This is a genomic window from Colwellia psychrerythraea (genome assembly GCF_000764185.1).
Lineage (GTDB): Bacteria > Pseudomonadota > Gammaproteobacteria > Enterobacterales > Alteromonadaceae > Colwellia > Colwellia psychrerythraea_B.
The window spans coordinates 1-57,671 of the sequence record NZ_JQEC01000040.1; the positions used below are offsets into that span (position 1 = coordinate 1).

Sequence of the window (57,671 nt, forward strand, 5' to 3'; positions counted from 1 at the left end):
GTGGTAGTTAATGTCTAGACAAAACTCCTACATACCCCCTTACCCAGCTGCATTATGACTTGTTTTAACTGAATAAAAATAAAATATCCTACAAGCATTCATAAAACTTATAGTGAAAACTTTCACATTAAAGCATTTTTTACTTTCGTTTTGTTCGTGATTATCCTAAAATAGCCACAATGAAGACAGCCTGAAAACTTTCAGCACGTAATTCATCACTTATATTACTTAAAATAGAAATTTGTCATACTTAGGAGTGAACTTGCTATGACCGCCCCGAAAAACTCAATTGATTTGTCACAATACGGCATCAACGATGTTAACGAAGTTGTTTATAACCCATCGTATGAGTTACTTTTTAGTGAAGAAACTAAAGCTAGCCTTGAAGGCTTTGATAAAGGCGTAGTGACTGAGCTAGGTGCTGTTAATGTAGACACTGGTATATTTACCGGTCGCTCTCCTAAAGACAAATATATTGTTCGCGATGGTGTAACCCGCGATACAGTATGGTGGTCTGATCAAGGTAAAAATGATAACAAAGCTATGACACCTGAAACATGGGATCATTTAAAAGGCTTAGTAACTACACAACTTTCTGGTCAACGTTTATTTGTTGTTGATACTTACTGTGGTGCAGATGAAGCAACACGTTTAAAAGTACGTTTCATTACGCAAGTTGCTTGGCAAGCTCACTTTGTTAAAAACATGTTCATTCGTCCAACTGACGCTGAATTAGAAACTTACGAACCAGACTTCGTAGTAATGAATGGTGCTAAAACAGTTAACGATAAATGGCAAGAGCAAGGCTTAAACTCTGAAAATTTTGTTGCTTTTAACTTAACTGAAAAAATTCAATTAATTGGTGGTACTTGGTACGGCGGCGAAATGAAAAAAGGTATGTTCTCAATGATGAACTACTACCTTCCGCTACAAGGTATTGCCTCTATGCACTGTAGTGCCAACGTAGGTAAAGATGGCGACACCGCTATTTTCTTCGGCTTATCTGGTACTGGTAAAACAACGTTATCAACAGATCCTAAACGTCAACTGATCGGTGATGATGAACACGGTTGGGATGATAATGGTGTATTTAACTTTGAAGGTGGTTGTTACGCAAAAACTATCAACCTAAGCAAAGAAAACGAACCAGATATCTACAATGCTATTCGTCGTGACGCTTTACTAGAAAACGTTACCGTTGATGCAAATGGTAAAATTGATTTTGACGATAACTCAAAAACTGAAAACACCCGTGTTTCTTACCCAATTCATCATATTGATAACATCGTAAAACCAGTTTCTCGTGCTGGCCACGCTAAGAAAGTAATTTTCTTAACCGCTGATGCATTTGGTGTATTACCACCAGTTGCAAAATTAACGCCAGAGCAAACTGAATATTACTTCCTTTCAGGTTTTACGGCTAAATTAGCAGGTACTGAGCGTGGCATTACTGAGCCGACTCCTACTTTCTCTAGTTGTTTTGGTGCTGCTTTCTTAAGCTTACACCCAACTCAATACGCTGAAGTTTTACATAAACGTATGGAAGCTGCCGGCGCCGAAGCTTACTTAGTTAACACTGGTTGGAATGGTACTGGCAAACGTATTTCTATCAAAGCAACACGTGCCATCATTGATGCAATCCTAGATGGCTCAATTGATGATGTAGAAACAGAAATAATCCCATTATTTAACTTAGAAGTGCCTAAAGTTTTAGCTGGTGTTGAAGGTGATATTCTTGACCCACGTAATACTTATGAAGATGTGAATGTTTGGAATGACAAAGCAGAAGATTTAGCAAAACGTTTTGTTAATAACTTTGAGAAGTTCACCGACACAAACAACGGTAAAGCGTTAGTTGCTGCGGGTCCTCAGCTTGAAAAAGACGAGTTAAAAGCTGTTAGTTAATCAATAAAACTAACCAATAAAAAAGCCACAAGTAAGCAATTACTTGTGGCTTTTTTAGTTAACCTGAACTCTGGATAATGAGTACTTGATGTTTAAGTAAAAATAACAACTTACGGTTATTAACAATAAAATTCAACAACTTAAATAGCGATATACGCTATCAATGTTTCAATTCATTCGATTATCAAGACAAACGTTTATCAATAACGGGTTATTTATCGACGTTTTAACGCTGAGAATTGGATACAAGGGAATATTGAGCAAATGCTGCTTATCCAGAGTTCAGGTTGGTTACTAAGTTTAGAGATAATCTTAGCCTTGCTGCCCCACCAAAATTTATAAACTAAAATCAACACTGTCAGTTAACTTTACATCTGAGTAGTGCTGAATTGATAAAAACATTCATTTAATATTAAAAACAATACTTTATATATTTGGCATTAATAGTGCTTATTAATTGTGCTTTATAAGATCTGATCGTCTGATCAGAGTTTCTCACTAATAACATATATGGATATTAAAATGAAAAAAATTGTTTGTTTACTAGTTTTTATATTTGCAAGCTCGGCAAATGCGACGTTATTATCTTTTGATGATTTAGAGAGCGCTGGTAGTGGTAATTCAAATCACTCCTCCTATAGTAACCAAGGGTTTCAGCTAACCACCACTTCAGCAGGTTTTGCATCATGGTACCAAGACAATAGTGCCTACAATGCTTCAGCTGCACTATTTAATAACCATGCTAATGGAGTAACTCGTTTGTCTGCAATAGACGGCTCTTTATTTGGACTTACTTCAATTGATTTAGATACAGTGTATGCTAACGATAATGGTCCATCTCCTGTCGAATTCCTAGGGTATGATATTAATGGCCAATTAGTTGCAACCGAAAATATTACTCTAACTAGTGATGCATGGGTAACACTAGATTTTTCATCTTCTTTCAGTAATATTGCCTATGTTGAATGGACTCAAACAACTAGTTATCATCAATTTGATAATGTATTAATAAATGGAAGTACATCTGTGCCAGAGCCATCGTCAGTAGTATTACTGGTACTTGCTCTCGCAGGTGTTGGGCTTTCAAGAAAGAGACTCTTATAAGTTAATTGATATATTACTTTTTAAAGAGCCTCGATAATCGAGGCTTTTTTATCCTTAACGAATAGTTTGCACTAGAAGCTTAATAAAACAGAACAATATGTGATAAGGCATTGGCCGGTGAGAGTGATTATTCAGCGAATAATCTCCTGCATTATCTAAAAATCAAAACCCATCTAGCGTTATGATCAAAATCATATCGGAATAATCACTTTAATGAAATAAAGATACCATTAAAATTTAAGTGGCAAACATACTTTGGCTTGCAACCCACCTTCTGGCTTATTAGATAAAACCACACTTCCGCCATGGGTATCAACTATCCTTTTGATAATCGCTAAACCTAAACCACTACCTTCTGTGCCTCGGGCAGTATCACCTTGGGTAAAGGGTTGAAATAATCGCTCAATATCTGCCTCAGGAATACCATCACCATGGTCACTGACAATGAAAAAGGCATACTCACCCTCTACACCAGTAAACACCTCTATTTCATCTGTGGTATATCGAAGAGCATTCTGTACTAAGTTAGCAAGCGCACGTCTAACAGCTACATGGCGTAATGGGATCTTAGGGCAATCACCAGCATGGAACTCAATCATCCGATCATTTGGTCTTTCAACGTTGAGTACTTCATCAACTAAGACATTTAAGTCACCTAACTCGGCTTTGTCTTTTGAATCATGGCGAATATAATCAATAAACTGATCAATTATATTATTCATATCATCAATGTCAGTTTCGATACCTTCTTTTAGAAAGGCATCTTGCTCTTGCATCATTTCACTGGCTAATCGGATACGTGTTAACGGCGTACGTAAATCATGAGAAATACCCGCCATTAATAAATTTCGGTCATCTTCAAGTTGCTTAATGCCTTTTGACATGTGATTAAAGGCTTGTGTAACCGCCATAATCTCAGAAGTCCCTCGCTCAACCAGTGGTTCAGGGAAATCTCCTCGGCCAACATCTTCTGCGGCTATTTCGAGTGACTTTAACGGTCGGTTAAGTTGTCGTACAAATACCCAGCCGCCCATAACACTTAATAAGCCAATAACTACCATGAAGAAAATAAGCGGAGAAAAGCTGCCTCTTTCCATGCCACTGAGCGGTATTTTTACCCAAAGGTGTGGTGCTTGTGGAGCCCTAATCCAAAATAAGTATTCATTACCATCAGAAATTCGCACTTCTGCAGGGCCGCCAAGTAATAGCGACATTTGCTCAGAACGATAAGGGTATAGACCTGCACTGGCAAGACCAAAATTAACCGCATCTTCTTCACGATACACGCCAATACCGGTCTCATTGTGAAACGCTTTAGCCATCTTAGGACTTAATTTGGCGTCATCAATATCAATGAAAACCACTCGTACCTGTTTAGCCAGCAACTGATTTATTTGCTGTTGGTGAGGGTCAAATACATAAATTGCAAAGGAAATGTAAGAAACGATTTGATTGATAAAAAGTAAAAAACCTATCAATAAAACCGTTTGGCCGAAGGCGCTACGAGGCAATATTTTCATACGAATATTATCAGAGATTCACTACGCAGGAGTACCATCAGGTACAAAGACATAACCTAAACCCCAAACAGTTTGCAGGTATCGTGGTTTAGCTGGGTCTATTTCTAACATACGTCGTAATCGTGATACTTGTACATCAATGCTGCGTTCTAATGCCGAGTAATCTCTCCCGCGAGCAAGATTCATCAGTTTATCGCGTGAAAGCGGCTCTCTAGGATGAGTTACTAAGGCCTTTAATACTGCAAATTCGCCACTCGTTAACGGCATGCTAACATCATCTTTTTGCATTTCACGAGTCGCTAAATTTAGTTCATAACCACCAAAACTAATAATATTCTCTTCTAAAGCAGGAGCTCCTGGGGCTTCTTGTGTACGACGACGTAATACCGCTTTAATTCGAGCTAATAACTCTCTCGGGTTAAAAGGTTTTGGCATGTAATCATCAGCACCTAACTCTAAGCCAATAATACGGTCTACTTCATCGCCTTTAGCGGTAAGCATTACAATCGGTATATTGTTGGAGTTTTGACGTAAACGACGACAAATAGATAGGCCATCTTCACCTGGTAACATTAAATCAAGCACTAACAAATGAAAGTTCTCACGTTCAAGTAAGCGATCCATTTGTTCAGAATTAGCGGCACTGCGTACAGTAAAACCTTGTTCAACTAAGTAACGCTCTAACAATGAACGTAAACGCATATCATCATCTACTACTAAAATTTTAGGTGTTTCTTGAGTCATATTGTATCTCACCTTGCTCAGTTTGCTTTTCATTATAAATCTGGAGTTAACGCTACTATAAGTGATATTGCTTACAATTAGAAAGTGACAAGCGTAAAACAAGCTAAGTATTTGTTACAATTTATGTAATTACTAAGGCTAAGTAGGCTCTGGCGATTAATGACTCAATTATTTCAAGTAATGAATGCTTTGCTCGGTAACACATTGAGTGAAACTTTTTTTGCGTTCCTCATGTGAAAGTGATGACACGGCTTGTTTTACTAATAACATCTTTTGCTCGCGTTCGGTTTTTGGCAAATGAGCAAGTTGCTGCTGAAAACAACCAAACAGGCCAAAATTAAGTGCTGTATCTGATTGCATAGCATCACCACCTAAGCAATTAGCTAGCTTTTCAGCTAGGATATTTTTATCCATCTCTGTGATTAAATGCTTTAAATTATAATCAACTTTGTCCGTTTTTCTGACTTGATTACAGCTAAAAAACATATCCGCTACTGCGACAACAGGGATTAACGCTTGGTGTTGTTTACTGAAACGTTTTTTTAGCCATTCATTATGTGCTTTATTACTTTCAGCTGGCTTTGATGGGTTAATGCTCGCGGTCGAGTTGGTTGAAGCTAACCACCAAGCGTGACTTGGCGAGGCGTAACAAACAAAGACTACCAGCAATAAATTTAACTGTTTTTTCATATCATTAGACTCGAACTATTTGTTTAAATGGTATTTATGCACACTTGGGATATTGTGCATCACAGCTAAAACTAAGTATAGTTAACTTATGTATAAAGATTGAAGGAAAAATATGCCCTATCTAGCAAAAGCGTTCTCGAATCTATTCGCTATAACTATTTTTTTAATGTTTACCTGTAATACTGCCCAGGCAAATGATCCAGCCAATGAGTTTGCACAGGCCATAGCTAACAATAAAGGTAAAGTCGTTTATGTAGATTTTTGGGCATCGTGGTGTGTACCTTGTCGTAAGTCCTTTCCATGGATGAATGCTATGCAAGAAAAATATCAAGCGCAGGGCTTGGTGGTATTAAGCATTAATCTTGATGCACAAAAAAAATTGGCTGAGCAGTTTTTACAACACACTCCGGCTAACTTTGCCGTTATTTATGATAAGCGCGGCACATTAGCAAAAAAATTCCAATTAAAAGGTATGCCCAGCAGTTACTTATTTGATCGCCAAGGTAAACTTATTAGTGCCCACAGCGGCTTTAATGGTAAGAAACAGAAAAAATATCAACAAGAAATTGAGCAAGCGCTAACCACTAAAAGGTAGAATTCAGTCATTAAGATATAAAGAGACTACAATTTGCAAACACTAAGCAGCTCTTTAATATTGTTCTATCTTATATTTAGCGTTGAGTTACCACCATTGCACGACCTGCTCGTTGTTTGTCTAAGGTACGAGCCCTAACTTCCAATTGCCCTTTAACCATTACTGGCTCTCGATAAGCCAGCCATTGCCCACCTTTAATTTGGTATTCAATAGGTAAACCTTTAATTGCTATATTTAGCGATAATACACCAGAGTCAATGTTTGCACCTACCGTAGGTACGCGATAAAACACCCCTGCAAGATCTAATTTTGCCAGTTCTTTTTCACCAATTGTAATGGAAAATTCTAACCATTGTTTATCGCGGTTTTGGCGAAGTTTTTCTGAAAATACATTAGTATTTTTATCGTATTTAGCACCATGTTCATTATAAGGCACCTGCCAACTCGCTTGATGCCAAGCACGTTCTGCTAACGCCAATAATCTTGGATAAAGCATGTATTGTGCTTGTGCATCACTGCGTACAGTTTCGCTCCACAGCTGGCCCTGAATACCACTAATAGAAAATCCCTTAGGTAAAGGTTGATGGGTTACCTTACCCGACTTATCTCGCTGTTTTTCATCATTAGCTAGGTAACTTTGACCTAAAGTATCAAAGCGAAACTCGGCATGAACAGGTAAGTTATCTGGCATAAAATTGAATAAAGAACGCGTGGTTACACGTCTTGATGCCCAGTGGTAGCCACGCTCTTTTGGATCTATTTGATAAGGAAAATCAAAATATAAAACATCCGGGGTTGATAAAATTATATTCCAATTACGATGGGCTTGCTCACTGAGCTGTTTATGCGCCCCCCAAGGTAGTGCATCCCAAACATACGAATAAACTTGCCCAGGCATTTTTGTGACATCAGTTTCTTTTAAACCATCATTCCAACCGCCAACAGCAATACCTTTACTAGCCACCATGTGCGCAACACGTTCGATAAAATGTGCGCCTAGATGTTTAGCGTCTCCAAAGTTATTAGTTGTATCGGCAATTAAGGCCTGACAAACAGGCGATTCAAGCCATGCACCTGCCGTTTCATCTGCACCAATATGATAAAGCCCCAACGGGTGTTCTGCTAGTTGATGTAAGGCTTTTAAATCGTCTAAAACCCGATCAACAAAAGTATAAGTAGACTCCATGCAAATATTTAAGGTGTTGTCGTTATAATTTTGAATTGAACTATATTGGGTTTTATCAGTAAAATCGGTCAATAAGTAGCGCTTGGCTTCTGTCTCATTTTCCTGATTCATATAATAGTGATATCTGGCTTCCATCGCTTTAATCGCCGCCCTTGAATGTCCCGGCATATCTAGTGATGGGATCACTTGAATATGGTGTTTACTGGCCATACGTAATATTTCTTGATAGTCATCCACACTATAATAGCCATCCCTGTCGTTAGCCCCACCGCCAAGTTGCGGCTGTAAACACTGCGTATCTGATAAGTCCAAACAACGTTTACTGCCAATTTGAGTTAATTCTGGCAGGCTAGGAAGCTCTAGGCGCCAGCCTTCATCTTCAGCTAAGTGAAGATGTAATTTATTTAGTTTATATGCTGCCATCTGTTTGATCAGTGAAAACATAAAAGCTTTACTGTGAAAATTTCTCGCCACATCAACATGCTGACCACGGTAATCATAATGAGGTTGGTCTTCAACATCCACAAGAGGTACGAGTGTAGACCTTACCGTAATTAGGCTTGCTAAGCTTTGCAATGCATAGAAAGCGCCACTGCTATCTTGCGCCTTTATAATGATAGCGCTGTCACTTATAACTAATTGATAATGCCCTAAGCGCCAATCGGCATGTTTGTGATCATTTAATTCAATATTTACGGCAATACCTATACTGGTTTCTTTTATACCTAAAGTAGCTAAACGCTCAAAAGCAGCCACTACCTCTGGGTATTGAATACCACCACTTAAATTTACCTTTATGCCATTGGCCAAATCTAATCGCGCGTTTTTATCTGCAATTACAATCGATTTAGGTGTGGGTATTATTGCAAAAGCAACATGGCTATTATCTGTGGATCCTTTGGGTTCATTATCATAAAGCCACTGAGTTGAGGCATACTGGTTAATATCATCAGGCGAAGATTTTATTTGTTTAGGTAAATTAGTAAAAGGTATTACCCAAGGTTGAATTTCTAAACCAGTATCTTTATCAACTTGGCTGAGCGTGCTATCAACAATAGCAGCGGTTAAGCCTTCTTTTGCCAACCAGTAATTGGGCATTAATTCAGATTCAGTTATCAGCGTACTTTTCACCCATAACTTTACTTTATGAGTTTGCCCTGCTTTAAAACCGGTAAAGTTGGCTTTTGGACTGACTTGGTGAATATCACCGTTCAGGTGTGACAAATTCAGTTGTTCACTGCTACTGACATAACTTGGATACACTTGTGAGTAATTTAATTGCCATGATTGTTTATCGGTAAAATAAGATCGGCTAAGCTCTGGCAAACTCAAAATAATTTCAGCACTATAACAATGCTGAACAGGTTTACCTTTTAAGTCTGGGCAATCAGTTTCAACATTACTAAAAAATTTATATTTGACCTGCAAATTTTTAGCCAGTGCATCAAGCTGCTGCTGTGCGGTTAGTGTCTCTATTAATTTCGGCTCTGAAGCTTCATTAATCTCAACGATCTGCTTCTGACAGGCAGATAGCAGTAAACTAGTGGCGACTACTGAAAGGTAACAAAGGTTTTTAATCATAGCTTTGACTCGGTAATTAATGCAGTTGTATTTCAACTTATTTTGTTGAGGTGTTTATCCTGCTTATTTATTCGGTAAGATACTCACTCTAATCAATAAACTAAAGCAGCACAGGAAACCACCAATAAGAATACCTGTAAATAAACCAAGATTCTCTATTAATGTATTATATATCAAATAAAAGCAGTCTCTGCCAAACTAAAAAAACCCATTTCAGCGAGCTGAAATGGGTTTTAAAATAAGTGCTAATACCTTACTACAAAAGTTTAACCAATCTGTGTTTGGTGCACATGAACATCACGCTGAGGATAAGGAATACTGATGCCAGCTTTATCAAATTCAACTTTAACCTTTTCCATCATGTCAAAGTATACAGCCCAATAATCTTCAGCTGTGGTCCAAGGTCGTACAAATAGGTTTATTGAGCTTTCACCATGCTCGCCAACCCAAATGTCAATGGCTTTATCTTTAAGTACACGCTCATCAGCTTCAAGCATTGTCCGTAACAATGTTTTGGCTTTAGTGATGTCATCGTCATAACCAATACCAAAAACCATATCAACACGACGCGTACCGTTAATATTAATGTTGGTTACACAACCGTTAGATAACAAACCATTAGGAATGATTATACGCTGATTATCAAAGGTTTTTAGTATGGTATTAAAGATTTGAATTTCTTCTACAGTACCAACATAACCCTGTGCTTTGATAGCATCACCATTTTTAAATGGACGGAATAATAAAATTAATACACCGCCTGCGAAGTTAGCCAAACTCCCCTGCAAGGCTAAACCTATTGCTAAACCAGCCGCACCTAATACAGCGATCAGCGAAGCTGTTTGAATGCCTATCATGGAAGCAAAGACGATAATTTGAATGGCTTTTAATAATGTACCTAAGATGCTTAATAAAAAGCTATGTAAAGTTGCTTCAACTTCTTTCTTCTTTAGCGCTAATTCAACTAAGCCAAGCACTCTTTTAATGATGAAGTTACCAGCTAAATAAACAACAACCGCTAATAAAAACTGTACTCCAAACTGCAGTCCCATTTCACCGAGCATTTGTACATAATGTTCGATTTTCTCTATATTGATTTCCATGAAAATGATATCCTAGACCGTGTTAAATTATAGTTAATAGTAACATTAACCTTTAATTTACAATTGTATGCTCTTTACAAAATAGTGTAAATTAAATTCCGCGTTATTTGAGCCTATCAAGCACGTATGTAAACACCCTATAGACCTTAATACTTAACAAGGAATGTCCTTTATTATGGCCAGCTTGCTGTCTTTTTTCACTCACAAATTTTTCAAAGTTGTAATAACTGTATATATCGGCTTATTCATGCTTATTTGGCTAGTGTCTTCACCGGTAGCAAAGCACTTTATCAGCCCGATTTTAGCAGAAAAACAGTTACAATTATCTGATAATGCTAGTATCAGCTTTAATCCTTTCTTAATGAGGTTAACGTTAAGTGACATTACCTTAACCAGTACCAAGTATGAAAAACCTGAAGATGTTTTTTCACTCGCCGAATTAAAAATTCAAGTCACATTATGGCAACTGGCTTTTGATAAAATAGTTATAAGCAAGTTTACCCTTGGGCAAGGCAACTTAAAAATTACTCAGCATGATGGTCATTTAGTGATTGCCGGTATTGAAATAGCCAATGAAACACAAAGCCAAGAACAAAAAAGTAATCAAGGCACAGAAGTAACTAACACTGATTTTCCTTACCAATTAATACTACCAAAACTAGTGCTTACTCAATTTGATTTTGAAATAGAAAGAAAGAGTAATCAACAAAAAAATAAAACCCATCACATCACCATTGAACAATTGATCTTAAGCCAGTTAAAAGCAACTCAAAAACAACAAGAAGTCCACTTAACACTCAGCGCTCTAGTTGATGAAACGCAATTAACGCTGACCGTCAATACTCAGTTAACCTCAGGTGAAGGTGACATTCGTAGTAATATCCGTATCGATAATTACCCTATTAAGAAACTAGCTCGTTATGTTGAACAACTCTCCGAGCTCAATGGCCAACTATCATTTGCTAGCCAGCAAACTATAACGCTAGCGGAGCAAAGCACCAATATTCGCGTAGCTAAAGCGGCAATAAAGCTGCAGGCACTTAATTTAGCCGTAGCAGAACATAGCTTAACTCTACAAGACTTACAGCATGATTTTTCCAATGTTGAAGTTGACTTACAAGATAATAAAATTACTCACCTTGCCGGCGATAGCAGCATAAAATTAACCGGTGCTGAGCTAAAGAAAAAATCGAGTAATGCAATTATTGCCGCCTTTAAAGCACTTAACTTAGCCGATATAGACTTTCTTTTAGATGATGAGCCTAGCATTGATATTGCTAATGTAGTGCTTGATGGCTTTATTTTCTCTAAAAAAGCGACATTAACCGATGTTATTGCCCAAAAGGTTATCGATAGAATTAATAAACGTTCACAGGAAGAGGGCCTTGATATTGCTGCAGAAGCCATTGTGAAACTACCACCTGTTATGCAATTAAAACAATTAACTGTAAATAACCTTCATATCCATGAAAAAAGCATCGCCATAAACAGTATTATTATTGATAGCTTAACCGGTGAAATTATTGTTAAAGAAAATAAAGAACTTGCTAACTTAATTGCTTTAGCGGAAAAACCAGCCGAAAAAAGCATTGAAGTAGCTAAGCAACCTATTGCCATAGAAAAAGAATTACTACTTGCTGAAACTGAAGTGAAAGATGATAGTTTTGTTTTTAGCTTCAACGAATTACGTTTTATTAATGATAATTCTTTCGACTTTACTGATTTCAGTGTTGATCCTATTTACCAACGAACTTTATTTATTGATACACTTACCGTTGGTGCGCTAAGCAACAACAAAGAAAAACAAAAAGAGCAAACACCATTTGCCCTCAAAGGTCGTAGTAATAAATATGCAAACTTCCAATTAGCTGGTTATCTACAACCTTTTTCTGACATTGCCAGCTATCATCTAAAAGGCGATTTCAAAGAGTTTTCATTACCTGCAATATCATCTTATTTGAAAGAATCGACCGGTCTTGAAGTTAAAACGGGGCGACTTAATACCAACTTAGATATTACTTTAATAGGTGATGAATTAGATGGTAACGTTATTGTTTTATTAGAAGCGCTTGAAACAAGTTTAGTTGATAGTGAAGAAGCAGGTAACTTGATTAACCAAGGGGCTTTGCCACTAAATATGGCCATGGGCATGCTAAAAGATAGTGACGGTAACGTAGAGCTTGACGTACCTTTAAGTGGCTCAACCGCAGACCCACAATTTGGTTTAAGCAGCATTGTTACCCTAATAACAAAAAAAGCCATTATGTCTGCTACACAAGATTACTTACTGACAACTTTTGTGCCGTACGCAAACATAGTATCTATTGCCATAACTGCCGGTGAATTCGCCTTAAAATTACGTTTTGATGATTTAGAGTATCAAGTGCAGCAAGTCGAACCCGGTGAACATCAAAAGGCCTATCTAAAAGACTTTATCGCGTTAATGCAAGAAAAAGACGATACTCGTGTCACGTTTTGTGCCATCAGTACGCCAGCAGATATTGGTGTTAAAGCAGGGAGTACCATCACCGATAAAATCCAGATAAAGCGTTTACTCGACCTAGGAGAGCAACGTGAACATGCCTTAAAAGATCACTTAATTGAACAAGGTAAAATAGAATCATCTCGTATTTTATTCTGTAAACCCCAAATAGACAGTGATGAAGGCGCATTACCGCGTATTGCAATATCGGTATAATAAGATAACCTATTCACATTACACTAAAACTCGAGAAACGCTTTGAAAACAATGACTCGCCAAGATAATTTTATTTATCTCACTTTCTCTTTAATTTTATTATTACTGGGCACGTCATTAGCGCAACAGTTTTTTGATGATTCAGTGCCCCGTTTGGTGCAATCGGCCATTATAGTGACTTTGTTAGTGGCTGTGTGGGGAGTAGACTCTAAAGATTTCGTCTTACGTAAAACCTTTATTTTCCCGTTAGCCATTTTATTCTTCTCGTTTTTTGGTGCTTGGCTTGATGATGCTGGTTTTGACCAAGTCTATTTACTGCTCTTACTGAGCTTTCTTATCTCCAGCGCCTTGCGCACCGCTAAACAAGTGCTTTTTACTGGTGAGATTGATGGCAATAAAATTTTAGGTGCCATTTGCTTGTATTTATTAATGGGCCTTATCTGGGCTGTACTGTACACCCTAGTACAACTAACTTTTCCTGGCTCTTTTACTAATATCAGCACTGACAGTGCTTGGTTTACTCTATTTCCTGATTTTATCTATTTCTCTTTTGTAACTATCACTACCTTAGGTTTTGGCGATATTTCACCGCTTTTGCCTATTTCAAGGTTCTTAGTCTATTCAGAGGCCATAGTTGGTCAATTTTACATGGCCATTTTAGTAGCGAGTTTAGTCGGTTCCCATATGAGTAACTTTGGTGCTAACAATAAATTACCTAAAAACATTCCAATAAAAAGTGAGACTGCGGATAAAGTCACACATAAACAAGCAAAACAATAAGCAATTAACGAAAGGGACAAACAATGAAAAATTCGCCAGAATTAACAAGTGATCAAGAGTTTAACCGTAGGGTTATTGATGTAGCGATCAAGCTAGGCGCCATGGCAATGATTATTTTGTGGTGTTTTGCTATTGTGAACCCCTTCATATTAATCACCGTATGGGCAGCTATTTTAGCTGTTGCGTTATTTCCATTACACGTAAAACTAAGTACGTTGCTTAAAGGTAATAAAAAAATTGCTTCCATCATTATTGCGCTTGTCGGGATTTCAATTATCGCCATTCCATCAATTAATCTTTCATCCTCTGCCATAGATTCTGCCCAGCATGTTTATACTGGCATTGAAGAAGGCACGCTAAAAATCCCTGCGGCAGATGAAAGCGTTAAAGAATGGCCGTTAGTGGGAGAATGGTTGTATAAACTTTGGCAAGATGCCTCACAAGATATTCAAAAAGTGGCAGGGCAATACCCTGCACAAATTAAATCACTTTCCAGTACCTTATTATCAGCGGTAGCCGGAATTGGTGGCGGTGTTTTACAATTTATCGTTTCATTAATTATTGCCGTGGTGTTTATGGCCAAATCTACACCACTACATCGAGGCGTTAGCAAACTAATGCGCCGTTTGATGAATGAAAATGGCGATAGAACCATTAACACAACTATTGCTACTATTCGTAGTGTCGCAACGGGTGTTTTAGGCGTTGCCGTTATTCAATCACTATTATCTGGTGTTGGGTTAATGATTGCTGATATACCTGGCGCTGGTATTTGGGCAATTGCCGTGCTCATCTTAGCCATAGCGCAATTACCGCCAATTTTAATATTAGGTCCGATTGCTGCTTATTATTTCTCGGTAGCAGATACCACACCAGCAATAGCATTTTTAATCTTTAGTATTATTGTTAGTGCTAGTGACGCCTTCTTAAAGCCATTATTTTTAGGCCGAGGTATGAGCATTCCGATGTTGGTTATCTTACTAGGTGCCATTGGCGGTATGTTATTGTCTGGCATTATCGGTTTATTTGTTGGCGCGGTAGTATTAGCCTTAGGTTATGAATTAATGATGGATTGGTTAAGTCAAACCCCTGATGATGCAGACAAAGCCATTGAGACTAAAGACAGCTAGTATCAACTGCTTATTTTGTTAATAAAGTTAAGCCAAAAATAACAGCATAAAAAGCCGCATCCCCTTTGGAGTATACGGCTTTTTTATCTAAGGCTTCAGGCTAATTTTTTATAGCCAAGTTACAGTGAACAACAATAACAAATAAAAGTAATGGCTTATTTTTTCAAAGTCACCGGTAGCTGACCTTGCTCTTTTACTTCATTAACAATAACCGCCATACTGGCATTAAAACCAGGGCTAACAGCCTGCTGGTTAATATCGAGATAAACTCTATCATCAAAATTTAGTAGTACTGTATCCGCTAATTCACTATATTCGTTTATCAAAAAAGGTGAACCTTTAGCAATAAGTATTGCTGGTGTTTTTATCTTATTAGCGACAATAAGTACTTGTTTCAATAATGTTGCATAGCTTAGCTTTTGTTGCTGCTGTGCGGCACTACCATAACTTGGTTTTAAATCATCCATACCACCTAAATCCACTAAGCTTGCGGTTTTAATGTCAACTGTGGCAATTACCACGTCACTCTGGGCAAGCAAACTCTCTGCCTGAGCATCAAACTGGTTAGTCTCGGCAACAAAAGTACTGACTTTCACAGCCGCTAACTCACTTTTAGATAATTTCTTTGCTAAAGCATTCGCTGTCGCATAATTAAGTGCCTCTAATTCTCGCTGATTGGCAACAACCAAGTGTATATGTTTAATTGTTGTCGCATTAAGCGGCAAGCGCTGATTATCTTTCAATACAGTAACTGCTGCATCAGCAAGGGCTTGCTCTGTATCAAGGTGGTGGTCATTGGCAATAATGCTTTTAGCCGTTAATATTTGCTGCGCTAATGAAAGATCGCTCACATCGACATATTGCTCCTTATATTTATTAAGCCTAGCAACTGATTCTTTGAATTCTTCAGCGTGATAATTACCTTGCTCAATTCGCTGCCTTAATGATTTAGCAACAGCTTTAATAAAGTCATTAAATGCCACAATATCCGCTGGAGTTCTCACTTTAAAAGGCATCACCGCAAGATCAGCGCCGGCGATAAAAGTTTCTACCACAGCTTCAACTTCGCTAAAAAAATGGCTAACACCGGCCATATCTAAAGCATCAGTAGCAATAATGCCCTCAAAAGCCATATCTTCTCTTAATAAGTTAGTTAAAATTTTACGGGACATGGTCGCTGGACGAATTAGTTTTTCACCATTTTTACTGACAAAAACACTGTCATCAAGTGTTGGGTATTGAATATGAGCCGTCATGATCATCGCAGGATCACTGTGCTTAATCGCCCAGGCAAAAGGAGCCAGGTCAACTTTATCTATGGTCGTCCTATCATGGTCAACACGTGGTAAACCTAAGTGACTATCAACATGTGTATCACCATGACCAGGAAAGTGTTTAAGTGTTGCCATCACGCCTTGTGCCTGAATGGCGTTAACAGCACTAGCGCCTAGTTCTGCCACCTGCTCAGGGGACTCACCAAATGAGCGCGTATTAATCACTGGGTTATCAACATTGGTATTTACATCAACCACAGGGGCATAGTTATTATTAATACCTAAGGCTTTTAGCTCTTTTGCTATAACCCCATTAACTTGACTAGCAAAATGAGTTCCGTGTTGTTGGTAACTCGCGCCAATAGCCATATTACCAGCAAAAGTAGTCATTTTAGTAAAGCGAGCAACACGTCCACCTTCTTGATCCATAGAAATAATTAATGGTTTAGCTTGCGGTGATTGCAACGCGGCTTGCTGAATATCATGGTTTAGTTTAACCACTTGCGCTATTTCTTGAACATTCTCAGCAAATAAGACAATACCGCCAACATTTGTGCTGCGAATCAATTGCGCAAGTTCATTTGGCAGTACTGTAACTGCTTGTCGACAATGCTTTGACGTTGGCACACTTGGCTTACCATTAATATCCGCACAAAAGTAACGTATATCTAGCGACATTCTTTGTGCAATTTGCTGCTCAAACTCGGTAAATACCAAGTGATTAGATTTAGTGGTCATATTTTTTTCAATTGCCTGACTTTGACAAGCGCCGAGCGCCAATGAGATTATTATAATTAGCGTACGCACAATTAAGTGAATAGGAGTTTTTATCAAAAGGGTAACGGATGGCTTATTCATCTAAAACAACACCTACTTGCAAAACGCCAGCACATATTTTACTAGTTTATTAATACCCATGGCCGCTTCACTAATCGAATCTGCCAACATATACGCAGGTGTACTTACAACTTTATGCGCTTCATCAACTACGACATTACCGACGCCACATTCAATATGAGTCAAGCCCTTAGCACTGATCAATTCTGCGGTAGCATTATCTTTGCCAATGGTTCCTTTTACTCCTGCAGGGTAAACAAGGGGCAATAAAGCCGGCGCAATGCACATATAACCGGCTGGTTTTTCAACCTTAACAAAGGCTTTAGCGGCAATAAGTACTTGCTGATTGACGCTATAGTTATCATTATCTAAGGCAAAACTGCTTAAGTTTTTAGCAGCACCAAACCCGCCAACAAAGATGATGGCATCAAAGTCTTGTTCACGTAATTCCATAAGGTCTTCAACATCGCCACGGTTAATGCGTGCCGCTTCAACCAACACATTACGGCTTTCATCTTTGCTCACCTCACCGTTAAGATGATTAATAACATGGTGCTGCTTTATATTAGGCGCGAAACAACTATATGTGGCACCTTGTTGTTCTATAGCCAGTAATGTTAAAACAGCTTCATGAACTTCACTGCCGTCGTAAACACCACAACCACTTAAGATAACTGCTATATTTTTCATTGCTGAACTTTTCCTTTAAGAATATTTTTATTCTTTTCATTGCTAAACCAAACTATTAGCTGACAGCATAACACTACCATCACAGCGAAGAACATTAACAAAGTAAACGGTTTTGCGCTGCCATCATAAAAGTAAGCCAATATTGGTCCTGCTAGCGCGCCAATGCCCCAACGCAATGTACCAATTACTGCAGTAACTGTACCTGAATGGCTAGGGAATTTAGTCAATATGAGTGCATCACTATTTACCGCGATCATCGAAATACTGCCCATCAATGGGAAAATAGCCACCACGGTATAAGTTAACGGCAATTGTAAGATATTCACTAAGGCTAATGCTGTAGCAGCTATTATTGCTACCGTTAAACCACACCGTAACATCATTCTAGAGCCTTTACGTACTACAAAACGTGTATTGGTAAAGTGTGCCATCATCAAGGCAACAATATTCAAAGCGAATAACAAACTAAAAGTGTACTCAGAGACAGCAAACACCTTTAAATACACATAAGGAATAGCGGTAATATAGGCAAAGAAGGCCAGTGATATCATCATTGAAGTAATAATATCCAACCTTGCCTCTACATTACTCAAGACAATTTTATACCGCTGTATAAAGCTCAATGGTAGGTTTACTTTAGTTGACTTATTGTCTTCTTCTGCACTAACAATATTGGCTGCATCAGGTAAGTATTTCATCACTAACAACAAGACAATAAAGCTATATGCCGCTAAGACATAAAAAATGAGCTGCCAACTATGGCTTAACAATAAAACACTACCAATGCTGGGCGCTACCATTGGTGCTAACATCATGATCATACTGACATAAGAAAGCCCTTTAGCGGTATCTTTTCCGTAATATTCACGTACGGCGCCCGGTACCACTACAGTTGCCGCACTACTAATAAAGGCCTGCATAAATCTAACAGTTAGAAATTGTTCAATGTTGTTAACAATTGGCAGTAGCAAACTGCAAATAACAAAACCTCCAATGCCCAGGATAACTAATTTTCGACGAGAGTATTTATCCGCCATAGGGCCAAATAAAATTAAACCCAAGGCATAACCTAGTAGGTAAACACTCAAGCTATTTTGTACCATGCTCATTGGTGTATTTAAGTGCTCAGCTAAGGTCGGCATTGCCGGTAAATACATATCCACAGCGAGTGGCGAGACCGCTAAAATAGCAGCCAGCAATGGTAATAATAATTTTAAAGACACTTTAAGTTCTGTTGTCATAATTTATCCACCAACTTACCTATTTGATTACTTTGGTGATTTATCATTTTTTCATTATTCATTTTATGGCTTTCTAACACAGTTTTTTGCTGGCAGGTGTACTCAAAAACCAATTCACCTAATGTTCTAATCGCCTTTTCAACATCCTCTCCCCACTGCACGCCATAACTGACTCGCATATAGTTCTGATATTTTCCTGAAGGAGAAAATACCGCACCTGGGGCAAAACTTACCCCTTGGGTCAACGCTTGTTGAAAAAATTCAGCGGTATTAACATGAGATTGACAACGCAACCAAAGCACACTGCCTCCTTGAGGTTTTGAGATACACACTTCTTTAGGAAAATGCTCTGCAACTAACGCCCGCATGCGTTCACAGTTATAAGCTAAGGTCTTTCTCAATACACAAAGGTGACGGTCATAATCACCACTGAGTAGGTACTCATTTAAAGTCCATTGTTGCAGCATAGGCGTCGAAGCCGACTGAGCACGTTTAATTCGCTTGGCCTGCTCTTCAAATTTACCTGGCAATAACCAGCCAATACGATAGCCAGGCGCTGCTGTTTTTGAAAAAGATGAACAGGTCATTACCAAACCTTTTTCAGAATACAACTGTGCTGGTTTCGGTTTTTTGTCGGTGAAATATATTTCGCTATAAACTTCATCTTCAATTAAAGGGATATCGTGCAACTCTAACAGCGTTACCATCGCCTGGCGTTGCTCATCAGTTTTCATTGAACCAAGGGGATTGTTAATCGCCGTAGAAAACAAACAAGCGGTAATATTATGTTGTTCAATCGCCTGTGATAATTCCTCTAAACCAACGCCATCTTCTGTACAGGTATATACTTCTAAAGCTTTCATGCCCAATGTTTCTATAAGCTCGATAATGCCAAAAAAACACGGTGATTCAATAGCAATTATGTCACCACGTTTAGCGACACATTGCAGCGCAATAGAGAGCGCTTCTTGGGCACCATTGGTAATAACGATGTCATCTGGGTTTACCTCAACACCTTGGTCTTGATATCTAAATGCCAGTTGCATGCGTAATTTAGCATCGCCGGTTACTGGCCCATAACTTACCGCTTTTTCTGATACTTTGCTTAATACCGAGCGCATTAATCTAGCAAGCGCTTTATCTGGCGGATGGGCTTGAATAGGGTTAGAAATACCTAAGGCAACCGTATCAGGTAAATGTACCGCCGCATGAACTTGCTCAATCATGCTGCGCCCTTGTACTTCAGCTGGTTTACATTGTGCCCATTTTGCTGGCCTGGGTTTTAAAGTCCGCGCTTGGGCAGCTTGTAAGTAATAACCCGATTGAGGTCTGGCACTTACCCGCCCTTGTCGCTCTAATTCGATATAAGCTTGCTTTACAGTTGGCACACTAATTTCAAACTGGCGGCTCAGTTTTCGTAAACTGGGCAATTTATCACCGGGCTGTAAAGCACCAATTTCTTGTTGATGCTCTATAAAATCAATTACTTGCTGATACAAATATGCCGAAGAACTTTTATCTAATAATTTCATCTTTTTCTCATCGCACGCGTTTAGATCACACACCAAACTGTATAGGTTACATTTTCATATTTCTGTACATGTTATTAAATCAAACTATCATTACAATGTCATCTTTCCTGAGACATTTCTTTATAGGGTGGTAGATTTAATGAGCAACAGTTTTTTATATGTCGTAACGGTACTTATTTGGGGTTCAACTTGGATTGCCATTAATTATCAATTAGGTGATGTAGCCCCAGAAGTATCGATTGTCTACCGCTTTGGTCTAGCCGCGTTAATTATGTTTGTTTATTGTCGCTTTAAGCAATTACCGCTGTGCTTTTCAGCCAAGCAACATGTGCAACTGTTCGCTTTTGGTTTGACTCTATTTGGCTGTAACTATTACTTACTATATAACGCGCAAGCGCATATTAACTCGGCCTTAACTAGTATTGCTTTTTCCACCTTGATGATAGTCAATATAGTTAATGCTCGCCTTTGGTTTAAAACCCGTATATCGAGTCAAATTTATATTGGTGGTGCACTGGGGTTAGTTGGTATTGTCACTTTATTCTGGCCACAAATAAGCAATGTAGAATATGCAGATAGCACCTTATTGGGCCTAGGTTTTTGCATGGTTGGTGTGCTGTTCGCTTCGACCGGCAATATGATTTCCATTAAAAATCAGCATAATAATATGCCAGTATTACCTGCCACTGCTTGGGGCATGTTATACGGCTCGTTGTTTATGCTGGTGCTGGCACTCGTTCAAGGGCAAACCTTTAATTTTGCCTTCACCTTGCCTTATATTAGCTCGTTATTGTATTTATCAATATTTGGCTCAGTGATCGCTTTTGGTTGTTATTTAACATTATTGGCACGTATCGGCGCCCATAAAGCTTCATATGCAACCATCATGTTTCCCGCGGTAGCTGTGGTGATTTCAAGTTTTGTTGAAGGGTTTACCTGGGATATATACACCTTTACCGGTTTAGCATTAATGTTAGCGGGTAATTTAGTGGTGTTGGCTAAGCCAAAAAGAAACAAAAAGGTAGAGCAAGCAACACCTTTAACAGAAGCACTGGAAAGTTGAGTTTGAGTAACTAGGGTCTGTTGACCTTTCAGGATTAAAGTTTATTCAATTTAAAGAGGGCTTATTCGCGGCGCGAGGTTTGTGTCATAGTTATTCTATTAAAAAAGCGAGCAACAAGGAGTAAGATCGCTTTAAATGAACCCCAAAGGGCAGCAGACCCTAGGGGGAGTATAAATATTTAATGAGCATCAAAAATGATGCTCATTAAATATTGCAGCCGCTAATTTTAATTAGTCTAAATAATCAGTAGTAGAAAATAACTACTTAACAGTTTAGACCGCGGCGGCCTTTAAACACATTAACGCTTAAAAGTTATAAGTTGCTTTTACGTAGTAGAAACCGCCGCTGTAATCAAATGGCCCACTTTCGTAATAGACACCGCTTACAACGCCATAAGCACCTTGACCATCACCAGGAACAACATCTTTTTGTAACTCTTGTGCTTTTGTATCAAGAATGTTGTTAGCACCTACAGATAATATCCAGCTCTCATTAACATAATAGCTAACTTCTGCATCTAAGGTAAACGATGCGCCAGCCGTTTCTGACCAACCATAAGAGCTATTAACATCTGGCTCATCTGCATGGGTTGCAAACCATTCACCAAAGTAGTTAGCACGAACAAACATGCTTACACTTTCCCAGGTCTGTGCCATTGTTAATGTACCACGATGTTCAGGAATACCTTCCTCTAAACGACGAATTTTAAAGTCAGAAGTAAATAAACCAGCATCCTCAACCTCAGTTGAATTGTAGTTATACGCAAGACTAAACTTAGTATCACCCTGCATTAAGTCCATACCGTAGTTCATCACTACATCAACACCTGTTGTTTGGGTATCGAAATCGTTAGCAAAGAAAGTAACTGAGCCGCCTAATAATAACTCTGGGCTTGGGTACTGACCTTGTAGCGCATCAACATCTGCTTGAGTGATAAATATCTTATCAGTTTGAGCTACACGGTCGGTTACTTCAATACTATAAGCATCAACCGTCATAAAGAAGTCACCGCTTTGGTATACTGCACCCATTGCAAAGCTTTGTGATTCTTCTGGCTCAAGCTCAACACCACCCAACTGTGCAGAGACAACGTGGGTAGGCGGATAGGTTGCCGATTGAATTAATTCGCCATTAACAAGTGATGTTTGCGTATTAACGACATTTGCTTGACCAACAGTTGGCGCGCGGAAGCCCGTTGAATGAGATCCGCGTAGGGCAAGTTCATCAGTTATTTGATATTGTGCGGTTAATTTATAGTTCGTGGTATTACCAAAAGAAGAAAAATCTTCGTAGCGAACTGCGGCACCCAATAAGAAGTCTTCAGTAAGGTATGCTTCCACATCAACGTAGACGGCAATACTTTGACGAGAATTGATACCTTGAGATTCAGGTGAGAAACCAGCAAAACCATGAGAACCAACACTAAAACCTTGATCAGCTAGAGGACCCTGTTCCCATGACGCTTGTTCACCCGAGATTATTTCAAAGCTCTCTTGACGCCATTCAAAACCCGTTGCAAAGTTCATCATATCGTCTAAGCCAACATCTATACCTTTGACTAGATCAGCATTAAAAGATTTTTCTAACTGAATATAAGAACCCGCTTCAAATGCATTATTAGGTTGGCTAGCGTTTAATGCCCCCAAAGATGGGTTTACGGTATTGACTAGGGTATAAGTTGACTTGTTTCTACCTACTGAGCCACTGATGTCATAATAAGCGTCCTCTAAGAACCCCTCTTGAATGTCACCTCTAGTACCCATAGTTAAAGAAACATCATTAATAACACCAGTAAATTGTGGTGTATAACCACCAGGCATAAGTTCATTAAATGTCCAACAATCATCATTATTCTGAATTCCAGAAATATAAGCAGGATCATTTAGAACATTGGCTTGTGATGCATCAATAATAGGGCAATTACCAGACATATTACCCGTTGAATCACCGACTAACAATGGATTATCAATGCCATCATAAGCCAGAGGGTCCATGGCTAAAATAGCAGGGTTTACACCAGTAAATACACCACCACGATTTTGTGGATTACGATAGTAATAACCACCTGTCGCAGTACGATCAGAATAGTTACCAAACATATAAAATTCGTTATCATTACCTAAATCAAGACCGACATTACCAAATAGTGTAATATCATCTTCAATATCGGGATTACCCCAAACCATTGCTGGGCTGGCTACAGCTGTGTTACCTGCATCTATTAATCCCTGAGCATCTGGACGTTGCACACTTCGGCTAGTGGCTTCAGCAGTTTTATACTGAAAGCTTAAGTTAGCAAAACCATCATCCGTAAACGGCATACCAATATTACCATCGACGACCAATAAGCCACCGTCACCTTCATAATATTCGCCTGCTTTTACCGACATGGAGCCACCGTCAGCACTATCTTTTAAGACAAAGTTCAAAACACCAGCAATGGCATCTGAGCCATATTGTGCAGCAGCACCATCACGAAGTACTTCTACTTGTTTTATCGCAACACTAGGAATTACTGAAATATCAGGACCTTGGGCACCATCATTTACGCCACCACCTTGAAAGGCAATAACAGAAGCCCTATGACGTCGTTTGCCATTTAGTAAAACTAACGTACTGTCTGATGATAAACCACGTAAGTTAACCGGACGAATAAAAGAGGCAGCATCTGATATTGGCTGCTGGCGAACATTTAATGAAGGAATTGCTCCTTGCAGCATATCAAGCATATCACTTGAAGCATTTTTACCGAGTTCATCGCCACCAACAATATCAATTGGTACTGGTGAATCAGCAACAGATCTAGGAGCAGATCTTGTACCAACAACAGCGATTCGTTCTACATCTTTTTCTACTTTGCTAGTACTATCTTCTGCAGCATTTGCAGATACAGTACCTAACGCCATGCTAATTGCTAGCGCTAGAGTACCCGTACGGAATTTATTAGACATATTATTTCTTCCCTATATTGGACTATTGTTATAATTATTCACTTTTTCATTATTTTTATTATTTTTATTATTTTATTTGATTGTTTATTACTATGTTTACAAAACAAACCAGACAATTATTTATAAAACAGCGGTACATTGATTTCAATAGGAAAAAAAAATAATTCCCTACAGTATTTTTAATAATACTTAAATAGCCCGTACATATTGATACATTTTCAACCGGTGCCAATGCCGAGAGAGTGAGAATACACCTAGCTTTAATGTAATTTTATATACAAGAAAACTTCGATCTTTTTCGTGTAAATATTTTCAAATATAAAAACCAAATAAAACTATTTTTTGAAATAAAACCTGATGCAGATCAAATTACCGGCAAACAAACGATTAAATTAACACCTAATTAACACAACGATAACATGATATACAATATAATCTACATTTATCGTATAATTGAAAAGGTATATTCATACCTGGTAGAACATATAAAACACTACAGGAACGTATAAAAATAGATTTAATTTGAATATATATTCACAGAAAGACTTATTCTATAAAAGTTTGTCTAGATCTAGATACCACTTGTCATTAATAGGCAGGCCAATACTTAGGAGAAAAATGCTAGGGGACGCAGAAATATCTCCATAAATAGCATGCTATTTATTTAACCTGAATTCTGGACAATGAGCGCTTGATGTTTAAGTAAAAACAACAACTTATGGCTATTTAAAATAAAATTTACCGGATTAAATAGCAATATACGCTATCAATGTTTCAATTTATTCGATTATCAAGGCAAAAGGTTTATAAATAACCGGTTATTTATCGACGTTTTAACGCTGATAATTAGATGAAGGGGAATATTGAGCAAATGCTGCTTATCCAGAGTTCAGGTTATTTAAGCAAAAGAGTCGCTTATTTATAGAAAATAGCCAACAGGAATGTTCACCTATATTTTGATTATTTATACAGCGGAAAGACTACGAGTTATAAAGCTTAAACGTATTAATTACACACTAACCTGCATTTTCGTTTAGACAAAATCCCCCCTTCATTGGTATGAATTAGAGGCTGTTGATCTTTCAGGGTTAAATTTTGTTCGAGAGTGTTCAACAGCCCCTAATCAATACATACAAATAAATAAAAATCGTCACGACGATTTAACTCCGTGACGATTTTAAACTATTTAACAGCAACTATTAGTAATTTAGCTACCAATAGGAGAGCCTGGAGGCATTGTTATTTTACTAGCCGGTACCGCGAGTTTATTTTGCTTTAAGCTAAATTTAATCTGCTGTTCGAGTAAAATAAACTGCGTAGATAATGCAGCATAACGTCGACTATCATTGTTATCATCAAGCCACTCAATTAACCCCCCTAAGCTAACATAAATTTCACTGCGCACTTCAGTAACTAAATCCTTTTTATGCCATAGGGTCAGCAGTTGCTCAACCACTTGTTGATTCACCCTTTGCTGCACTAACAAAGCCAAACCGGTTTCTGGGCTCTTTTTAATCGTATTCTTAACTAATTGGGTAATGACTTGCTGTACTGAAAAAATGGCATTAACTTGTTGGCCACGAGCATTACTTTGCTGGTATCGCGCCGCTTGTTGTTGCAAACGCGCTAAACGTTCATTATTTAATAATAACGCTATGGTATGTTTGGCACTTGCCTGCGCGGCACTAATCGCATCAAAGGTAATGCCGGTTTGTGAAGCAAAACTTTCTCTGGTACGTGTATAACCATAAGCTTTAGGAGGGATAAGGCTGATAATATCTTCAGATAAAGTTAAGAAGTCACTATCTAAGGTTGATAAAAGCGCTGTTAAGGCCTGCTGTTGCATAGCCGCTGAAACAGCTTGCACACGCTGCTGGTCTGCTTCTATCTCACGGGCAGCATCGATTACATCTGCAGAGCTTATTTCTTCTGAGCTTTCCATATCCCCCGTCGTATTGCTCGTTGTTTCGCTATGGGTACTCTTCACTTCATAAGCGTAATCAACACCAGCAATTAGTTTCGCCGTTGCTTCAACTTGATAGCGGTGAAAGTTATAGATAGGTACCAACGCCTGTTCCAACTCTGAAAGTGGTGTATTAGGCGCAATTGAATTCAAACCAAAGTTTTCTAATGCTTTAGCGCGCACTTTCATTACTCGGCTTAACTCTTGCGCGGCATTGCTACCGTTATCCCATAAATGTCCGGTATTATGTGCACCAGAGGCAGGACGGGCATCGGGATCTGAAACATATAACAGACCTTGTGCTTGTGTTTTTTTAACAAGTTTTGTCAGTTGCTGCGCTTCATCACTATTTTCTATTTTTGCATAATCTCCATAACCATAAGCAATAACATATTTATCCCATAGGCCAATATTTTCTTTATAAGCTTGAGATAAATCTATTTCCCCCTGCTCATCTAAGGTAATAAAAGGATGTGGATAATCCATTACCGAAGCACGGTCATTAACACTAGCAGCAAAGTTGTGAGCAATCCCTAAAGTATGACCTACCTCATGAGCTGATAACTGACGAATACGTGCTAATGCCATTGCTTGCATCTTGCTAGTGTCTGTAGTTTTACCCGTTTCATTATTAGAGAACGGAGACGTTAAACCAAGCGCAATTAAGTAATCTTGTCTAACCCGTAATGAGCCTAAAGTAACATGACCTTTGATGATCTCTCCTGTACGAGGGTCAATAACAGAGCTGCCATAAGACCAACCTCTTGTAGCCCTATGTACCCATTGAATAACGTTATAACGTACATCCATTGGATCTACATCTTCTGGTAATATTTTTACTTGAAAAGCATCTTGATAACCAATATCACTAAAAGCTTGCTGCCACCACATGGCGCCTTCAATTAATGCACTGCGAATTGGGTCAGGTACACCCGCATCAAGGTAATAAACAATAGGTTCAACTGCTGCACTGCTCAATGCCGAAGGATCTTTCTTTGTTAAACGATGACGAGGTATTAAACGTTTGATCAACGGCTCATCAATAGCACTAGCGTAATCTGCGTAATCTATCGACCAGTAACCACTGTAAGGATGAAACTGACGAGTTTGATAATTATCATCGGGCAGTTTTATTAATGAATGATGTAAATTTACAGTTACCGCACTAGCATCTGGCGTTACTGCTTTTAAGTACTTACCCGCATCAGTACCTTTAAAAGTTACCGTAGCTTCTAACTCAGTATTATCAGGAAAAGCTTTTGTGCGCTTGCTATACAAACCACTGCGACTTTCATCTATTTTAAAGTTGCCTTGCTTAGCTTTTTTTAAGGTTTGAGTAATATTATGAATGTCTGACAGTAAAAAAGGGGTGTAATCGATTAAAACTTTATTAGTGCTTTTACTTTTCTTATTGCTTTTATTACTAGCAACCACCTTAAAGCCCCAAATAATGGAGCTGGCAAAAGCTTCATCAACCGCCTGTTGCTCTAATGAGTTGTTAGAGTTTGCTCGGTAATAAGGATTCAACTGCCTTAAAAACACTTTATTGCCAACTCGTTCGAATTGCACTAAACGGGTATCACCAAGCTGACCTCGGTCTAAACCAATATCATTAGAGCCTATACCGTGGGGTAAACTTGACTGAAATAAAAACTGTTGCTCAAATTGCTCTATCTGCAAATAAACCTTGCCTTCATCTTCATCATGATAAAAAGAAAAATAGCCCTGTTGTAAGGTTTTATCTTTTATAAAATTAGTAAAATTTGTTTTATTAACATCAGCAGCACTAGCGGTAAAAGCCAAGCAAATAGATAAAAACATCAAGCTACGAACAAAATTCATATTTTTTCCTTTTAAATAGGGAGCATTACAGAGTATGCAATATAGTCATTACCAATTACTTACTTTATTTGGTAACCACTATAAATGATAACCTCACTAGATTTATCAATAAACAGCAACTAAATATCAAGGAAAGGCTACTAAGATCAGCTATAAGCTTGCTATAATTATCGTCAATATCATTTTGAATAGTTTCATGAAAACTTTCAGCTGTAATGATAAAATTTCTGACTGCCATTATCATTGGCAAATTTTATAAAGTATACAATTAACTTTAAAGTAATTTAGGTAACCTAATGCAACGACTAGCCCCAGCTTTACGTCAAGACAATGTACCTCTTGATTTAATTTCATTAATAAAAACTATTTTAGCTGCCACCAAAGAAATCTCATTCCGTGTTAGCCAAGGTCACTTAGGTGATGTCATGGGCTCAACCCTGGATGAAAATATTCAAGGCGAAGTTCAGAAACAATTAGATGTCGTTGCCAATGAATTATTCAAAGATATTTTACTTGAGTCTGGTTTTGTTAAAGCGATTTCATCAGAAGAAGAAGATCATTCTGTTGCGGGTGATGAAAATGGCAAATACATTGTTTCTTTTGATCCCCTTGATGGTAGCTCGAACATCGACATCAACTCATTAATTGGTACTATTTTCTCAATTCATGAAGCGCCAACAGATATTAAAGCTGGCGATGATGATATGTTCAAACAAGCAGGTAACACGCAAGTTTGTGCCGGTTATGTACTTTACGGCCCATCAACCATGTTAGTAATGACTACAGGCAGTGGCACCCATTTTTATGTATTAGACAGAACCCATGGTGGTTTCTTATTAGTAGAGCGTAATGTTCAAGTACCTACTGATACACAAGAGTTTGCTATAAACATGTCAAACCAACGTTTTTGGCAAAAACCAATGCAAAGCTACATCGATGATCTACTTGCTGGTGATACTGGTCCTCGTGGTAAAAACTTCAATATGCGCTGGATTGCAGCCATGGTAGGTGATATTCATCGTGTGTTATGTCGCGGTGGCATTTTCACTTACCCTGCTGATAGCAGAAAACCAGAGCAACCATACAAACTACGTTTAATGTATGAAGCGAACCCAATGGCATTTTTACTTGAACAAGCTGGCGGTTTAGCCATGACTAGCCAAGGCCGTATTATGGATATTGAACCTGATAGCATTCACCAACGTGTTGAAGTTATTATGGGTTCTAAAAATGAAGTAGAAAAATGTTTAAGCTACTACAAGTAAACCAAAGTAAGTAACCTGAAATCTGCTGCTAAAATTACATTAAAAAAGGCTTATTGTTTAAAACAATAAGCCTTTTTTGTCTCTCTAATTTACTCTTATACTGGCTCAGTGATTAACCCTAAGCTCAAAGGCTAAAGCCTATAACTGAAATGCTTTACCATTAATTGTTAATTGGCTTTGTACATATTTCGCTTCAAAGCTAACTTCATCATCTTGCTTGGTTAAGTAACCTTGCGTGACAAAATTATCAACCATTGGAGCCACGCCTAATTTAGCCAGAAAAGCCATTGGAGCCTTCCCTTTTGCATCGGCTTCTAATGCCATAATCATGGCCATAGAATTTATATTATTTACATCAAATAAATCTTTATTGATGTTTAAGTTAAATTCACTGGCAATTTTCCCTTGTTCAGTAACCACACTTAAATCAGTCACTTTCAAAGTAGGATCTTTCGCTAAAACTTTTTCAGCTACTGCTGATAAAGCAGCCAATAATTCCGCCGAGTCATCTTGTCCTGCCACTCCTGTTGATAAGCTTGCCATCGTATCATTTAGTTCTTGTAAAGCATTAACATCAACATTGGCTATTACCACTTCTAAATTAGGCTGTTCAAAACTCTGGCCTGATGCACTAATTTCTTTTGCATGATATTTTATTGCTAGTGCTAATAAATCATTATCTAATGAAACTACACTGCTTAGCCCAGCATCCGTTAATGAGAAAATATGATTTTTCTGCTCATACATATCTATTTTTTCAACATTGAATGTCGCATCACCAGTTAAAATTGCAGTACCTTGTAAATAATCACCACTGACAACTTTTTGCACTGTTGACATAGCCACATTACCGATAACAAAGCGTTGATTTTTATCTTTAAGTTCCAATCCACCCCAAGAGAAATCACCACTAATGTGTTCATTATTTATTAGGGTGAATTGTGCAGTAGCAGGAGCAGAGACTATGGCACCTTCGCCATCTTCATAACTCATTTCTTCAGCATTAATAAAAGTGGTTACATCTTTATTAAAACTAAGTAAAACGCCTAGATGAAGCTTTTCATTAATAAGCTTAATGATTTTTTCATCAACATCTGCAGCTGAAAAGTTAAATGTCATCGCTGAATAACCTAAACCTAGATGCCAAGCTTGTTCAGTAATGATTATTGGGCCAAAAGAAAGGTTTTCTTTTAACTGCAAGGTTATATCAGCTAAACCATCGTCTTCAAGGTCGACAGTCAACTCTGAACTTACTGTTGCACCAAACCAACCATTATTATATGTACTAGTGGTTAAGCTAATTCCGTCAGTTTCATTCAATTCTGCAAGCACTTTTTCTCGTTCGCTCTCAACGACAGAGCCAATAAATTTTGGCGCAATAAGTAAAACTGCGAAGATCAAAGTCAAAGCAATAGATATTTTTTTCATGGGTAAACTTTCCTTTTTAGTATAGATTCTAATGAGTCCATCATCAGATTGAACGTTGACGTACCATTTCAAACAAGCAAATGCCTGTAGCCACTGATACATTTAAACTAGAAACTGTGCCTGCCATAGGTAACTTAACGAGTTGGTCACAATTTTCTCGGGTTAACCGGCGCATACCTTTACCTTCAGCGCCCATTACAAGTGCTAGAGATCCAGATAGCTTAACATCATATAAACAAGTGTCAGTTTCGCCTGCTGTACCTATAATCCAAACACCTTGTTTTTGAAGTTGTTTCATTGTTCTTGATAAATTAGTTACTTGTACCAAAGGTACACTTTCAACTGCGCCAACGGCAACTTTACGTACAGTTGGCGTAATTTGAGCAGCATTGTCTTTTGGTACTATGATAGCTTGTACGCCGGCAGCATCGGCATTACGTAAACAAGCACCTAAGTTATGTGGGTCAGTGACACCATCTAAAATGAGAAAGAATGGTGGCACACCTTTTTTCTCAGCAGCGAGTAAAATGTCATCTAAATCATTTTCGGTATAGGCTTTACCAGGTCTAACACGGGCAATTACGCCTTGGTGCTGCTCACCTTCGCTTTTTTCATCAAGCACTTTACGACTGACCAATTGAGTACCGATACCGTATTTACGAGTTAAATTAATGATTGACATCATGCGCTCATCTTCACGACCTTTTAATAGCCATATTTCAATAAAACGCTCCGGTGCTACGTTAATTAAGGCATTAACTGCGTGAATACCAAAAACTAACTCTTCATTTTTTGCCATGTTCTTTCTCTGTCTTTAAGTTAACAACCTAAGTGATAAGGGTTTATTTTACTCTTTTGTCGATTTACTGTTAGTATTCTTTCGAGCATTTTTACCTGGACGTTTTTTACGAGCACTACGCTTTTTCACTTTACTTTTTTCTTTCGCTTTTACTTTAGGAGAATCTTTAGATGCGCCTTTAGAGCCACTTTTAGACTTGCTTTTTTTAGCTGTCACTTTATTGCCAGTAGATTGATTTTCCTCAGCGATTTTCCCTGAACGTCTACCACCTTTGCTCTTAGACTTACCCTTAGTTTTGCTCTTCGATTGACCTTGAAAGTCACTGTCATTATCAACACCTTCAAGACGTAGATCTATTTTCTTTTCATCAAGATTAACCGCGGCAACTTGTACACGAATCTCATCACCAACTCGGAACTTATTACCGCTATGCTCGCCAGTTAGACACATACGAACATCATCAAAGTGGTAGAAATCACGACCAAGGGAGGTGATATGAACCAAACCTTCAATATGTAAATCTTTTAAACGAACAAACATACCAAAGTTAGTCACTGTAGAAATTACGCCAGTGAAGTTATCACCAACATGATCTTGCATAAACTCACATTTAAGCCAATCAGCAACATCACGGGTTGCTTCATCAGCGCGTCTTTCTGTCATCGAGCAATGTTCACCTAACTCAATCACTTCCTCTAATGTGTAATCATAACTGCCTTCATTAGCTTCACTTTTTGAAGCTTTTTCTAAGATGGCCTTAATCACCCTGTGTACCACTAAATCAGGGTAACGACGAATAGGCGAAGTAAAATGGCTATATGAAGGTAACGCTAAACCAAAATGACCTTCATTGTCACTTTGATAAACCGCTTGGCGCATTGAGCGCAATAACATAGTCTGAATCAGCTCTTGATCAGGGCGTCCAGCAACTTTAGCTAAAATATCACCATAATCTCTAGGCTCTGGCGCTTCTTTGGACGGTAACGATAAACCAAGCTCATTTAAATAAGTAACGAAGTTTCGGTACTTATCTTCACTTGGTTTGTCATGTACGCGGAATAAGCCGGGTTTTTCATGCTTTTCGATAAATTTAGCCGTGGCGACGTTCGCCAAAATCATACACTCTTCAATAATTTTATGTGCATCATTGCGAATTAATGGCACAACACTGGCAATTTTTTTATCTTCATTAAAAAGAAATATCGACTCTTGTGTTTCAAAAGCGATAGCACCACGTTTAAGACGAGCATCAGTTAACGCCAGATACATTTGCTCAAGATTTTGTAAATCAGGAACCAGTGGTGCATATTCTTGGCAAAGCGCTTCATCACCATCAAGAATGGCTGCCACTTTAGTGTAAGTAAAACGGGCATGAGAATTCATTACTGCCGGATAAAACTTGCTGCCAGATAGTTTACCACTAGCACTAACCGTCATTTCACAAACCATACATAAACGGTCAACATCAGGGTTTAGTGAACATAAACCATTAGATAGTTTCTCTGGCAACATAGGAATAACTTGGCTAGGGAAATACACCGAATTACCACGTGAAATAGCTTCATCATCTAAGGCGGTGCCATGCTGCACATAATAACTAACATCTGCGATAGCAACCCACAAGCGCCAACCACCTGATTTTTTCGGTTGACAATAGACCGCATCATCAAAATCTCGTGCATCTTCACCATCTATAGTTACTAGCGGTAAATCACGTAAATCTGTGCGTGGTAACTTAGCCGACTCTTCAACCTCATCAGCAATATTAGCGGTTTCAGCTTGCACCATATGCGAAAATTGGTGCGGTAAATCATGGGCGCGTAAAGCTATCTCTATTTCCATACCTGGGGCAAGATGATCACCCAATACTTCAATAACATTACCAATAGCATGGGAGCGTTTAGTTGGCCTTTGCACTAATTCAACCACCACCATTTGCCCGTGCCTTGCACCCATTCTATGTTCTGGGTCGATAAGGACTTCTTGTTTTATTTTGCTGTCTTCAGCAACTACAGAACAAATATGATGGTCAACATGTAATCGTCCAACTATTGGCGCTTTTCGCGGCTCAATAACTTCAATAATTTTGACTTCTTTACGGCCTTTACGATCAGTTCGGTCAACTAAAATTGCTTGCACAATATCACCATGAAAAACACGTTGCATTTCATGAGAAGAGATATAAAAGTCTTTACCTTTTTTATCGGTAATGGATGAGTCATCAGGGGAAAAGAAACCAAAACCGTCGCGGTGGCCAATAACTTTACCGATCACTAGGCTATTTTTTTCCGGCACAGCATATTGCTTAAATTTATTAAAAATTAACTGACCACTATTTTCCATAGCGCGTAAACGACGTTTCACACCAATAAGTTGGTATTCTTCATCGTACTTTAACGTTTTAATTAAGCTATTAAAGGTTGGCGGCGGCGAGCATTTTTCAATGATTGATAACAATAGTTCGCGTGAGGCGACTGGCTTTTCATATTTTTTAGCTTCGCGTTTAGCGTGTGGATCGTTATAGGTCACTATAAGAGGTCAGTATTTAAGGATAATGCTGCCAGTATATCATAAACTTTAAATTACTCGCTTACTCAGCAATGCTTAATTTACAAGATAATAACTACACAAACTAAGTGCTCATTGTAAAAGGCCTTAAATGCCTATAACTTCGTTACTTTCAATGCCAATAGTTCGCTGTTCTCAAGCAAGCGCCTTACTATTGAAACTTATTCACATTGAAAGCTACCCCTCATTTAATTGGTATAGCTAGTTCTTTTAGCTTCATCGACTACTTTACTTGGCATTTTACTGGCAAGAGTTGCTAATAACTGACTGATTTTTTTATGAGTTACTTTGTCATCTGTTAAAGAATGATGTAATTGGGAATACAGCGCAGGGTAATCTAATGGACTACCATAATCCTGTTGGTATAACTCGGCTAAACGTATTTGCGCGGCTAAATTATCTAAACTGGCTGCTGTTTTTAAGTAAACAAGGGCACGTTCAATATCAACCTGCATAAACTTACCAATATGATAATAACGCCCTAATTGCTCTAAACCTTCCGCTAACCCCTGATCCGCGGCTAAATGCATATAATGCAATCCCAGTGGAATATCTTTTTTGACACAGACACCATAGGCCAACATATCCCCCCATAAGAATTGGTAGGAAGGCATATTAGCTTTATTAGCACGCGCTTCAATGTCTTGCACTAATTGGCATTCATCCAAGACAACTTGGCTCAAGTGCTTGTTATCCTTTATTAGATCAAGCAATTGATTATCTGTATAGATTTGCACTGCCTGCATATTTTTAGTTACGGCAAGTGCTGTAGAAGAGGTAAATAAAAGAATAAAAAACAAAAATAAAATACGCATAAAAATCCTAACTAGGCTGAATCAGCTTATTGCTCTGTATCGGCAATAAAGCGGCAAGTATAAATTTATTTCAATATAATAAATTTTTGAAGCAATTTTAGCGCCAAGATAAAAGCTAAAAATGACAATTAAATTGAATAAGCTGTGATCTATCGCTAGTATTATTAAGCATATAATAAATTGTCTCGCTAGAAATATTAATTTTCCTATGATTTTTTTTAAAGACCTTAATCAAGTACTTTAAAATAAAGCTCCTGACATAATGGCGCCTGAACATGCTTATTGAAAAAGAACTTTCCGAGTTAATCATTGGTCATTATGTGGTCAAAATAATTAATCAAGCAGATAATTTTTCATTAACAGCTTCTGGCCATATAAAAAGTAATTCGGTAATAAAACACCTTAGAAGTAAAAAAGTTTACCGAGTTCTGATTGATGATAGTAAAACAATAAATATACCTTCACCAATAACAGAGTTGGATACAAACAACTCTCCCAGGCTCAATAGAGAATCCTTACAACAAGCAAAAGCCATTTTTAACCAGTCAAAATCGATTCAAAAAAACTTATTTAATGCCGCCCTCAGTGGTAGCTGCCTTGACCTATCGCCAGTTATTGAAGTAACTAATAAATCTATTGATGCAATATTTAACAGCCCTGACTCCCTTGCATGTATGTTGAATATTCGTGATAAAGATGAATACTTACTTGAACATTCTGTCGCCGTATCTGTGTATATCACCCTTTTTTCACGGTATTTAAATCTAGATCGAGATATAATTGAACAACTTTCTATTGGTGCATTTCTCCATGATATCGGCAAGATTAAAATACCCAACGACATATTAAATAAACCGGGTAAATTAACCGATGAAGAATTTACCATAATGAAAACCCATGCTAACCACTCCATAGATATAATTAAGGCAACGCCTGGGGTGAGCGAGCTAAGTCTTGAAGTTGCTGCGCTGCACCATGAAAAGCTTGATGGTAAAGGTTATCCTTTTCAAGTGGCAGGCGACGATATTAGTCAATTCGGCCGCATGATCAGCATTTGCGATATTTTTGACGCGTTAACGGCAACACGTGTTTATAAAGAAGGTTTTGCCCATGGCAAAGCCTTTGCTATTTTACGTGAGCTAGCTAAGCAGGGTCAGTTAGATAACCAATTGGTTGATCACTTCATCAAGTGTGTTGGTGTATTCCCTATCGGCACTTTAGTTCAGCTGGAGTCAAATAAATTAGCCTTAGTAAAAGCACGTAATGATGCCAGCCCAACCAAACCACAAGTACAGTCATTTTATAGCGTTAAACTAAAACACTTCCTCAATAAGCAAGAAATTGATTTATCGGATAGTGAAGACTTCATTGTTAAAGGTGTTAGAGCAGAAGAGTTTGATCTAGATATGCAGCAAATTATCGATATGTTACTGATGGAAGGTTAAGCTTTTTCAATATGTTAAAGCACGAAGATCTAATGGAAATGCCCATTAGGTCTTCGCATATTCAAGCTTATAAAATACCGCTAGTTACGGTGAAGATTAAGCAGCGTTACTGACCTCATTAACCTGATTACTTAGCTTAGCTTCTTGTTGCAACATGATGGTTGCCGTTGCCTGTTTGTCTTCTTTACGTTTATCTCTTAACACTAATAAACATGGTGTTAATACTAAAGTCAGTACTGTAGCGAAAGCTAAACCACCAGCAATAGCTGTTGCCAGTTGTGTCCACCACTGTGTTGATGGCGCGCCAAATACAATCGTGCGTTGAAAAAAGTCTAAATTCATTTGTAATACCATAGGCAACAAACCCAAGATAGTGGTTATTGTAGTTAACATAACAGGCCTTAAACGTTGTGCTCCGGTGCGCAGAATGGCATCAACCACCCGGTAGCCTTCTTTACGTAGAACATTATAGGTATCAATCAGCACAATATTGTTATTCACCACAATACCCGCTAACGAGATAACACCAATACCGCCCATAACAATGCCAAACGGTTTTTGCACTAATAATAAAGCTAAAAACACCCCTACGGTTGAGAATATTACCGCACTTAAAATCAATAACGCCTGATAAAAGCTATTAAATTGTGTCACTAAAATCATTGCCATAACAAATAACGCAATAGCAAAAGCATTCACTAAAAACACTTGTGACTCTTGTTGATCTTCATTCTGCCCTTTAACGGCAATATCAACCGATGGGTGTAAACCCAAGGTAGGTAACTGTGCTTGCAAAATGGGTAACTCATGCAATAACTGCGCGCCGGCAATTAAGTTTGCTTGTACCGTAACAACTCGTTTAGCATCAACACGGCGAATGGTATCAACTTTAGGTGCAGCTTTACGTTCTACAAAACTACTAACTGGTACTAAACCCATAGGGGTTTTCAATCGCAATGAATCTAATCGGCTAATGTTACGTTTCTCTTCTGGAAAGCGAACACGGATATCCAGTTCATCATCAACATCATCTGGGCGATATTCACCAAGTTTTAAACCGTTGGTAACCATTTGCACACTTGCGCCCACCAAAGCAGCATCGGCGCCATAAGTAGCGGCTTTATTTCGATCTATGATCAGCTGCCATTCTATTCCTGGTTTAGCGCCAGTATCTTCAATATCGGTAAATTTTCCCGAAGCGGTTAATGCATCACGAATTATTTTTACCGACTTATCCAGCTGTTCAGGAAAACGTGAGCTTAATTCCAACTTGAGATCCTTACCACTTTGCGGACCGTTTTCATTTTTTCTGACTTCAATTTCAACACCAGCCAAATCATCTGTTAACTGATGAATGTTAGCAACGATTTCATCCGCTGAGCGCCTTAATTGCCAATCAACAAAGTTTAATTTAAAAGTACCTATTTGGTTATTGCCACCCGTGCGAGTGTATAAGGTTTCTATTTCTTCTAACGGTAATATACGCTCTTCTATAGAGCGCATAATAACGTCTTTTTCTTTTACCGATAAATCGCCATGAGAGCGAACTATCATTGTGGCACTTTGCGGCTCAACCTCAGGAAAAAAGCTTACGCCAAGGCCAGATAAACTGTAAAGCCACATAACGACAAAGGATGTGGCCAAGGTGCCTGCAACAATTTTCCAAGGGTGTTTAATTGCCGTTGTGAGTACTCGAATATAACCGCCAGTAAAACCAGAGAGTTTACTGAAATCTCCTGCTTCAGCGTACTCAATTTGCTGTTGCTCTTTACTGCTGACAACACGGGTTTTACCTAAAACTGTACCTAAGGTCGGCACAAAGATTAACGCCATCGCTAAAGAAGCCGTTAATACCGCAATCAAGGTAAAAGGGAGATATTTCATGAATTCACCCATGATTCCGGGCCAAAACATCAGGGGTGCAAAGGCTGCTAATGTGGTTGCCGTTGAGGCAATGATTGGCCATGCCATACGACGAGCCGCTAAACCATAAGCGACTGTTTTACTATGTCCTTCATTCATTTGTCTGTCAGCAAACTCAGTGACGACAATGGCGCCATCAACCAACATGCCAACAGACATGATCAGACCAAAAAGTACCACGATATTTACCGTCATTCCAGCTAAAGCTATGACTAATATTCCGGTTAAAAAGGCGCCAGGAATGGCTAAGCCGACCAATAAAGCTGTGCGTCCACCTAGGGCAGCAATAATAACAATAACCACCAACAATACCGCTGAAAAAACGTTATTTTGTAAATCGGTTAGGGTATTTTTTATTTCTATTGATTGGTCACCAACATAATCTACTTGCACTTGTTGTGGCCATTTAATCCGACTTTCTTCAACAATGACTTTGACTTTATCAACTGTTTCAATGAGGTTCTCACCGGAGCGCTTTTTAACTTCTATTGATATAGAACGATGACCATCTAATCGGGCAAAACTGGTAGGATCTTTATAAGCACGACGTACAGTTGATACATCTTGAAAGGTGATCACACGATCGCCATCAACTTTAATTGGCAGCTCAAGTAAGTCTTGAATATCTTCAAAAACCGAAGGCACCTTAATAGCAAATCGCCCTTTTCCGGTATCCATGGTACCTGCGGGTACTAAACGATTATTACGCTCAACTAGATTATAAATATCAGCTTGGTCAAGGCCATAACTTTCCATTAATAGCGGATCGACAATGATCTCAACCATATCTTCACGATCACCACCAATATCAACTTCCAGTACTTCTTGCATGCCTTCAATTTTATCTTTGAGGTGACGCGCTATAGTTATCAAACCTCGTTCTGTGACAGCTCCTGATAAAACGACAGTGAGTGCAGCTTCTTGATTAGCCATAGTCACTTCATGTACTACTGGCTCTTCAGTATCATTGGGCAGCTTAGCTTTAGCTAAGGTCACTTTATCACGCACGTCGGCCAACGCTTCTTTGGGGTCAAGTCCTGCAATAAATTCTAAGGTCACTGAAGCGTGCCCCTCACCCGCATTACTGCGCATTTCTTTAATGCCCGCGATAGATTTTAACTCATTTTCCATTGGCCTGACGAGCATGCGCTCGGCATCTTCTGGTGAGATTCCATCATGAATCATAGAAACATAAATAATAGGAATGGTGATATCGGGGTTGGCTTCTTTTGCAATATTATTATAAGTAACGGCGCCAGAAATAAGCAGTAATACAAATAACATCAGTACCGAGCGAGTACGAGTTAAGGCGGCTTCAATAAGCGATAACATAATAACTCCTAGTCTTGTCTAACTGTAGTGGCAGGTATTTTCTCATCAGCACTCACTGCACTATCGACCGATTTATCGTCTGCTTTGTCATCTACTTGCTCAAATATAGCCTCTACTTTGTCCCCTGCTCGGACAAAACCTTGTCCCAAAACAATAATATCTGCTTGCTCGCCTAGGCCTGTTAACCAGATACCGTCACTAGCACTCTTAATGATCTCAATCGGAGTGAATTCTACAACAGCTTCTTTCACTGATTTAACACCAATATTACCCTGTTCATCTAAAGCGAGCAGTGCCGGTGATATTTTTATTGCCGACATTTTGGCTAAATCTATGGTCAGTTCGCTACTTAAGCCCGCTAACAATTGCACGTTTTCATTATCAATTGCCACTTCAATTTTAAAGGTATTAGTCGCATCATTGCCGACACTGGCAATATAACGCAATTCGCCTTTTGCCTGTTTGCCATTCAATAAACTCACTTGCGCAAATTGACCAACGAACAACTGGCTGACTTGTAACTCGGTTACATGTGCTCGAACAATCAGGGGGTCTAAATCGGCAATCATGGCAATATCGTCACCCGAAGCAACGTAATCCCCCACTTCGACGTAACGGGTATTTAGAATACCTGTAAATGGCGCCTTGATAATGGTATTGGCAATGTCTAATTCTAATCGCATTATATCGGCTTTAACTGACTCCAGTGCCGCAAACGCCTGCGCTAACTGCACTTTACCTTGGTAACCTTGTTTATTCAGCTTTAAGGCACCTTGGTACTCAACTTCACGTTGCGTTAATAGCGCTTTGCTACGAGTCAATTGTGCAGGTAAATCATTTAGCGCAATTTTTGCAATGACTTGTCCTTTAGTAACTTTAGAGCCTCTTTTGGCTAAAACGTCGACTATTTTACCGCGTATTTCGGCTTTTAACGTAGTAACACGATTCGGCTCAGTACGACCATAAAGTTCAATGGTTTTATGAATCTCTTGTCCAAGTCGAGTTTCAACTTTAACTTTTGCTATCACTAGTTTTTCATCATGACTAGGAATTTTTGCCTGTAAAGCCGACTTTTGCTCTGCAGTACTAGGGCCAGAGGCCATCCATAACACCAGAAAAAGGGTAATTAATGCGGCAATAAGGTAAGGGCGTTGTGCTAACCAACTAGAATTAAGGGTAAATTTCATCATAATATCTCCATATTTATGGCGGATATAATAACGTGTTTTCTATGGATGAGAAAAACTAACTTGCAACAAATTGTATATAACTTTGTCAGTTAATGTGAGTATTTGTAACTTAAGTAAATTGAAGTAAAGCCGTCACTCGTTGAGCAATAGGAAAATATTTTAGTTAAAGACGAAACAACCTTTACCGTTCGCTTTTGCTTGATAGAGAGCTTGATCGGCTTGCTCTAATAGTTTCTGGGTATCAATAGTAGCTTGCTTAGATTGTGACAAGCCAATACTAAGCCCGACAGAGACCTCCTGTTCTTGATAACTTATATCACTAGAAATCACAGTTATAACTCGGTGCAATAGCCCTTTTAAATCCTCAAGTAATATTTGGTTATTTAGTAATACCACAAATTCGTCACCGCCATAACGGGCAATAATATCATGCTGGCGAAAGCATTTTTTTAGTCGTTGAGCCGTTATTTGCAAAACATGATCACCACAAGCATGCCCATTCTCATCATTTATTTTCTTAAAGCCATCTAGATCTAGGAAAGCAATAATGACATGGGTTTCTTCGCGGTGACTTTTTGATGTCAGCAATTTCATTTGATCAAGAAAGTATTGACGATTATAAAGGTTGGTTAAGTTGTCATGAAAAGCAATGAATTTTAATTTTTGTTCTAACTTTTTTCCTTTAGCCATTTCTTTTTGTAAATCATTAAGTGCCTGCTCTAACTTATAAGTTCGTTCATGAATCTTTTCTTCGAGCCTGTCTTTATGCAATTGTATTTCATTTAGAGTATCGCTTATTTGCGAGTTTCGTTTGAATAAAAAGAGTGCGGCTGCGATAACGTGACTAATAAGTATCAATATATCGATATCATGTTGACTATATTCATTTTGACTACGATAAGACTGTACAACAAAATCGCCGAGAAAAGCCCCTTGATGATGTAGCGGAAAGCACAACCATTGCTCAGGCATGGTACCTAAAACATCAACTTCTCCGGCTAGTGCCAAGGCTTCTATTTCGGGTCGCGTCAAGCAGACCACTTTTTTCTTTTGGATTGCATAAGAAGTTAAAGTTTTAACAAGTTGATCAATTGACACTAAATTGAGTTCATCAATAGAAATGTTATCCATAACATCACGATAATAAGGGAAAGTAACAAAGCGTTGTGCGCCCGTCATTAAGACAACGTAAAAGTTTTCTGCATACAAAACGGTTTGCAAGCTTTGATGAATAGAGTTAAGTAAATTAAAAGTGCTTTTGCTGCTACCTAAATAGGCAAAAATCTCTCGCATAAATGCGATAGTGGAAGATTGAGACTCATCAACCATATTTTCCCTTGGCCTTTCAAGCAACTTTAAAGTAGCTTTTACTATAGCACAAGCATGTTAAAACCGAGTGGTGCAGAAATAGCAATGCCGACATTATCTAGGGACTATGTCGGCATTACTTATATATGGGAGTTGCTTATCATCACAACAAAGCTGGAACTTTATTTAACCTTTATTTAGTTAATAACTAGATAGAGAACGATGAACCACAGCCGCAAGTTGTCGTTGCATTAGGGTTATTAACCACAAAACGACTACCTTCAAGACTTTCTAGATAATCAACTTCACCATCAACAAGGTATTGTAAGCTCATAGGGTCGATCACCATAGCAACGCCTTGCTTTTCAATAGTCATATCACCATCATTTACTTTTTCATCAAAGGTGAAGCCGTATTGAAAACCGGAACAGCCACCACCAGTTACATAAACACGTAACTTGAGCGCAGGATTTTCTTCCTCGGTGATTAACGAAAGAACTTTATTCGCCGCAGCATCGGTAAATTTAATAGGTAACTCAGGGTTTGACATGGTGCTCTACTTAGTACAACAAAGTACGAAAAAAAATATACAATAAAACGATGGATTGAAACAAAGCTAATTATCTTAAACCTGACTAATTTAATCAAGTATTATTCTTTACCACCACTTTAAGGCTGTTGGCTTACTAACCACGGGAAGGTTCTTTCTTTTTTGGCATACTTTTGCCACCTAGACTTAGTCAATATTGCTGAGACTAAAACTTTTTCAGGCGTAAAACTCTTAGGTAGTGAAAATTCACCACTAATTATCTGAAAATATTGAAAACTGAATTTAAGGTCTTTTTTATTCAAGTTAGAGATCTGATCAAGCTTAATTTTCAACGGTTTGTCTTCTTGTTGACCGTCAAGAATTAATTCAATATAACCTTTACTATAACGGCGCTTTAATCGCTGCTGCACTAAAACAACTTGAAAATGGTATGTATTAGGGCTATTACTCGCTGTTATTTTTACATCTTCAACTAATAGGCCTTCGGCATCTTTTTCTGGTGCCATTATTTTTTCATAAAATGCCAACTGTTTTTTCACTTCGAACTGTCGTTCTGCCGCTTCTTTAAGTAAGTTTTGCGCTTTGTTATTGGCAAGTTGTTCTACAGTTAACTCAACCTCTAAACTATGAATTCGAGCAATACTTTGTTCTTGCTGGTGATACAGCTGATCTAATCTAAGCTTTTGTTGCTCAAGATTGGTGACTTGAAAATGATGATAATAATTTCCGAGACGATAACCACTAAAGAGGCAAAGACCAATAACTGTGAATAAAAATAAAGCCGATTTAAAGGAGCCTAAACGCTCAACTACTACGCGAAGATTTATTTTTGCTAACCATTTCATTTTTAAAGTATTATAATCCTATAATGATAATATCTATTGCCGCAATAAGAAAACATCTTGCTTTGCCAAAAACATCTTGGCAAATATGCTTACTTGCCATTATTGGTGGCTGCGCGTCGGCATTACTAGTTGTGCTATTTACCCTCACAATTGAGGAAATTCAGCAGTTTTACCTGATAAAGCGAGATAACTATAACAGTTTAGATGAGGTAAGTCGTTTTGATTTACCTATCATTGGCGCACTTATCATCTTACTGTTTGGTTGGATTACTGGCTATAAATACCTACGAACAGGTATTCCTTTTGTGCTACACCAATTAAAAGTAGCGCATGGTGTCATCCCTTTTAAAAATACCCTTAACCAATTCTGGGGCAGCGCAGTAGCGCTAGCATCAGGATTCTCTGTAGGTCGTGAAGGGCCAGCAGTTCACCTTGGTGCAGCCTGTAGTAGTTACTTGGGCAGTGTTTTAAAATTACCTTATAATAGTGTCCGTACACTATGTGCATGTGGCATAGCTGCGGGGATAGCTGCAACATTTAATACTCCTATTGCTGCGGTGATTTTTGTCATGGAAGTTATCATGCGTGAATACAAGGTTCATATCTTTGTGCCTGTCATGCTTGCTGCAATTGTTGGTTCCTTAATCACCCGTAGTGTCTTTGGTAGTAGTCATAATTTTCAGTACTTTCAGACTATAGCGCTCGAACAACACCATTACTTTTCACTAGTACTCTTGGCCATAGGTTTAGGCTTATTAGCCGCAGCATTTAATAAGTACCTAGTATTAATTATTAAACACAGTGTTAAATACCACATAGTGCCACGCCTAATGCTGGCTGCACTTATTACCGGTTCGTTAGGTTACTTAGTACCAAGCGCAATGGGAACCGGTACCAGTGCCATCGATATTTCTTTTACAAATAATTTACAGCTCGGTTTATTGTTTAGCTTACTTATCGCTAAACTATTAATGACTATGTTTGCCCTAGGCCTAGGCATACCCGGAGGTATTATTGGTCCAACACTCGGCATAGGCGCGATAGCGGGAGCTTGTGCTGGAGCATTAGTCACACAAATAATACCTGGCGTGAACTTAGGCAGCGACTTTATCCTAATGGGCATGGCCGGTTTTATGGCGGCTAGTTTAAATGCCCCCCTAGCGGCATTACTTGCTGTTGTGGAGCTTTCAGGACAATTAGAGCTGGTAGTACCGGCAATGATTGTTATCAGTATCGCCAGCATAGTTTCGAGACAGTTTTGTAACAACCAGTCTATTTTCACCATGCAGCTAGATGCGCAAAACTTACTTTATAGCAAACCTCCTATTGAAGAGTCATTGCAAAATATTGGCGCCTTGGCCGTGATGAAAGATGATTTATTGATTTTAGAGCAAGCAACTACTCGCTCGATAACAGGAGCACTACTCGAACGCTCTGAAACTCAAATTGTTATTAATAAAGAGCCTGTTCACGCTAGTAGTACTAATCATTACTATTGGGCACAACTAGATACAGAAATCCCGGACGATGAAGGTGAAGATGTAGAGCATAATCTAGCTAAAAAACTGATATTACATAAGCTAATTCCACTTAATCACCAAGCTACTTTAGCAGAAGCTTATTTGGCATTAGTCGAACAACGTTCAGGAGCAGTGTACATTTATCATAAGAATATTGACGACTGTATTGGCATAGTCACTTTTGAACAACTTAGAATTTATTTAGTGGAAGGAACACTTATTTAATGGACACTTTTTTAATCAACAATATCCTCTGGCTTAAAGCATTCCATGTCATATTCATGGTCGCTTGGTTTGCCGGTATATTTTATTTACCACGATTATTTGTTAATCATGCAGAAACTAAATCAATAGAAGTTGCTGAGCAACTGAAAGGCATGGAAAAACGCTTACTTTATTTTGTTACTCCCTTTGCCATTTTTACGCTGCTACTTGGTTTAGCAATAATCTATGCCTATGGACGTGATTGGTTTGTTGCGGCTAAATGGCTACACATTAAATTAAGCTTAGTTATCATTCTTTTTGCTTATCATGGTTATTGCTTCAAATTAGTTAAAACCTTTGCCTTAGATAAAAATACCCGAACAGGCCGTTTTTATCGGATTTTTAATGAAGTTCCGGTACTTATATTGTTTGCCATCATTATTTTAGCTTACGTTAAACCAATGTGAGATCAACCAAACAAACTGCCTATTTTCACTACGACTAATGAGGGGTATTTATTCCTGTAATTGGGTTATTTATTTGCAAAGAGCATAGGTGCCCAAGCTTATGTCAGTAAAATCAGTTTATTTACCGCTGGAGTCGTTATTACCTTGATAATTGAAACATAGATAGAGCATATATCTACTTAAACTTGCAAATTTTGTTCTTAACAACCGTAAATTGTTGCCTTACTTAAACATCAATTACTCATGTTCTAGAGTTTAGGTTAACTAAAAAACAGCATGGTATTGGCACCCTAATAGTCTTTTTATTATTTTCACTTATTGCTTACCTACCTTTGAAGAAAAAAACCAAGTCAATTATTAACCTAACAATTCAACCTTGGTTATCGCTTCATTTTTCATACATTGCGGTTATACTCAAGATGAGATAACTTAGCCGCCTGTTAACACACCGTTAACCCCTTTAAATTACCTAGATTAGGGAACATTTAATGAAGTATTTTTTTTCCGTCTGCTTAGCGCTAACAGCACTCACAGCTACAGCAAGCGTAACTAGCCAATCAACGTCGCCCATAATACAGCCTAAAATTGTTGGTGGTGAGCTAGCAGACAAAGGCGATTGGCCTTGGATGGCAGCCTTGGTATTTACTCATAATGAAGTAATTACCTCGTTAGATGTAGCTGGAATTTCTTACCAAAGCACCCCCTTTTCAAATTCTCCAACGGGTCAAGTGAGCGCTAACTTAATTGATTGTGGTATTGGCGATGGTCAATGTGATTCAGCTACAGACAAAGTATGCTTGATTTCCCGCGGCGAAATAGACTTTTCAGTTAAAGTTGATAATTGTCAATCAAGTGGCGGGGTAGGCGCTATTATTTTTAATAATGCTGCCGGTGATATTAATGGCACCTTAGGTGAAAATTTCTCTGGCAATATTCCTGTGGTTGCTATTAGCCAGGATGATGGCGCTACACTATTGAATATGATTGGTAGCCTTGCCAATATCAATATTAACCCTCAACAACAAATTGCTCAAAGCGCTAACTGTGGTGCTAGCTTTATTGGTGAAAAATGGGTTCTCACCGCCGCTCATTGTGTCGACGATGCCAACATAAATTTGCTAAAAGTTAATGTAGGTGAGTACGATTTAAGTGACGGCGCCAATAATGCAAAAGCCATTAAACGTATTTATATGCACCCTGAATACAACGAGGGTAGTGCTTTTAATAATGATATCGCTTTAATTGAACTAGAAGAAACCGTTGACCACCCAGCTATATCACTTGTCGACCTTGATACAACTAATCAGTTAGCATTAGCTAATAGTATGGTAACCGTTATAGGTTGGGGTAATCAAACAGCTTACGGTCCTAATGAAGCTACCCCTGCCAATACCCAGCCAGATAAATTACACCAAGTTGAACTTTCCCTGTTAAGTAATACGCAATGTAAAGATAAATTAGTTCAAGCTTATAGTGACTTAGATGGCATTAACTATACTACCCAACAAGTCGGCATTACTGACAGCATGATTTGTGCAGAATTTATAGGTGGTGGTAAAGGATCATGCCAGGGAGATAGCGGCGGTCCATTATTAGTAAATACCAATCAAGGTTGGCAACAAATAGGTATAGTTAGTTATGGTATTGGCTGCGCGGATGCTGCATTTCCAGATGTATATGCCCGTACTGGAAAGTTTACTGATTGGGTAAATGAAATTACTACAGGGATAGCAATTGAGCCTAGTTATGACTTTGCTATTACGCCAGAAAATTCTGCACAAAGCCATCAGTTAACAGTCAGTAATAACAGCAGTCATACAGCTAATTTAACATTCACTCTTATACCAGACAAAATAGGCAGTACTGGTTTTACTCTAAATACTGATGATTGTAGTTCACTGGCTGCAAAACAAAGCTGTCAAATCGAAGTTAGCTTTGCTGCTAGCACTATTGGTCAACATAGAATGCGCATTTTAGTTAACAGCAATGATGAAAACATTCCAACCAATCAAGCTTATATCAGCGCACAGGCAATTGCTGCCAATAGTGACATCAATACTCAATTATCCAACGGCTCCTCTGAGCTCCTTTGGTTTAGTGGCGGAGATAAACCTTGGTCAATTGATAATGTTGAAGCAGCGATTATTAGTGGTGATATAGAGGGCGGTCAGCAAAGCTCTGTTATGATGACTTTTACTGGCGCGGGCAACTTATCATTCCAGTGGAAAGTTTCCTCTGAAGAGAATACTGATGACCCCGAACTGCCTTATGATGCCTTGTATTTATTTGTTGATGGTGAACAAGTCGACTTTATCTCTGGCGAAGTAGCGTACACCAAGGTAAACATTCCGAACTTAGCCGAAGGTGAACATCAAATAATTTGGCTTTACCTCAAAGATGAAAATACTGACGCAGGTAAAGATCAAGGCTCTTTGAGAAACGTACAATTTATTCCTGATGCACTACCAGCAATTTCTACCCCTCCAGTTCAAGCTGAAAGTAAATCAAGTGGTGGTAGCGTCTATTATATATTGCTACTACTCGGTTTATTAAAACTTATCCGTAGACGTATTTAATCTGTAGTGTTCGATAGTAAAAAGGCAGTTTACTCTGCCTTTTTTAATTTTTATCTACCCCTGACAGGCCGTTAAAATCTTGTTTAACATTCGCAAATGGGCCGTTTTATGCTATATTCTTGGCAAATTTTCTCCCTTTCAATGTAACAAATCCAGATGATGAAATTTCAAGGTAACCATATTCTATCGGTATCACAATTTGACCGTGAAGCTATCGCAAAAATATTACAAGTTTCTGCGCAAATGACGCCTTATGCATCACGCCAAAAACGTTGTCATGTGCTAGAAGGTGCCATTTTAAGCAACTTATTTTTTGAACCCAGTACTCGTACTAGAGTAAGTTTTGGTACTGCTTTTAATTTATTAGGCGGTTTTGTCCGTGAAACTGTTGGTCAAGAGAACTCATCACTTAGTAAAGGTGAATCTTTATTTGATACTGCGCAAGTGATCAGTGGTTACTCTGATGTAATTGCCATGCGTCATCCGCAAATGCACTCGGTAGATCAGTTTGCACAGGGTAGTTCTGTTCCTGTTATCAATGGCGGGGACGGCGCTAATGAACACCCTACCCAAGCTTTACTTGACCTTTTTACTATTCAATCAGAAATGATGCACTTTAATAAAGGCCTAGATGAGTTAAATATAGTTTTGATGGGTGACTTAAAACATGGTCGCACAGTGCATTCATTATCAAAACTACTCAGCCTTTATGACAATGTAAAAGTGACTATGGTAGCGCCAAAAGCCTTACAAATGCCTGACAGTGTTGTTTCGACCTTAAGTGATGCCGGCCATGAAGTCACTCAAACTGAAACGATGGCGGGTAATTTATCTGCTGATGTTATTTATCAAACCAGAATTCAACAAGAACGCTTTGCTAGCAAAGATGAAGCAGAGTTATACCGCGGACATTTCAGCTTGAATAAAAGTGTTTATCAGAAATATTGTCGGGAAAACACCGTAATAATGCATCCTTTACCGCGCGATTCTCGTCCCGAAGCTAATGAATTAGATACTGATCTCAATGATTTAGATAATCTTGCTATATTTAGACAAGCACAAAATGGTGTTTTAGTGCGTATGGCCTTATTCGCCTTAACCTTAGGTGTTGAAGATCAACTTACAAATTACGAAAAACCGGTAAACTGGTTCACAAATAAAAACGCCTAATGCCAAGGCCCTTATCAGCATGGACTTTTAGAAGACAAATATTATGAATAAATCAGAACAGTTATTTGAACAAGCTCAAAAGATTATCCCTGGTGGCGTAAACTCTCCAGTTCGTGCCTTTAATGGCGTTGGCGGTAGTCCTTGCTTTATAAAACGTGCGCAAGGTGCGTATATTTATGATGCTGATGATAAAGCTTACATTGACTATGTTGGCTCTTGGGGACCAATGATTTTAGGTCATAACCACCCAGCTATACTTGATGCCGTTATTAACACCGCCAAAAATGGCTTAAGTTTTGGCGCGCCAACTGAACTTGAAATTACCATGGCTGAAAAGGTACGTGAGTTAGTACCATCGATGCAGTCGTTGCGTATGGTTAGTTCCGGTACTGAAGCCACCATGAGCGCTATTCGTTTAGCGCGTGGCTTTACTGGTCGTGACAAAATATTAAAATTTGAAGGTTGTTACCATGGTCACGCCGACTCACTGTTAGTAAAAGCCGGCTCTGGAGCACTAACCATGGGCATACCAAACTCACCTGGTATCCCTGCCGACTTTGCTAAACACACACTGACTGTTAGCTACAATAATATCGATGAAGTAAAAGATATTTTTGCAAAATACGCTGATGAAATAGCCTGTATTATTGTTGAACCCGTTGCCGGTAACATGAATTGTATTCCTCCTATCGAAGGCTTCCTTGAAGGGTTACGTGAGGTATGTGACCAATACGCTAGTGTATTAATTTTTGATGAAGTAATGACAGGCTTTCGTGTCGCATTAGGTGGCGCACAAGCGCATTACAATATTAAGCCGGACCTTACCACTTTAGGTAAAGTTATTGGTGGTGGTATGCCTGTTGGCGCATTTGGTGGCAAACAGGAAATAATGGACTATATTGCTCCCGTAGGACCAGTTTATCAAGCCGGTACTTTGTCGGGTAACCCTATCGCCATGGCTGCTGGTTTAGCTTCATTAACTGAATTAGCTAAAGGTGATAAACATCAGCAATTAAGTGCTGCCACTGAGAAACTAGCCATGGGCATTAAAGCTGCGGCTGAACGCAACGGCATTAACTTAAGTGTTAATTATGTCGGCGCCATGTTTGGTTTCTTCTTTACTGAAGATAAAGAGACGATAACAACGTATGAGCAAGCAACACAATGTGATGGTGAAATGTTCAAGCGCTTCTTCCATTTAATGTTGGCTGAAGGCGTTTACCTAGCACCATCAGCGTATGAAACTGGCTTTTTATCAACCGCACATAACGATGAGATAATTGAAAAAACACTCGTTGCTGTTGATAAGTGTTTCGCTCAATTATAAGAAACGAGTACTAATTCAAATAAATTTCTGAGTAGGAACACTCTGACTTGGTTTGGTTTGGTTTGGTTTGGTTTGGTTTGGTTTGTTAATGTATAAAAAAACGCTGCCAGTATAACTACTGGCAGCGTTTTTTATATTTTTTGATGCATCTAGCTCTTCAGTTCATCATGCAGCCAATCTAAACCTTGCTGCCAACCTAAATTTAAGCCATCAAATACTTTTAAGTTCCAGCCATCAAGTTTACGCATCTCAGCAACTTCACCTACAGACTTTTTACTTTCATTATCATACGTAACTACCGCAATTGCCGTTAGGTTCTCATGGGAAGCCACACTTAATTTAGCTTCAAATGAAAAGTCATACTTATTAATTTTATTTACCAATAGGGCAAAGTTATTCGAAAATATTTCAGCCAAAACTCTGTCATATTCTTCAGACATCTCTAAAGAAATAACAACACCTTGGTCAACAATAACTTCAGCAATATGCTCATTCAATACATTAATTCTAGCAAAGCTTAATTGATGTTTCATAATGGCCCCTTAAACTGTATATTTTATACCTTATAGTAAACCTGCTACATTTTCCAATAATAGGCTGTTTTATTGAAAATCACGAATAACTTTTCCTCTAAAAATAAACTATAAAAATTGATCAAATAATTGCACGTTAACCATTTCGCCAGCTTTGACTCTGCCTTGCTCACTTGGCAGTACAATAAAACAATTAGCCTTTACTAAGCTAGATAAAATACCTGATCCTTGTGCACCCGTTGAAGAAACGACATTTTCACCCGCTTCGTTTACAGCTAAAATACCGCGTTGAAAATCCATACGACCTGGTGACTTGCGTAAATCTGCACTGCATTTCACTATTAAATGTGTACGCTTTAAAGGCTGTGCATTTTGCATCTTAGTTAGTGCTACTAATGCTAATTGATGGAAAGTCACTAAAGCTGAGACAGGGTTACCTGGCAAACCAAAAAAGACACTATTAGCTAATTTACCAAAAGCAAAGGGCTTACCTGGCTTCATTGCTATTTTCCAAAAGCCTATCTCACCTAATTCATCTAAAACAGTTTTGGTGTAATCAGCATCACCAACAGATACGCCGCCAGAAGAGATTACCGCATCGGCCTGTTCATCGGCACTAATAAAGGCCGCTTTTATCGCTTCGAAGTCATCTTCAATGATACCAAAATCAATAACATCGACATTCAATTTGCTTAGCATTACCGCTAAAACAAAGCTATTTGACTCATAGATATCACCAACTCGTAACGCTTGTCCTGGAGATTTCAATTCATCACCGGTAGCAATCAACGCTACCTTTAATTTACGATAGACCTTAACTTCAGCCACGCCCAATGAAGCTAATACACCAATATCAACCGCCGCTAACCTATGCCCAGATTGCAACACCTGCTGACCGATGTTGATATCTTCACCGGCATTACGGACATGCGAGCCAAAGCTTTTTTCTTGTAAAAAGGTAATTTGTTCATCATTAGCAGTGACATTTTCTTGCATCTCAACCGAATCACAACAGTCAGGTATTTTAGCTCCCGTCATAATACGGATGCACTCTCCAGCTTGGCACACACCTTGAAAAGGAGCCCCAGCCATAGAGCGTCCCACAAGTGTTAGCGTTTTATCTGACATTAAACTATCAAGAGCAAAAGCATAACCATCCATTGCTGAGTTGTCATGCGGTGGCACATTTAATGGGCTAGCAATATCTTGCGCTAAAACATAGTGCTGCGCATCACCGATAGCCAAACTTATTGTTTCAGTGATAGGTGATACTTGCGTTAGCATATTTGCTAGCGCTTGTTCAAAAGGTAAAAGCCCTGGAGCTGAGCAACAGTCAGACATAAAAACTCACTTAAATATTTATACTCAATAAGATACGATAATTTTCACTCTAAACTAACTCAACTTGCAAGCCTATTGAGGAATTACAGGTTAAATTAGTATAGGGTAACCTATAGCAACAGTATCGCTTAAGTACCCATAATAATAATAGTGTTATAACCACAACTTTATTGATTTTGATCAATAAACTGCTTTGCAATAAAAACTACTATCTCGCCATCAAAGTTCTATATGACCGTATTCCCTGAACTTGCATCTTCAAGCAGGCCGGGTATATACTAAATATTGAACAGAATTTTATTTATAACACCGAGCTATCATCACTACCGTGGCGTTATTTTTAGGCACTCTTAAGCCTATTTATTATCAACCATCATGTTGTGATATGCCGTAACTAAAGCAATGTATTTATTGCATTTTTAGTTGCCAGGGTTAACAAGGAAACGCGTTAGCCTCCCTACATTTGGAAAGGTGACATGTTAACAGACAACTATGGCCGTAGGTTTTCTTACCTGCGCTTATCGATTACTGACGTGTGCAATTTTAGTTGCACTTACTGCTTACCTGATGGTTATCAGTGCGATCAGCCACGTGATTTCTTATCACTATGTGAAATCAAACGTTTAAGCAAAGCTTTCGCAGAGCTAGGCACAGAGAAGATCCGCATTACCGGTGGTGAACCTGCACTGCGTAAAGACTTACCTGAAATCATTCATATTTGTAAAGAAACACCTGGCATCAAAACAGTTGCGATAACCAGCAATGGTTTTAAATTGCCGGAGCACTTACCTCAATGGTTGGATGCCGGCATTGATGCCATTAATATCAGTATAGATAGCTTAGATCCTCGCCAATTTCATGCCATAACAGGCCACGATAAGCTCAAGACTATTCTAGATGGTATTGATCTGGGCTTAGCCGATGGTCGCGCAACCATTAAAGTGAATACGGTATTAATGCGCGAATACAGTGGCAAAGATATTCAAAGCTACCTGGATTGGATTAAAGATACCCCTATTACCTTGCGTTTTATTGAGTTAATGCAAACAGGAGATAACCAAAAGTTCTTTAATGCCCAGCATGTGCAAGGCTCTCGGATCAGACAAAACTTAATCCTTGATGGCTGGCTTCCTGTTATTCAACATAAATCAGCAGGTCCTGCTCAAGAGTTTTACCATCCTGATTATCAAGGTAAAGTCGGCCTGATCATGCCCTACTCCAAAGATTTTTGTAATAGCTGTAACCGCTTAAGAATTAGTTCAAGCGGTAAGTTGCATTTATGTCTATTTGGTGATGAAGGTTTGTCCTTGCGTGAGCAATTACAAAGTGATGATATCGCGCCATTACAACAGCAGATAGTATCATTACTCGGTGACAAAAAAGCGACCCATTTTTTACATGAAAAGCTGACTGGTGCAACTAAACACCTTGCCATGCTTGGAGGTTAGCTATGAGTCATCAAATTATTGATTGTTTAGGTGTAGTACTCGCTGGTGGTTTATCTTCTCGCATGGGACAAGATAAAGCACAATTATCACGCCTGACTAATGCCAATAACCCAGCAACAAAATCTGCCACTAGTATGTTAGATTTTTCTAAACAGTTGCTTAGTGATGCTGGTATAAAAAACATAGTAGTTAGTGGTAACAACCACCAAATCCCTGACAGAGTTCCGCAATCAGGTCCTGTAGGTGGAATATATAGTGTTTTAGCCCATTACCCTGAACAGTTACAACCAAAATCCCTATTAATTTTGCCTGTTGATTTACCCTTAATGACGGCAGAGGATTTAGCTAAACTACGGCTAAAAGGTGAACTGAGTCACAAAGCGACTTTTTTCAGTGATCGCCAAAAACAAGCGCATCATATTCCGTTATACTTACCCAACAATGCTTTTTTGCAACTGTTTCTAGCTCAGGCTTTCCAACGGGAAAATTTTATCGCTAGCGGTAAAAATAAGAATAAAAATGGTCCTTCAGTTCGAGCCATGTTAGCGCAAGTGCCTCACCAAGCCATTACTAGCCCAAATAATCAGGTGCTATTCAATACCAATACGCCACAGCAGTGGCAACAAGCACAAACACAGTTTTAGCCTAAACATATTGGGTAGCAGTACACTGCAATATTAGTAGCAAAAATATTAATTTAATTTAAAAAAATTTAGTAAAGGATAAATATATGTCAGCACATGGCGGCAACACTTTTGTTCCCTTAAACATCGCCGTTTTAACGGTATCAGATACACGCACTGAAGTGAACGATACTTCAGGACAAGCTCTGGTTGAGCGTTTAACCCAATCAGGTCACAACTTAGCTGATAAAGCGATTGTCATTGATGACGTTTATCAGTTACGCGCACAAGTATCAAAGTGGATTGCCGATGATACTATCCATGCCATTATCTCAACCGGTGGTACTGGTTTTACTGAGCGTGATAATACTCCTGAAGCGTTAACGCCATTATTTGATAAGGCTGTAGAAGGCTTTGGTGAGGTATTTCGTCATGTTTCATTAATCGAAATAGGTACCTCTACCATTCAATCCCGTGCATTTGGCGGTATCGCCAATAAAACTGTAGTTTTGTGTGTGCCCGGCTCAACCAATGCTTGTAAAACCGCTTGGGATAAAGTGATCAAAGAACAGCTAGACGCTAGTCATCGTCCTTGTAACTTTGTCCCGCATTTAAATATCAGTGCACAGCAATGTGAGACTCGTAACTAATGACAACAAATACTATTAACACAGATGACGCACAAGAGCCTACACCTGAGTTAAGCCACCTAAACCAGCAAGGTGAAGCAAACATGGTCGATGTCACAGAAAAAGCGATGACATCACGTAGCGCAACGGCGCAAGGTTTTATCAAAATGAACCGAGCGACTTTTGAGTTAATTAGCACAGGTAAACACAAGAAGGGTGATGTTTTTGCAGTTGCTCGAATTGCCGGTATTCAAGCCGCTAAAAAGTGCAGCGATTTAATTCCTTTATGTCACCCATTGATGCTCAGTAAGGTACAAGTAGATTTCAGCCTTGATGTTGAAAATTGTCAAGTTAAAGTGAATAGCTTATGTCGCTTAACAGGACAAACCGGCGTGGAAATGGAGGCATTAACTGCTGTATCTATCGCGTGTTTAACCTTATTTGATATGTGTAAAGCTGCGGATCCTGCCATGCGAATTCATAGTATAGAAGTGTTAACAAAAGAAGGTGGTAAGTCTGGTCATTGGAAAACGCCAAATTAAGTGCTAAGTCCGGTTATTGGTAAACGCCAAAGTAACTGCTCTCGGTCCCACTGGCAGACACCATAGGTTTAATTTAGAAAGAAAAAAGAGATAAAAGTTATGATTAAAATTGTTTTTTTTGCTGCTCTTCGAGAGCAGCTTGATTGTGCTGAACTGTCTCTATCGGCAGATAAAGCTAAAACAGTAAATGACATTAAGCTGTTATTAAGTGATAAAAGTGCTCAGTGGCAACAGATCTTTAGCAATGCATCACTTTTAGCCGCAGTAAATCATGACATGGTTGCTGGTGATCACTTGGTAAAATCAGGTGATGAAGTTGCCTTTTTCCCTCCAGTAACCGGCGGATAAGCTATGTCTAAAGTTATTACTACAAAGAAGCGCACCTCAAAACCCGCCATATTAGATGAATATACTAATCAAGAAATTTCCATTCAAGCTGAAGATTTTAGCTTGGCTGATGAGGTTACTTTACTTGAGAAAGACAATTTAACTGATGGTGCCGTGGTAACTTTCACCGGCAGGGTTAGAAATAACAATAATGGTAATAACGTTACTAGCTTAACTCTAGAACATTACCCAGGCATGACAGAGAAATCGTTAGCTAAAATAATTAACCAAGCTAAGAAACAATGGCAGATTGGTCGAGTCAAAGTCATTCATCGCATTGGCGAGCTACACATAGGTGATCAAATTGTTTTTGTTGGCGTTACTAGTAAACATCGACAAGATGCTTTTTCTGCGAATGAATTCATCATGGATTATTTGAAAGTTAAAGCACCTTTTTGGAAAAAAGAGCAGATAGTTGATGCAGGGAAAACCTCAGAAAACTGGTTGGATGCTAAATCCAGTGATACTGACAAAGCCGATCTTTGGAGCTAGTGTGTTACGTTTTATATTCGTCATAACCTTTGTATTTAGTTTACTGTGTGCAGCCATTAGCCAAGCAAAAGAAATTAATGTTAATGAAAGTAATAGTGATGACAACAGCAAACCACTTCGCATTGCTGTTGCTGCTAATTTCTCTCCCGTTTTAAAAGTATTGCTTACAGACTTCCGTAATAAAACGGGTATCAATAGCCAAATTATTAGCGGCGCAAGTGGCGCAATGTTCCTGCAAATTAAACACGGCGCGCCTTATGATATTTTTCTCAGTGCCGACAGGCTACGTCCAACTCAACTTGAGCAAGCAGGTTATGCCATAAAAAATAGTCGTAAAACCTATGCCATTGGCCAGCTAGCGTTCTATTCTTCCAGCAAATCTTTACATTCTACTGAGCAATTATCTATTGCTCAGTTATCTAATAGCCTGTTAAACAATCCACCAAAACGTTTTGCCATTGCCAACCCCGATATTGCACCCTACGGAAAAGCGGCCAAAGAAGCATTAAGCCACT

43 protein-coding genes and 1 riboswitch (1 of these 44 running past the window's edge) are annotated in these 57,671 nt (G+C 38.6%); of the genes, 21 read left to right on the plus strand and 22 right to left on the minus strand.

The window, feature by feature from the left end:
* Positions 1-267: 267 nt before the first annotated feature.
* Positions 268-1,905 carry a phosphoenolpyruvate carboxykinase (ATP) gene (gene pckA / locus GAB14E_RS09230; protein WP_033082847.1) on the plus strand — a complete coding sequence of 546 codons (1,638 nt, stop codon included), beginning with the start codon at positions 268-270 and terminating at the stop codon, positions 1,903-1,905.
* A 522-nt stretch (positions 1,906-2,427) separates the two neighbouring features.
* Positions 2,428-3,009, plus strand: a complete 582-nt coding sequence (locus GAB14E_RS09225; RefSeq protein ID WP_033082848.1) for a PEP-CTERM sorting domain-containing protein — start codon at positions 2,428-2,430, stop codon at positions 3,007-3,009.
* A gap of 230 nt (positions 3,010-3,239) precedes the next feature.
* On the opposite strand, the gene envZ is transcribed toward GAB14E_RS09225, so the two are convergent.
* The 3 genes from envZ to GAB14E_RS09210 form a co-directional block, all read right to left on the minus strand.
* Positions 3,240-4,529: a two-component system sensor histidine kinase EnvZ gene (envZ, locus tag GAB14E_RS09220; protein WP_033082849.1), complete on the minus strand. Its 1,290-nt coding sequence runs from the start codon at positions 4,527-4,529 to the stop codon at positions 3,240-3,242.
* A 21-nt stretch (positions 4,530-4,550) separates the two neighbouring features.
* Positions 4,551-5,273 carry an osmolarity response regulator transcription factor OmpR gene (gene ompR, locus GAB14E_RS09215; protein WP_033082850.1) on the minus strand — a complete coding sequence of 241 codons (723 nt, stop codon included), beginning with the start codon at positions 5,271-5,273 and terminating at the stop codon, positions 4,551-4,553.
* 168 nt (positions 5,274-5,441) lie between these two features.
* On the minus strand, positions 5,442-5,963 hold the full coding sequence (locus GAB14E_RS09210) for a hypothetical protein (protein ID WP_033082851.1): 522 nt from the start codon (positions 5,961-5,963) through the stop codon (positions 5,442-5,444).
* A 112-nt stretch (positions 5,964-6,075) separates the two neighbouring features.
* Between GAB14E_RS09210 and GAB14E_RS09205 the strand changes: the two genes are divergently transcribed.
* Positions 6,076-6,558: a TlpA disulfide reductase family protein gene (locus tag GAB14E_RS09205; protein WP_033082852.1), complete on the plus strand. Its 483-nt coding sequence runs from the start codon at positions 6,076-6,078 to the stop codon at positions 6,556-6,558.
* Between the two features lie 76 nt (positions 6,559-6,634).
* Here GAB14E_RS09205 and GAB14E_RS09200 read toward each other — a convergent pair whose 3' ends face one another.
* Positions 6,635-9,325 carry a family 20 glycosylhydrolase gene (locus tag GAB14E_RS09200; RefSeq protein ID WP_033082853.1) on the minus strand — a complete coding sequence of 897 codons (2,691 nt, stop codon included), beginning with the start codon at positions 9,323-9,325 and terminating at the stop codon, positions 6,635-6,637.
* 266 nt (positions 9,326-9,591) lie between these two features.
* Positions 9,592-10,428, minus strand: a complete 837-nt coding sequence (locus GAB14E_RS09195) for a mechanosensitive ion channel family protein (protein WP_033082854.1) — start codon at positions 10,426-10,428, stop codon at positions 9,592-9,594.
* A 247-nt stretch (positions 10,429-10,675) separates the two neighbouring features.
* Here GAB14E_RS09195 and GAB14E_RS09190 point away from each other — a divergent pair, with 247 nt between their 5' ends.
* From GAB14E_RS09190 to GAB14E_RS09180, 3 genes are read left to right on the plus strand one after another with little or no spacing between them, the layout of a single operon-like run.
* A complete protein-coding gene (locus tag GAB14E_RS09190) occupies positions 10,676-13,126 on the plus strand; it encodes a DUF748 domain-containing protein (protein ID WP_231562057.1) in 2,451 nt (816 codons plus the stop codon).
* Between the two features lie 51 nt (positions 13,127-13,177).
* Positions 13,178-13,906 (plus strand): potassium channel family protein, encoded by a 729-nt coding sequence (locus GAB14E_RS09185; RefSeq protein ID WP_052093767.1) that lies wholly within the window; start codon positions 13,178-13,180, stop codon positions 13,904-13,906.
* Between the two features lie 23 nt (positions 13,907-13,929).
* On the plus strand, positions 13,930-15,036 hold the full coding sequence (locus tag GAB14E_RS09180) for an AI-2E family transporter (RefSeq protein ID WP_033082856.1): 1,107 nt from the start codon (positions 13,930-13,932) through the stop codon (positions 15,034-15,036).
* A 155-nt stretch (positions 15,037-15,191) separates the two neighbouring features.
* Here GAB14E_RS09180 and GAB14E_RS09175 read toward each other — a convergent pair whose 3' ends face one another.
* From GAB14E_RS09175 to GAB14E_RS09160, 4 genes are read right to left on the minus strand one after another with little or no spacing between them, the layout of a single operon-like run.
* Positions 15,192-17,168, minus strand: a complete 1,977-nt coding sequence (locus GAB14E_RS09175; protein ID WP_052093768.1) for a glycoside hydrolase family 3 protein — start codon at positions 17,166-17,168, stop codon at positions 15,192-15,194.
* A 12-nt stretch (positions 17,169-17,180) separates the two neighbouring features.
* Positions 17,181-17,837, minus strand: a complete 657-nt coding sequence (gene elbB / locus GAB14E_RS09170) for an isoprenoid biosynthesis glyoxalase ElbB (RefSeq protein ID WP_033082857.1) — start codon at positions 17,835-17,837, stop codon at positions 17,181-17,183.
* Positions 17,834-19,078, minus strand: coding sequence for a multidrug effflux MFS transporter (locus tag GAB14E_RS09165; protein ID WP_033082858.1), 1,245 nt, complete (start codon positions 19,076-19,078; stop codon positions 17,834-17,836). The genes elbB and GAB14E_RS09165 overlap by 4 nt, the downstream gene beginning before the upstream one ends.
* Positions 19,075-20,610: an aminotransferase-like domain-containing protein gene (locus tag GAB14E_RS09160; RefSeq protein ID WP_231562058.1), complete on the minus strand. Its 1,536-nt coding sequence runs from the start codon at positions 20,608-20,610 to the stop codon at positions 19,075-19,077. Before GAB14E_RS09160 ends, GAB14E_RS09165 begins: the two co-directional genes overlap by 4 nt.
* 139 nt (positions 20,611-20,749) lie before the next feature.
* Between GAB14E_RS09160 and GAB14E_RS09155 the strand changes: the two genes are divergently transcribed.
* Positions 20,750-21,673, plus strand: coding sequence for a DMT family transporter (locus GAB14E_RS09155; protein WP_033082859.1), 924 nt, complete (start codon positions 20,750-20,752; stop codon positions 21,671-21,673).
* 305 nt (positions 21,674-21,978) lie between these two features.
* Here the strand turns inward: GAB14E_RS09155 and GAB14E_RS09150 are convergent, their stop codons facing one another.
* Both GAB14E_RS09150 and GAB14E_RS09145 read right to left on the minus strand, forming a co-directional pair.
* Positions 21,979-24,624, minus strand: coding sequence for a TonB-dependent receptor plug domain-containing protein (locus GAB14E_RS09150; RefSeq protein ID WP_033082860.1), 2,646 nt, complete (start codon positions 24,622-24,624; stop codon positions 21,979-21,981).
* 1,207 nt (positions 24,625-25,831) lie between these two features.
* Positions 25,832-28,429 carry a zinc-dependent metalloprotease gene (locus GAB14E_RS09145; RefSeq protein ID WP_033082861.1) on the minus strand — a complete coding sequence of 866 codons (2,598 nt, stop codon included), beginning with the start codon at positions 28,427-28,429 and terminating at the stop codon, positions 25,832-25,834.
* 296 nt (positions 28,430-28,725) lie between these two features.
* On the opposite strand from GAB14E_RS09145, the gene GAB14E_RS09140 reads away from it, so the two are divergent.
* Positions 28,726-29,694 (plus strand): class 1 fructose-bisphosphatase, encoded by a 969-nt coding sequence (locus tag GAB14E_RS09140; protein WP_033082862.1) that lies wholly within the window; start codon positions 28,726-28,728, stop codon positions 29,692-29,694.
* A gap of 138 nt (positions 29,695-29,832) precedes the next feature.
* On the opposite strand, the gene GAB14E_RS09135 is transcribed toward GAB14E_RS09140, so the two are convergent.
* The 4 genes from GAB14E_RS09135 to GAB14E_RS09120 form a co-directional block, all read right to left on the minus strand.
* Entirely contained in the window at positions 29,833-31,122 is a 1,290-nt protein-coding gene (locus GAB14E_RS09135; protein WP_033082863.1) for a YdgA family protein, read from the minus strand.
* Positions 31,123-31,165: 43 nt separating this feature from the next.
* Positions 31,166-31,921 carry a 23S rRNA (guanosine(2251)-2'-O)-methyltransferase RlmB gene (rlmB, locus tag GAB14E_RS09130; RefSeq protein WP_033082864.1) on the minus strand — a complete coding sequence of 252 codons (756 nt, stop codon included), beginning with the start codon at positions 31,919-31,921 and terminating at the stop codon, positions 31,166-31,168.
* Between the two features lie 48 nt (positions 31,922-31,969).
* Positions 31,970-34,450: a ribonuclease R gene (gene rnr, locus GAB14E_RS09125; protein WP_033082865.1), complete on the minus strand. Its 2,481-nt coding sequence runs from the start codon at positions 34,448-34,450 to the stop codon at positions 31,970-31,972.
* Positions 34,451-34,677: 227 nt separating this feature from the next.
* Complete coding sequence (locus tag GAB14E_RS09120) at positions 34,678-35,304, minus strand: tetratricopeptide repeat protein (RefSeq protein ID WP_033082866.1); 627 nt, start codon at positions 35,302-35,304, stop codon at positions 34,678-34,680.
* A 275-nt stretch (positions 35,305-35,579) separates the two neighbouring features.
* Between GAB14E_RS09120 and GAB14E_RS09115 the strand changes: the two genes are divergently transcribed.
* Entirely contained in the window at positions 35,580-36,749 is a 1,170-nt protein-coding gene (locus GAB14E_RS09115; protein ID WP_033082867.1) for an HD-GYP domain-containing protein, read from the plus strand.
* Between the two features lie 96 nt (positions 36,750-36,845).
* Here GAB14E_RS09115 and GAB14E_RS09110 read toward each other — a convergent pair whose 3' ends face one another.
* The 5 genes from GAB14E_RS09110 to GAB14E_RS09090 all read right to left on the minus strand — a co-directional run bounded on the left by GAB14E_RS09110 (position 36,846) and on the right by GAB14E_RS09090 (position 43,897).
* Positions 36,846-40,004: an efflux RND transporter permease subunit gene (locus tag GAB14E_RS09110; RefSeq protein WP_033082868.1), complete on the minus strand. Its 3,159-nt coding sequence runs from the start codon at positions 40,002-40,004 to the stop codon at positions 36,846-36,848.
* Positions 40,005-40,012: 8 nt separating this feature from the next.
* The gene (locus tag GAB14E_RS09105; RefSeq protein ID WP_231562059.1) at positions 40,013-41,194 is read right to left on the minus strand and encodes an efflux RND transporter periplasmic adaptor subunit; all 1,182 of its coding nucleotides are present in this window, start codon (positions 41,192-41,194) and stop codon (positions 40,013-40,015) included.
* Between the two features lie 159 nt (positions 41,195-41,353).
* Positions 41,354-42,523, minus strand: coding sequence for a sensor domain-containing diguanylate cyclase (locus GAB14E_RS09100; protein ID WP_033082869.1), 1,170 nt, complete (start codon positions 42,521-42,523; stop codon positions 41,354-41,356).
* Between the two features lie 187 nt (positions 42,524-42,710).
* A complete protein-coding gene (erpA, locus tag GAB14E_RS09095; RefSeq protein WP_033082870.1) occupies positions 42,711-43,052 on the minus strand; it encodes an iron-sulfur cluster insertion protein ErpA in 342 nt (113 codons plus the stop codon).
* A gap of 119 nt (positions 43,053-43,171) precedes the next feature.
* Positions 43,172-43,897: a DUF6776 family protein gene (locus tag GAB14E_RS09090; protein WP_033082871.1), complete on the minus strand. Its 726-nt coding sequence runs from the start codon at positions 43,895-43,897 to the stop codon at positions 43,172-43,174.
* A gap of 23 nt (positions 43,898-43,920) precedes the next feature.
* Between GAB14E_RS09090 and GAB14E_RS09085 the strand changes: the two genes are divergently transcribed.
* The 5 genes from GAB14E_RS09085 to hemL all read left to right on the plus strand — a co-directional run bounded on the left by GAB14E_RS09085 (position 43,921) and on the right by hemL (position 51,161).
* Positions 43,921-45,642 (plus strand): chloride channel protein, encoded by a 1,722-nt coding sequence (locus GAB14E_RS09085; RefSeq protein ID WP_033082872.1) that lies wholly within the window; start codon positions 43,921-43,923, stop codon positions 45,640-45,642.
* Positions 45,642-46,088 (plus strand): CopD family protein, encoded by a 447-nt coding sequence (locus tag GAB14E_RS09080; RefSeq protein WP_033082873.1) that lies wholly within the window; start codon positions 45,642-45,644, stop codon positions 46,086-46,088. The genes GAB14E_RS09085 and GAB14E_RS09080 overlap by 1 nt, the downstream gene beginning before the upstream one ends.
* Before the next feature lie 488 nt (positions 46,089-46,576).
* Entirely contained in the window at positions 46,577-48,664 is a 2,088-nt protein-coding gene (locus GAB14E_RS09075) for a trypsin-like serine protease (RefSeq protein WP_033082874.1), read from the plus strand.
* 156 nt (positions 48,665-48,820) lie between these two features.
* Complete coding sequence (locus GAB14E_RS09070; protein ID WP_197061217.1) at positions 48,821-49,834, plus strand: aspartate carbamoyltransferase; 1,014 nt, start codon at positions 48,821-48,823, stop codon at positions 49,832-49,834.
* Between the two features lie 43 nt (positions 49,835-49,877).
* On the plus strand, positions 49,878-51,161 hold the full coding sequence (hemL, locus tag GAB14E_RS09065) for a glutamate-1-semialdehyde 2,1-aminomutase (RefSeq protein WP_033082875.1): 1,284 nt from the start codon (positions 49,878-49,880) through the stop codon (positions 51,159-51,161).
* A 149-nt stretch (positions 51,162-51,310) separates the two neighbouring features.
* Here the strand turns inward: hemL and GAB14E_RS09060 are convergent, their stop codons facing one another.
* Both GAB14E_RS09060 and moeA read right to left on the minus strand, forming a co-directional pair.
* Entirely contained in the window at positions 51,311-51,694 is a 384-nt protein-coding gene (locus tag GAB14E_RS09060; RefSeq protein ID WP_231562060.1) for a hypothetical protein, read from the minus strand.
* A 108-nt stretch (positions 51,695-51,802) separates the two neighbouring features.
* Entirely contained in the window at positions 51,803-53,035 is a 1,233-nt protein-coding gene (moeA, locus tag GAB14E_RS09055; RefSeq protein WP_033082877.1) for a molybdopterin molybdotransferase MoeA, read from the minus strand.
* 295 nt (positions 53,036-53,330) lie between these two features.
* Positions 53,331-53,525, plus strand: a riboswitch (molybdenum cofactor riboswitch).
* Between moeA and moaA the strand changes: the two genes are divergently transcribed.
* The 7 genes from moaA to modA form a co-directional block, all read left to right on the plus strand.
* A complete protein-coding gene (gene moaA, locus GAB14E_RS09050) occupies positions 53,512-54,483 on the plus strand; it encodes a GTP 3',8-cyclase MoaA (protein ID WP_033082878.1) in 972 nt (323 codons plus the stop codon). It overlaps the preceding riboswitch by 14 nt.
* 2 nt (positions 54,484-54,485) lie before the next feature.
* Complete coding sequence (gene mobA / locus GAB14E_RS09045; RefSeq protein WP_033082879.1) at positions 54,486-55,127, plus strand: molybdenum cofactor guanylyltransferase; 642 nt, start codon at positions 54,486-54,488, stop codon at positions 55,125-55,127.
* Between the two features lie 86 nt (positions 55,128-55,213).
* On the plus strand, positions 55,214-55,756 hold the full coding sequence (gene moaB / locus GAB14E_RS09040; RefSeq protein ID WP_033082880.1) for a molybdenum cofactor biosynthesis protein B: 543 nt from the start codon (positions 55,214-55,216) through the stop codon (positions 55,754-55,756).
* Positions 55,756-56,277 carry a cyclic pyranopterin monophosphate synthase MoaC gene (gene moaC / locus GAB14E_RS09035; protein ID WP_033082881.1) on the plus strand — a complete coding sequence of 174 codons (522 nt, stop codon included), beginning with the start codon at positions 55,756-55,758 and terminating at the stop codon, positions 56,275-56,277. Before moaB ends, moaC begins: the two co-directional genes overlap by 1 nt.
* A gap of 99 nt (positions 56,278-56,376) precedes the next feature.
* Positions 56,377-56,625 carry a molybdopterin converting factor subunit 1 gene (gene moaD, locus GAB14E_RS09030; protein ID WP_033082882.1) on the plus strand — a complete coding sequence of 83 codons (249 nt, stop codon included), beginning with the start codon at positions 56,377-56,379 and terminating at the stop codon, positions 56,623-56,625.
* 3 nt (positions 56,626-56,628) lie between these two features.
* Positions 56,629-57,156: a molybdopterin synthase catalytic subunit MoaE gene (moaE, locus tag GAB14E_RS09025; protein WP_081967834.1), complete on the plus strand. Its 528-nt coding sequence runs from the start codon at positions 56,629-56,631 to the stop codon at positions 57,154-57,156.
* Between the two features lies 1 nt (position 57,157).
* Positions 57,158-57,671 carry the 5' portion of a molybdate ABC transporter substrate-binding protein gene (gene modA, locus GAB14E_RS23750; protein ID WP_052093769.1) on the plus strand. Its footprint extends 308 nt past the window's final position, so only the first 514 of its 822 coding nucleotides appear in the window; the start codon lies at positions 57,158-57,160; its stop codon lies off the right edge, out of view.

Excerpts from the sequence above, each read along its gene's own strand:
- pckA (WP_033082847.1), top strand. The coding sequence starts at position 268 with ATGACCGCCCCGAAAAACTCAATTGATTTGTCACAATACGGCATCAAC.
- GAB14E_RS09225 (WP_033082848.1), top strand. The coding sequence starts at position 2,428 with ATGAAAAAAATTGTTTGTTTACTAGTTTTTATATTTGCAAGCTCGGCA.
- envZ (WP_033082849.1), bottom strand. The coding sequence starts at position 4,529 with ATGAAAATATTGCCTCGTAGCGCCTTCGGCCAAACGGTTTTATTGATA.
- ompR (WP_033082850.1), bottom strand. The coding sequence starts at position 5,273 with ATGACTCAAGAAACACCTAAAATTTTAGTAGTAGATGATGATATGCGT.
- GAB14E_RS09210 (WP_033082851.1), bottom strand. The coding sequence starts at position 5,963 with ATGAAAAAACAGTTAAATTTATTGCTGGTAGTCTTTGTTTGTTACGCC.
- GAB14E_RS09205 (WP_033082852.1), top strand. The coding sequence starts at position 6,076 with ATGCCCTATCTAGCAAAAGCGTTCTCGAATCTATTCGCTATAACTATT.
- GAB14E_RS09200 (WP_033082853.1), bottom strand. The coding sequence starts at position 9,325 with ATGATTAAAAACCTTTGTTACCTTTCAGTAGTCGCCACTAGTTTACTG.
- GAB14E_RS09195 (WP_033082854.1), bottom strand. The coding sequence starts at position 10,428 with ATGGAAATCAATATAGAGAAAATCGAACATTATGTACAAATGCTCGGT.
- GAB14E_RS09190 (WP_231562057.1), top strand. The coding sequence starts at position 10,676 with ATGCTTATTTGGCTAGTGTCTTCACCGGTAGCAAAGCACTTTATCAGC.
- GAB14E_RS09185 (WP_052093767.1), top strand. The coding sequence starts at position 13,178 with ATGACTCGCCAAGATAATTTTATTTATCTCACTTTCTCTTTAATTTTA.
- GAB14E_RS09180 (WP_033082856.1), top strand. The coding sequence starts at position 13,930 with ATGAAAAATTCGCCAGAATTAACAAGTGATCAAGAGTTTAACCGTAGG.
- GAB14E_RS09175 (WP_052093768.1), bottom strand. The coding sequence starts at position 17,168 with ATGAATAAGCCATCCGTTACCCTTTTGATAAAAACTCCTATTCACTTA.
- elbB (WP_033082857.1), bottom strand. The coding sequence starts at position 17,837 with ATGAAAAATATAGCAGTTATCTTAAGTGGTTGTGGTGTTTACGACGGC.
- GAB14E_RS09165 (WP_033082858.1), bottom strand. The coding sequence starts at position 19,078 with ATGACAACAGAACTTAAAGTGTCTTTAAAATTATTATTACCATTGCTG.
- GAB14E_RS09160 (WP_231562058.1), bottom strand. The coding sequence starts at position 20,610 with ATGAAATTATTAGATAAAAGTTCTTCGGCATATTTGTATCAGCAAGTA.
- GAB14E_RS09155 (WP_033082859.1), top strand. The coding sequence starts at position 20,750 with ATGAGCAACAGTTTTTTATATGTCGTAACGGTACTTATTTGGGGTTCA.
- GAB14E_RS09150 (WP_033082860.1), bottom strand. The coding sequence starts at position 24,624 with ATGTCTAATAAATTCCGTACGGGTACTCTAGCGCTAGCAATTAGCATG.
- GAB14E_RS09145 (WP_033082861.1), bottom strand. The coding sequence starts at position 28,429 with ATGAATTTTGTTCGTAGCTTGATGTTTTTATCTATTTGCTTGGCTTTT.
- GAB14E_RS09140 (WP_033082862.1), top strand. The coding sequence starts at position 28,726 with ATGCAACGACTAGCCCCAGCTTTACGTCAAGACAATGTACCTCTTGAT.
- GAB14E_RS09135 (WP_033082863.1), bottom strand. The coding sequence starts at position 31,122 with ATGAAAAAAATATCTATTGCTTTGACTTTGATCTTCGCAGTTTTACTT.
- rlmB (WP_033082864.1), bottom strand. The coding sequence starts at position 31,921 with ATGGCAAAAAATGAAGAGTTAGTTTTTGGTATTCACGCAGTTAATGCC.
- GAB14E_RS09120 (WP_033082866.1), bottom strand. The coding sequence starts at position 35,304 with ATGCGTATTTTATTTTTGTTTTTTATTCTTTTATTTACCTCTTCTACA.
- GAB14E_RS09115 (WP_033082867.1), top strand. The coding sequence starts at position 35,580 with ATGCTTATTGAAAAAGAACTTTCCGAGTTAATCATTGGTCATTATGTG.
- GAB14E_RS09110 (WP_033082868.1), bottom strand. The coding sequence starts at position 40,004 with ATGTTATCGCTTATTGAAGCCGCCTTAACTCGTACTCGCTCGGTACTG.
- GAB14E_RS09105 (WP_231562059.1), bottom strand. The coding sequence starts at position 41,194 with ATGATGAAATTTACCCTTAATTCTAGTTGGTTAGCACAACGCCCTTAC.
- GAB14E_RS09100 (WP_033082869.1), bottom strand. The coding sequence starts at position 42,523 with ATGGTTGATGAGTCTCAATCTTCCACTATCGCATTTATGCGAGAGATT.
- erpA (WP_033082870.1), bottom strand. The coding sequence starts at position 43,052 with ATGTCAAACCCTGAGTTACCTATTAAATTTACCGATGCTGCGGCGAAT.
- GAB14E_RS09090 (WP_033082871.1), bottom strand. The coding sequence starts at position 43,897 with ATGAAATGGTTAGCAAAAATAAATCTTCGCGTAGTAGTTGAGCGTTTA.
- GAB14E_RS09085 (WP_033082872.1), top strand. The coding sequence starts at position 43,921 with ATGATAATATCTATTGCCGCAATAAGAAAACATCTTGCTTTGCCAAAA.
- GAB14E_RS09080 (WP_033082873.1), top strand. The coding sequence starts at position 45,642 with ATGGACACTTTTTTAATCAACAATATCCTCTGGCTTAAAGCATTCCAT.
- GAB14E_RS09075 (WP_033082874.1), top strand. The coding sequence starts at position 46,577 with ATGAAGTATTTTTTTTCCGTCTGCTTAGCGCTAACAGCACTCACAGCT.
- GAB14E_RS09070 (WP_197061217.1), top strand. The coding sequence starts at position 48,821 with ATGATGAAATTTCAAGGTAACCATATTCTATCGGTATCACAATTTGAC.
- hemL (WP_033082875.1), top strand. The coding sequence starts at position 49,878 with ATGAATAAATCAGAACAGTTATTTGAACAAGCTCAAAAGATTATCCCT.
- GAB14E_RS09060 (WP_231562060.1), bottom strand. The coding sequence starts at position 51,694 with ATGAAACATCAATTAAGCTTTGCTAGAATTAATGTATTGAATGAGCAT.
- moeA (WP_033082877.1), bottom strand. The coding sequence starts at position 53,035 with ATGTCTGACTGTTGCTCAGCTCCAGGGCTTTTACCTTTTGAACAAGCG.
- moaA (WP_033082878.1), top strand. The coding sequence starts at position 53,512 with ATGTTAACAGACAACTATGGCCGTAGGTTTTCTTACCTGCGCTTATCG.
- mobA (WP_033082879.1), top strand. The coding sequence starts at position 54,486 with ATGAGTCATCAAATTATTGATTGTTTAGGTGTAGTACTCGCTGGTGGT.
- moaB (WP_033082880.1), top strand. The coding sequence starts at position 55,214 with ATGTCAGCACATGGCGGCAACACTTTTGTTCCCTTAAACATCGCCGTT.
- moaC (WP_033082881.1), top strand. The coding sequence starts at position 55,756 with ATGACAACAAATACTATTAACACAGATGACGCACAAGAGCCTACACCT.
- moaD (WP_033082882.1), top strand. The coding sequence starts at position 56,377 with ATGATTAAAATTGTTTTTTTTGCTGCTCTTCGAGAGCAGCTTGATTGT.
- moaE (WP_081967834.1), top strand. The coding sequence starts at position 56,629 with ATGTCTAAAGTTATTACTACAAAGAAGCGCACCTCAAAACCCGCCATA.